The following is a 57,671-nucleotide window of genomic DNA, read 5'->3' as shown; positions in this document are numbered from 1 at the left end:
ACTGTCATTTCTTGAACCGTACTTGTTATGCATCTCAATATGCTTAAAAACAATAACGCCACACAACAAAGCAATAGGGACAAGTATAAAGAGTAAAACCAAAAACGCCGCCGCATCACCTCTTAGTTCAGTGACCTTAAACCTGAAATCTTTTTTCCTCGAAGGTCCATAACTATGAGGTCCATTGCTTACATGTAAGACGACGTTATAAATGCCCGCTTCTGCTAAACGAATCGTAAAATCCAGATCACCCTGCGACTCCCTCCAAAAGCCTTCCGAGTCTCTGCCTGTTTCAGTCCAAAGCTCTCTGCTCAGTGTAAATAAATACTGTTCATTGGGATCAAAAACTTCAAACTCTACACTTTTCCAGGTGTTGTCTGGCATATTGCCATAGACTTCAAAGCGCACCAGTGCACCGTCTTCAGAAACGCGGAATTCATAAGGCTTTGACTGATAAGACTTGCCAAGAACAGTCCTTACCTGCCGTACACTTTCATCGAAGTAAGAGTTGAAATAGGCTGCAACAACTATCGCCAATATTGTTGTAACTAAAACGCGACTTGCCATCATTTTAGAGCACTACCACAATCACGCTTGCAACTGATAAAGCGACAGCGCCTTCGACCAAGGCCACAGACATATTATGCTCTTCACCAACAGCCTTATCGATACACACAGACGAGAATAACACTTTGTCAATGAACAAACGAGCCAACGGCAGTACAACAAAACCGATAACCGCGTCTTGAACAAACAAAGTAATACTAGCGTGCCAGCTTTCGAATTCACCAACTAGAGCGTGCAATAACACCATACCTAGAGCAATTAATGTTGCCGAAAATGTTGCTGCTACAGCGTTGTTGCCGGACTCCAATTGCGTCATTAAGTTATAATCAGTCAGCAAATCGTAGATGCGCGCGAACACTACCAAGGTTATTTGACCTAACACATAAAATACAATTGCAGACATCCATCCGCCTTCTCCATGTAAGGAAGCACCGATTAAAAGCGCACTGGCGATATAACTTGCAGCTTGTACTGCACCTGTCGAAACATTTTGCTTTTCTATTAACTGCTTTTTATTACAAAATGCGTGCAATATTAGCTTATCATTAATGATTCTTGAGATAAGCAGCATTACCATGCCGACAAAGCAGTAACCAGATACAGCCAATAAATCATTGATCAATCCGGCACTTGGGCCTATTAACACAGCGCAAAATATAATGGCAACGGCGACAATATAGCCAGCTACCGATGTCGCAAGTGCACTATTTTTCTTAATTAATATTTCATGAAAGGTATCGTATGGTGTTGTGAAGTTATATAACCATTTGGCCAAAAACATCATAACCAGCAACAAGCCAACAAAGCTTAAACTTTGCAATGTCAATAGAAGTGAATCGTACATAATGAATAACTACTTTTTTATTAGAATGGTCGTACTTAGCGTATAGCCCAGTACAGCTGCAAACTTTTAGAGTTCTTTTCGAAAGCTATAACTTGCCCATAATAACATCAGTATCATTATTCAGTCTTTATAATTATCGAGTTTCATCCGATTTTTATAAACAAAATCGATGAGCGCACAATATGTGCGCTACTTTATTCCGTAGAGAACTAAACTCTTTGAAAGTCATAAACAGAGCCCAAATTCAAAATTTGGCTGAGTTCGTCTAACGCGGTGTAGCTTTGGGTAAGTAATTGAGGATCTGCCAAATCATGCTCAGACAATTTGTCTCTGTAATGTTTCTCCACCCATAAACAAAGTGTGCGATACAAGGTTTCATTTAGCAAACAAGACTGATTGCTTGCTTTAATTTCCTGTTCAGACAAAACGACCCTTAACCGCAGACAAGCAGGGCCTCCGCCATTTTGCATGCTTTGTTTGACATCCAAATAAATAACTTCATTGATTGGGGTACTCGCTTGCTTTAATGCGCTCAAGTAGGACTCTACACTATCTACCTTTTGACATTCGCTTGGTGCAATTATTGCCATACCACCATTTGGTAAGCTAACTAACTGGCTATTAAATATGTAACTTTGCACAGCCTCTTCCACACTAACATCTGACTCCGACACTTCAATTAAGTGCAGTGGACGGCTCCCCTTGTAAGCATCTCGGATCTTTTTAACCGAAGCTTGTTGATTATAAAAAGCCTGTTCGTGAAACAAGAAAACATTTTCATTGCCTATTGCTATCACATCGTTGTGAAATACCCCTTGATCTATCACGTTTGGGTTTTGCTGAATAAAAAGGCAGTTATCGGGATTTAACATATGACTGCGCGCAACAGCTTCACTAGCTTGACGAGTTTGCCTAGCAGGAAACTTGGTGGGCCGGATTTCGCTGAGATTATCCTGACCGTAAACAAATAGTGCTAAGCCAGCGTGATTATAAGAGTCTGCTAGTCTAGTATGGTTTGCCGCACCTTCGTCTCCAAAAAGAGGGTGTTGAGGCAATGGACTGTGGTGAACAAAAAAAGCCTCATCGTGGAACACTGACTTTAGAATTCGCGCTGTGGTATCAGCTTCGATGGCTCGATGCAATTTATTGCTTAGGTTTGCTGGTGTAAAATGCACTTTATTATCTTGTGTATCGCAGCTTGGGGATATCGTCGCCGCATTAGCAGTCCACATAGAAGACGCTGAATAACAGGCCTTCAGCAATTGAGGTTCTATTTGAGCGGCTTTTGCAATGACTTGTTTATCACTTCCTGCAAAACCTAGTGAGCGCAATGTCTTTAGATCTGGCCGTGCATTTGGTGCTAGCACCCCTTGATGCAGTCCAAGTTGTGATAGTGCAAACATCTTTCCCAAACCTTGCAAGGCCGCTTGTTTGGGATTTGAAAACTTTTTGGCATTCGCTTTTGAAGCAACATTTCCATACGACAGACCTGCATAGTTGTGTGTTGGCCCCACGAGTCCATCGAAATTAACTTCATAATAGTTCATTATTGCCCCCTTTTAGTGCGTGTTGCACCGTATTGGTAAGATTCACACAGGTTGTGGGTCAAACCCCTCATAATAACCTGTTTTAAAACAACATTGAGCTGGCAAGTAAAGCCAGCACAACGAGATATCAAGTTTAGTGCCAAATCTCAATATAGGCGGTAATTATGGACACAGGCGGAAGATGCAAAATAATTTAAGGGGAAATGAACCTCTTAGTGCATTGACAAATATAAACCTAGTGTTTTGCCTGTTGTTTTCGAAGGATCCACCCACCATATGCGTAGCTCCCTCCCATCAACACACAGAGAGTAGAACTGACAAGCCAAAACGTCAGTGAGTTATTTGGAAACATAGACATGATTAAAGGAAAAGCAATACCGCGACCGATAAGTACGATGGCTATTAAAAATATAACTGTCTTTAAAAAGGGTAAGCGACGGATAACACCCGCTCCCGACAATGCATAGGCCCCCCAAAAACAAAGCACACCAGCAATCGCTGACGTCATTACCGCTGGCTCAATCCTGCCCGCTTCAGCCATCAAAGCCATTTCCTCCGTGGCTCCTAAAAAACGATACCAAGGTGCGCCAAATATAATACAACCGATATGTAAAAGCGCAGCTAAAAAACTTGAAAACGCTGCGAAGAGTAAAGGTATATTATTCAAATAACCCCCTATTAAACATTAAGAAAACCATAATAAAACACCTTATTCAAAAGGATTATAATTAATAAAAACACTCAAAAAAATAGAATTTCTAGATTTACCACAAACCAAACTATATTAAAGTATATTTATTCTCTACTTTATATCAAAGTTAGGCTTCGAATTATTGCCAATACTGCGTATACTATCAATATAAACGTAGTATTAAAGGCATAAGCAATGAGACCAGATTGGGATGAATACTTCATTGATTTAGTTGACAGTGTTGGCCAAAGAGCCACCTGTGACCGAGGCAAATCAGGCTGTATTATAGTTAAAGATAAAAGAATAATATCAACAGGTTATGTGGGCTCCCCCTCTGGTTTACCACACTGTGATGATGTTGGTCATTTGATGAAGCAAGTGACTGATAGTGATGGAACAACAAGGCAACACTGCGTTCGGACTATCCATGCAGAGCAAAATGCCATCTGTCAGGCAGCGAGGTATGGGGTACCTTTAGATGGTGCAACATTGTACTGCACAATGGAACCATGTCGAGTTTGTGCAATGCTAATAATCAGTTGCGGCATTTCAAAAGTGGTTGCTAAAAAACGATATCACGCAGCCCAAGAAACGAGAGACATGTTTGCAATGGCGGGGGTTGAACTTGTTGTAATAGAACAAGAAGTTGCTACATACGACGACCAATAATCCCTAAAGGAGTGGTTGCTACCCTACCCACTCCTCTAACTCTCTCCTTCACGCCATCGATAACCTGCCAAAAATATCTTTGTTGAAATTTTCCCCAGTTATACCATGGCGCTTGATTCGGTCGTGATTGATGCGTTTATTTGCTTCCTTTAATTGATTAATAAACTCATTAATTTGAATGTTATAGTATTTAAATACTCCGACACTTCTAGATATATTTACATCACTTCGATTCACTTCATCGGCTAAACAAAACTGGTGTTGAAAAAGTACTTGCGTTGGCGAGTCTAATGCTTGGTTAAATCTGAAAATAGCCGCGTTATCTATTGCCTTGACTCGCGTTTGGTTACCACAACGCTCCCAAGCCACAGCACAGACGGATACAGTAAACTCCTCACCAAACTCTCTAACAAGCTTCTGGAGCGGATCTGTGCCACCGTGAATAAAAGCATTTATGTTAAACGATTCAACAAACACCGTACCGTAGCGAGACTCATACTTCAGCTGCAAGGTATTTAACAGATAGAAGACTTCACCTGTACTTTGCCATATAGGCTCCACTATGTTTCGTGTTATTGGCTTGGCAACTTGCGTACCCAAGAGTTTTAACATCAGCTTTTTCATTAGCACCTCCATAAATTCATAACCACACTGTAAATGATAACAATTCTTATTGCTATTATTATTTAAAGATCATAAGCTAAAAAACATGAGTTACCAGGTGTGCTTGTGAAAGCACCTAACAACAACAATCGATGACAAATTTGGAGGTTGAAAATGCGCCTTATCATCGGCATTCGTAACTTTGTGTTAAAGCTACTATACAGAGCGGTTCGTCCGCTGATATTCCTGATGGACCCGGAGGACGCACACTACATGTTCAAACGTGTGGGCGTTATATTGGGCTCAAACTTTCTAACTCGCTGGATCACCTCGTTTTTCTTCAATTACGGACACCGCAGTCTGAATATTGAAGTTGACGGTATCAAATATAGAAACCCATTAGGTTTATCCGCAGGCTTTGACAAAGACGGCGAATTAACCAAAATTTATCCATCGATTGGCTTTGGCTTGGCAGAACTAGGGTCATTCACTGGTGAAGTTTGCCCAGGAAACCCAGGTAAACGTTTATTCAGAATGGTTAAATCAAAATCGATTTTAGTGTGGTACGGATTAAATAACCAAGGTGCTGAAAAAATTTCATCTCGCTTGAAAGGTGTTAACTTTGGAAAATTAAAAGTGGGTATCAACGCCGCGAAGTCAAATATTACCCCAGAATTTGACCTTCAAGACTCAATCGATGATTACACCAAAACAATGAAGCTCTTCAAAGACATTGGTGATTACTACACAATTAATATCAGCTGTCCTAATACCCAAGATGGCGAACCATTCGTGGACAAAGACAACTTGGATGCTTTGCTCATCGCGGTGAATAAGCAGAGAGTCGCAGGCAGACCGATTTACGTGAAACTCGCTGCAGATATGACTCTTGAAGAAATCAATATCATTGTTGACGCGTGTGTTGAACACAAAATGGATGGTGTGGTGCTCACAAATCTTGCCAAGCCTAAATACAATGAGGAATACGTTAAGGATGAACTACCATTCCATAAAGGCGCGATGAGTGGTTTACCACTTCAGAGGATCTCCACAAATGTTATTAGACACGTTTATCGCAGAACTCGTGGAGAATTAACTATCATAGGTGTTGGAGGTGTATTCACAGCAAAGGATGCATACGAAAAGATCACCTCAGGGGCAAGTATATTGCACATGATTTCTACTTTGATATTTGACGGACCACAAAATATCAGCGAAATCAATCGCGGTCTTGTTAAGCTACTTAAGGCGGATGGCTTTAACTCAATTGAAGAAGCCGTCGGCTCTAGGAACCCATTACCGAAAATAAAAGAGACTAAGGAAGATCAGTCTGATACAAAAGTAAGCTCTGCAGCATAGCATTAGCTGACCTAACAATTTGATGCTACGAGTGGTGATAACTTTTCCATTCTCCAAAGTTTATCACCACTATTTTCACCCTACTTTTTAACGGGTTAATCTGGAATGGGTGACGACAAATTCGAACTATCAGCAATAAATTGGGCTTTAGGGTGCCCTTCTAACTGAGTTTCTACTATGTGTGTCTGTGACTTTTTGACATCGATAATGATAATAACATCGCCTGCATCGAGGTGCTCATTAACTAAGATTTGGAAATATTCATCGAACGATTTGCCTGCAAGCCTAACAATCAGCATGACGACAAAACCACCTATTATGCTAGCGGCCAGTGCTTGTAATAAAAATTTATTTGTCCAGTCGGTAAAAAAATACATAAATGTGATCAGGGCCAACGCAGTAATACCAGCAAGTAAGAACGCACGCTTTCTGGCTGACAAGATTTGGGTTTTTTCTATTTGAGTTGAGCCATGTAAATGATGGGTTTCAATACCATTTTCATCCCGCGATAGTACGTAAAAATGGTGATCATCGATACCCAGTTCATGTACCTCGTTCGAAATCATTTCTGCGTCGTCTAGGCTATCAGTGGAATAAAATAATCTCTTCATATCGCACGCTCCAGAATTATTTTTGACGGTGTCATTACGAAGTCTAGACATAAATTGCTCAAAAAACATCTAAATTTGCAATTCGTACGTATTGATCTAGCTCAAGACATCCTTGAATTTTGGCTGTATTCCCTATAACATTCCCCTCCGAGAGGGGTGTAAATGGAAACAGTTCTCAATTGCATTAATCTCGTTAATTTATTCAGGCAGGTAATGGGGTAATTACCCGCGATATCAAGTAGGTTGAATATGCTGAAAAAGTCCTTGTCACTCGTAATGGTTTTTACGATGGCGTTTCTTCTAACAGGTTGTGAGCTTGCTCTTTTTGACCCTGCGGGGCCAATTGGTGAACAGGCGAAAGACCTGATTATAATCTCTGTGGCTTTATTACTTATTGTAATAATCCCTGTATTATTTATGTCTATTTACTTCCCGTACAAGTATCGTACTAGCAATAAAAACGCTGAGTACAAGCCGTCTTGGGAACACTCAACAAAAATCGAACTTGTTGTTTGGATTGTGCCTTGTTTAATCATTGCTGCACTTGCATATTTCACATATGTCACGTCTCATGACCTAGACCCGCGAAAGCCGCTAGGTAAAGACGAAGACACATTGACTATTCAAGTTGTTGCGATGGACTGGAAATGGCTATTTATCTATCCAGAGCAGCAAATTGCAACCGTCAACGAAATCGCAATCCCAGTGAATACACCGGTTGAGTTCTTAATCACTTCAGACACAGTGATGAACTCATTCTTTATTCCACGTTTGGGTAGCCAGATTTACGCGATGGCAGGTATGGAAAATAGACTTAACCTGATGGCATCTGAAGAAGGTACATTCAGAGGCATGTCTGCAAACTACAGCGGTTTTGGTTTCTCAGGTATGAAGTTCAAAACACACTCTGTAGATCAAGCAGGCTTCGATGCTTGGGTTAACAAAGTTAAAGCATCAGAGCAAGTACTAGACGAACCTACTTACAAAGCGCTTAGCGAGAAATCAAAAGACAATCCGGTAGTTTACTACTCGGATGTTGACCCTCTGCACTTTAAGAAAACCATAGAGAAATACACTGGGGTTCAAAATGGCAAGTAAAGCTACCATAATCACAGATCCGGATCCGCTCACGGGTAAGCTGACCTGGGATTCTATTCCTGTTCATGACCCTGTAATTCTGCCAGTAATGATCTGTGCAATACTTGGCGGTTTATTCCTATTCGCACTTATCACTAAAATGGGTAAGTGGAGATACCTTTGGGAAGAATGGTTCACATCTGTAGACCATAAAAAAATTGGTATCATGTATGTCATCGCAGCGATTGTGATGTTAGTCCGTGGTTTCGCGGATGCAATTATGATGCGTACTCACCAGGCATTGGCAACCGCTGATAGCGTGGGTGCGGGTTATCTCCCTCCTGAACACTATGACCAGATTTTTACTGCTCACGGTGTAATTATGATTTTCTTCGTAGCCATGCCTTTAGTTGTTGGCTTGATGAACATTGTTGTACCACTGCAAATTGGTGCGCGTGACGTTGCGTTCCCATTCCTGAACTCTCTGAGCTTCTGGTTATTCGTAGTTGGTGCGTTACTAGTTAACATTTCACTATTCCTTGGTGAATTCGCAGCGACTGGTTGGTTAGCATATCCACCGCTTTCAGGTATTGAATACAGTCCCTGGGTCGGGGTCGATTATTGGCTCTGGGCACTCCAGATCTCAGGTATCGGTACCCTACTAACTGGTGTTAACTTCTTTGTTACTATCATCAGAATGCGTGCGCCTGGCATGAAGCTTATGCAAATGCCTGTATTCACATGGACTTCTCTATGTGCAAACGTACTAATCATTCTTTCGTTCCCGATTCTAACAGTAACTATCACGCTACTAACGCTTGATAGATACCTAGGTACAAACTTCTTCACTAATGATCTTGGTGGTAACCAAATGATGTATGTAAACCTCATTTGGGCATGGGGTCACCCAGAAGTTTACATTCTGATACTACCTGCATTCGGTATTTTCTCTGAAGTTGCAGCGACGTTCTCACGTAAGCGTTTGTTCGGTTATACATCTCTTGTATGGGCAACAGCAGTTATCATGGTTCTAGCAATGGTTGTATGGCTACACCACTTCTTCACCATGGGTGCAGGTTCAAGTGTAAATGCCTTCTTCGGTATCGCCACCATGATCATAGCCGTCCCGACCGGGGTTAAGATCTTCAACTGGCTATTTACTATGTATAAAGGCCGTGTTGAGTTCACAGCATCAATGTGGTGGACATGTAGCTTCCTATTCACTTTCACCATTGGTGGTATGACAGGTGTAATGCTAGCTGTTCCAGCAGCTGACTTTGTACTTCACAACAGCTTATTCCTAATTGCACACTTCCACAACGTAATCATCGGTGGTGCTGTATTTGGTTACTTCGCAGGTCTTACTTACTGGTGGCCTAAAGCGACTGGTTGGATGCTTGATGAGAAACTTAATAAGCTTTCTTGTGCGCTTTGGACAATCGGTTTCTTCGTTGCATTCATGCCGCTATACATCCTTGGTTTCAACGGTATGACTCGTCGTCTTAACTACTACGACAACCCAGAGTGGACTCCGTTGCTAATCGTTGCAATGGTTGGTGCATTTATCGTAGCAGCAGGTATCGCAGTTCAGTTCTACATGGGCTTCATCAGCTTCAAGAACCGTAAGCAAAATATGGACGTTACAGGTGATCCTTGGAATGGCCGTACGCTTGAGTGGGCAACTTCGTCACCTCCTCCATTCTACAACTTCGCTAAGTTACCTAAGATCCATGACCGTGATGAGCATCATTACAAGAAAGAGCATGGTATTGCTTACCAAAAGCCTGAGAAGTACTCGAAGATCCACATGCCATCTAACACATGGGCTGGCTTTGTGATCAGTGCATTCTCACTAACTTTAGGTTTCGGTTTCGTATGGCACATCTGGTGGATGGTTATCGCTAGCTTCGTCGGTATCGTAGCTTCTTGGATTGCGTACTCATTTGATCGCAACAAAGACTACTACGTACAAGTAGACCAAGTTGAAGAAATCGAGTCAAAGCACTTGGCAGCTGTTGCAGAACACGCAGCTAACAATGGCAAGTAGAGGAAAGTTTTAAACTATGTCAAACGATCACGTAATCGCAAACGACGTTCATGATCACCACGATGATCATGATCATCATGATACCGGTGGTGATACTATATTCGGATTCTGGATATATATCATGAGTGACTGTATTTTGTTCGCAACATTGTTTGCAACATATGCAGTACTAAGTGGCGGCTTCGCTGGCGGCCCAACACCAAAAGAGTTATTTGACCTTAATCTAGTTGCAGTTGGTACTGCATTCCTACTTTTCAGTAGTTTCACGTTTGGTATGGCAATGCTTCAAGCCAACCAGCGCAAGATGAAAGGCATGATCACTTGGTTGGTCATCACATTACTACTTGGCCTTGGTTTCCTTGGCTTAGAATTGTATGAGTTCTGGCACTTCAGTACGCTTGGTGCAACACCTCAGACAAGTGGTTATTGGTCTGCATTTTATGCGCTAGTAGCTACGCACGGTCTGCACGTATTTGGTGGTATCATTTGGATGCTTGTTCTATTCGTTCACTTCAAACGTGACGGATTTACAGAAGATAACCTAGTAAGACTTTCTTGCCTAAGTTTATTCTGGCACTTCCTAGACATCATCTGGATCTGTGTATTTAGCGTTGTGTACTTAGTAGGAGTGATGTAATGGGCCACACTAATAACGAACATGGCACTGGCGGTGCAGCTCACGGTAGCGTTAAAGAGTACACGATAGGTTTACTTCTATCTCTAGTACTAACTGCTATTCCGTTTTTAGTTGTAATGTATGATTTGGCATCTCCGGCGTTAACGCTTGGTGTCATCTTAGTTACAGCGATTGCACAGCTATTTGTACAACTTGTATTTTTCTTACACATGAACTCATCTTCTGAGCAAATATGGAATACTACTTCAGCCGCGTTTATTGTGTTGACAGTGGCCATAGTTGTGATTGGCTCCATTTGGATTATGGAGCACCTAAATCACAACATGCTCATGGGACATTAAAATGTTAAGAAGTTACCTGTTAATTACAAAACCAGGCATTATCTTTGGTAACTTAATCACTGCGGTTGCGGGCTACGTGCTCGCAGCCAAAGGTAATATTGATTTCGTTACGTTTACAGCAATGATAGTGGGTACGGTGTGTATCATCGCCTCTGGTTGCGTTTTTAATAATGTGATTGACCGTGACATCGACCAATTGATGTCACGCACAAAGTACCGAAAGCCACTCTTAGAGTCTATTTCGGTAACCAAAGCTTTGGCCTATGCAACCCTTTTGGGTTGCGTAGGTTTTGCTTCATTAGCACTGTATGCATCTATGATGAGCTTTTATTTTGGCGTGCTTGGCTTCGTTGTATACGTAGGCCTATATACGCTCTACTATAAGAGAAAATCAATATACGGTACTTTTGTAGGCAGTATTTCAGGCGCTTGTCCTCCTGTAATGGGGTACTGTGCCGTTAATGGTCAATTTGATATTGGCGCCGTTGTAATCTTGGCAATCTTCTGTATTTGGCAAATCCCGCATTCTTATGCGATTGCTATTTACCGATTCAAAGACTACAAAGACGCTAATATTCCAGTACTACCAATCGTCAGTGGTGTTGAAGTTGCTAGAAAACACATGATTGGCTTCATTGTTGCCTTTACTGTACTTGCACTTTCACTATTCACGTTAAACTACGTTGGTGCCATTTTCGCATCACTTACGTTTATTATTGGATTGGTCTGGTTATTGAGCACTATTTTCGACTTCCATCGCATGGACAATCATACTTGGGCTAAACGCGTGTTTATTTTATCACTCGTAGCCATTACCTCTATGAGTGTCTTGATGTCTGTCGATTTTGCTCACATTGACCCAACCTCATATGTGACAGCAAGGTAGAGTTATGAAGCAGTTTAAGCCCGCTCACTTACATTGGATTTTATCTTTTCTTGGTATTATCGGATTAATTTGGTTTTATTTAGCTACAACCACTAAAGACTTTAATGAAACAAGAAAATCTTTCGATGAATTAGGTGGGGATTTTACGCTGCAAAGCTATGCCGGTCCTGTTTCACTCTCTGATTATCAAGGTCAAGTTGTCGTTATGTACTTTGGCTACTTATCTTGTGCAGAGGTATGCCCTAACTCACTCGCAGTAATGACAAATGCATTTATGCGTCTTGAGAAACAAGGGCTTGATCAGGTGCAGGGGTTACTCGTCACAGTAGACCCTGCGCGTGATACAGTAGAGGATTTAAAGGAATATACCGACTACTTTCACGAGCGTATTACCGGTTTAACTGGCAGCGCTGAACAAACCAAAGAAGTTGGTGGATTATATGGCGTTTATTATGATGACCAAAATCTTGAAGAGTCGTTTATGGAATACTCAGTAGCGCATGCATCAAGATTTTACATCATCAATAAAGAAGGCGATTTAATCACCGCAATGAGTCATACAACAACGCCTAATGAGCTTGCAGCACAAATTAAGGAGCTACTATGAAGCATAAGCTATTCATCGCAGCCCTATTGCTAACGAGCACACAGATTGTTGCTAAAAACTCGATTGAAACGATCATCGAAAAATATAATGTCAAAAACTGCCACAGTGAATTAAAAGCCATGGCAGAGGACGTTATTGGTTCAAAGAAACATCGCCTACTCGTTTCAAATCAAACCAGCAAAAATGAGTTTGAGACCTTGTTGGTTACGGGTGTACTTGAATATAAAGATAGGCAAAGCCATATCACTTTTTCTATGTCTCACAGTGCGCAGCACTGTGAAGTTACTTATAAAGAGAGCTTTGCAGTCAAAAACCCATGTATTGTTGTACGTGAGGAAGTATTCAAAAAATGGCTATTTAAAGGCAAATTAAACGACCATACACATGTTTTTTCTCATAAAAGAGATGAAAACTTTGTTGGCTATATGACCAGTACAAAAGATGGGTCGTATTGTTTAGTCAGCCGTCAAAAAAAGACTTCTTAGTCTGTTTAGTATCAGTGCAGTAATCGTATCTCTTTGCTGCACTACTTTAATTTCTTGCAACGTATTCTCTTTTAACCCCCTACTCTCCATACTCTTAGTTAATTTAATATTGACATCAACCTGGCTTTTCGCACCATTAGCAGACGTTAAAGAGCAACTCGGCGTATACCTAAAAATTGCAGCTGATTGCGAATAGCAGTATCACCTAAGCTGAATTCTTTGCTATCACAAAGTGTGCTTTGCAAAGCCAGCTGTGAAGGAGCCTAAATAGAGCAATCCCCTCACTAGCTTTTAATAGCCCCTACAATGAAACATTTGAGAAGCTCTCAAAAATACACTGGATCACAGAGAAATTTGCTCCTATGCATTGGCCATCGTATTACCTTTTTTGGATTTAAGGAAAAGCACGATAGCAAAAAGAAGCACAAAACCAGCAACAATAGTAATAGGTAGAAGAATTGAGTGATCTGCAGGTGCTTGTGGTGCGTCTGCAAAGGTATTATCAAAGTTAAATTGCAGAGATTCGCCAATTTCAAAAGTATACTTTTCCCCCTGCTTTGTTCCAAAGTCTGCCTGTTTTAACTCTATATTCGTTGTCGAAGTCGCTTCATTCGCTTTAAAAAATACTCTAGCAACTCGCCCATCACCCGCGACACTCTTTGCGGGCGCTACTTGGCTTACAATGTAGTCTATGGTGCCAGTCTTTAAGTCCACAGCATTTTTTAATGTATATAGCCTTGCACTATCAAAAAAATCTCCGTGCTCGATCTGAACCGCCGCTTCTTTTTCGTTCTTGTCCAATACCGTGACTTGCTTTGTATCAAACTGTAACGCGATTTGTGACCCATACACCTCAGGAGCGTCTTTCAACATGATATCAACATAAAACTCGCTTCCCGCTCTTATATCTAACTCAGGGCTATACAGATACGCTTTCCCTTGTGAGGCGGCCACCATCAAGCTATTCAGGAGTAAAAAAATCATTGTTAGCTGCTTCATTTTTAGATCTCTTTCGTATTCGTTCTTCGTAATTTTGTAAAGGCCACATCTCGTGGCCTTCGCTTATATAAAAATTAGTTCACAAACCTTAGCTTACAAAGCTTGCGGGCCTTGTTTGCCAAAGTTTTTACCTAGTAACGTTAAATCTTGTAAGTTAATTTTATTATCACGATTAAAATCCGCTGCCGGTGTAAATGACGGATCGGTACTGACTGTTCGATACGCTCCCAATAATTGGGTTAAGTCGCCGATATCAATACTGTTATCGCCATTGCTATCACCAGCAACCAAAGCAATATCTCCAAAATTCATATCAGCTTGATTAGGCGCTAGCGTGATTTGTTTTTCGGCTGACAGGAATCCTGGTGCATTCACTGCAATAGTCACATTGCCAAGGCCAACTTTGAGTGAAAAGCTGCCATCAGGATTTACCTGTACGGCTTCACCGTTTATGAAAATAGTAACTTGAGAGTAGTCTCCTGTGATCCCCAAGTCTGCGACATTACCCGATAAAACAACTGACTCTAGTACAGTAATCGAGTAATTTACCTGACCCTGATAAACATAGTTACCATCATCTCCAGTAAATTGTGACTGTAGATCAATGTTCACAGTGCCCGGTTTATGAGCAAGCAGCGTTGCAGTACCATACAAGCCTTCGCCAGTTTTAGCTTGGTACGGAGCTTTCAGTGATAATGCACCATCCCACTGATTGTCAGCAATACCTAGCGGAATAGACAAACGCTCCGCAGTTGGTAAAAACTCTCCGTAACTACCACCGTTAAAGCTAGCAACCAAAGGATCGTTGACTGTCATCACTGTATCTATACCGTAAATACCTGCGCCCTTAGCCGTTAAAGGCAACTCAATAGTGTCTCCTTCAAACACTGCGATAGATGGAAGCGTAGCACTCAGTGCATATGTCGGCGCTTCATTAAAGGTAAATTTCTGAACGTGAACGCTTTCTCGGTCAAGATCAGACCAAGTTACTACAAACTCGCCGTTACCTATTAAGGCTGTATTAGGGTACATCTGGCTGCCTTGTGTGTAGGTATTTACACGAAAAGGACTGCCATCTGCAGTGCCATCTGGCTGATATTCCCTTGCATACACGCCCCACAAGCCCCCATCTTGATCTCTACTCGCCCAAGACACCAGATAGCCCCCAGTCTTATTTCCTTTAATAACTGGGTGCATGTGCGTGCCTGAATAGGTGTTGGCTTTGGTTTCTACTCCATTTTTAGAGCCGTTGGCATTAAATCTTTGTGTGTAGATATATCTGTCTGAACCAAGAATATGTTCATTAGATTGGGTTTCCCATACAACAACATACCCACCGTCTTTCAACCCAGTAACATCTGCAAACCCTTGAGCACCACCAGTTGTCGTGTTGACTTTAACTGCGCTCCCACTGTATTGATAGTTTGAATTAAAAACACGGCTGTAGACATCGTCTCCTTGTCCCTGCCAAGTTAGTACAAAACCGCCATTCTCAAGTGCTGAAATCGCACCATATTTTTGCTCTCCGGCTTCGCTTGAAGTCGCACTAAATGTATTTTTAACAACATTCAAATCTTGGTCGAAGACTTTAACGAAAATTTCTGAGTCATTTCCTACATTTTCGTTTTGCCAAATCACCGCCGTATTACCGTTTTTTAGTAAAGCATGTGAAGATTTATTGTATCGAGAAACGGATGCTGCAATAGTAAATGTACTTACCTTTGATCCGTCTGCTGCAAACCGCGCGGCTTGAATGGCGCTTTTAGACGAGTCTGTTGCATCAATATCTTCCCATGAAACCAAAAAACCACCGTCATTCAATGGGGACACATTATTACGCATAGTACGTACGTTTGTGGCTGTTGAATTTATGCTTGCAATTGAAAAAGCATTGCCGATAGGTTCATCCCCTTGCGAAAAAATTTGGCCTCGAATTGATGTTCTGCCATCCCCACTGTTTTTAACATGCCAAGTAGCAACATACTTGCCATCGTTTAGCTCTACAACAGAGGTCGTTTCCGCAACATCACCTACCATTGGCGCAGCACTCACAAGGCGTTCAGTGCCAATTTTTGTAGGCGTTGACGCATGACTTACTAACGGCGTGGCTAAAATACTCATCAATGCAAGGCTACAGGCAGACTTAACTGGCGAGAATACTTTTTTCTTACTCTGGTTATTGAGTTTAGATTGCATACACTTTTTCCTTGAATTTTATTGGTCATGTATTTTCTTTTTTAATGCGCAAGGAAAGATATATAAGTTGATAACGCAATCATATAGGGCTTTCCCCCTATTCTAATCACAAAAAGCCTCAAGCAATTAAAAAACAAAGGCTTTTAAGCTATTATTTAATTAATAAAATGACACACACCTTTAAAATAATAAACTTAATGAATATTTTAATTTAATATAATTATTTTCATAACAAAAACTGAGTAACAAAACCTTAAAATCCCAAAGCAAACCTAACCAAACCAGAAGCACCAAGGTTTCTTACCCAATCATTTTGTAGTTTTGCCACCTTTACTTAAGTCGCCTTTATAAATATAAAAATATCACATCATTTATGTATCCTAAATATACATAACAAAAAGCTCTTTGCTGTGGCAATCTAAATTTTCGTTGCGATTGTTATTTGAAGGGCTAAAAATAGTGGGAAGAAAAGAACTCACATTGTGGGGCTATAAGCTGCCCATAGAAAAATGTTAAACTACTCTCTGTTACAGGTATAGCCACATTTCAGCAAACAATAGTAAACCTAAAACAGGTATAAAAACTCAACCTTTATTTAACTTACCTGTTGCTTATAATTTTAATATTCATAAGTAGGATTAATTAAATTTTTATAGACTGGCGTCTTATTCAGTGACTAAAGTGGAATTCAATCTGAATTTGTTGAAGTACTAAAAAAGGTGAGGCAAAGCATAACAAAACAGCGATGGAATTACAGTGCTTTCTCACCTATGACTTTCAGTAATTAAGCGGATTATCTCGGCACAAAACGTTCACTAAACAGCTTGATTAAAAAATTAGGCAGTGGATATTTTTTGTAAATTACCTTTAGATAGGCTTGCCAAGCATTGTCTTTTAGCTCGTTGATTTCGTTGCTTGGTATAATATCTTTATAAATCTTTGCGAAGTCCTTTAAAAACTGCACATCGCGACGTCGACTGGTTTTAGCGTACCCTTTACCAGCATAATGAATAAAATCGGCTTCTAGATAGTTTTCTTTGCCAAACATATCCATTCGATTAAATGCTTTGTCAATGCTTTGGTGCTTTAGTCCATGCTTATGTATGCAATAGTTGAAATAACTTTGTTCGTAAAAAGATATCTTATTGCACAATTTTTGTAGGTCTTCCAAACTAGTTTTGGAAAATAAGCCGGACTCTTTTGAAGCGAGAATAACGCCGGCGTTGTAATATACCGCCCCCTCTTCAGTGCGTGGCCAAGATACACTTCCGAGTACATCAGTCACTAGTTTAATATCTGATCCTCGATTTTTTAATGCCCCCTCATTAAGCCAATAAGTTGTATCGCGATCTGGGTATAGTTCAAATAAGTCTTTTGCATTCGGCTTAATTAACACGTCTGAGTCAAGGTAAAGCACCCTATCGTACTCTTTCAGCAACTCTCCAATACGCAGCTTTTCTGTCCAAGCAGGCGATGCGTGATATGCTGGTTCAGCAATGTCAATTTTGTAATGTAAGCTTTTTGATACGATCAAATCTGCCCCAACTCTATCGGCGTAGAGTTCAAAGCTCTTCAAGGCAGCCTGATACATTGGGTTGTCGCCGATGGCGAGCGTAAAAATTGCTTTTTTCATTAATCTTGTATCCGAGTACTTACATAGTGATATATCCTGAAGAGCTCATTAGCTCTGCAAGACACAGTTCAAATCAGTGCTTATTTTATTCTTTAAAACACTTGGTTACAACGCAGCATAGATTTTTCATAAAAGCCAAAAACGCAGGTCAGTGACCTAAACCTAGTCAAGAAAAGGAAGATAACAAATACTCACATTACATATCGTATAAGAATGCAAAGGAGCTCTATAATATTGTTATGAATAGTAAACATTGTAACACGTATAAAAGGCATGAAAGGAGAGCTAGCATGGCAGGCTTCAATGATACTAACGTCTAGTCGCCGTGGTGCAAATTACCAATAGTTGTGTCGAAAATTACACTTCTTCTATATCAACGACACCTGATAGTGAGATTCGTGTCATATCATCATTATACACTTCTAAGGAGCCTCGTTTTTTATCTCGATAGGTCATTTCAGGAGCACGCAACTCTGTCCATTTCCCGTTGGCATATTTTTGGATTGAATGTTTAACGGTTCCAACTGCTGCCAACTTTTCAGACCTTTCAATATTGCCTATGAGCACGATTTTATAAGTTAGTTGACTTTAAGCATCGTAATAGATTACTTCGCCCGGTTCACCTTCAACCAATGTAGTTTTTACGCCATAGGATACCCAATCACCTATTTCCAATTTAAATTCATAGCTGAATAATTGCTTACTGCTCGCTCTTTGCTGCGGCGCCTTATTTTCAGTTGATACATTGAGAGTTTGGGCATTGCCCGAAAAAATTAGTGACGCGCCTGTAAAAAGTATGGCTTTATGCCAAGCTCTGGTCATGTGTTACACCCTGTATATTGTATTTGATTTTTACATAATAAAAGCGTTTAAAGTCGACTAACGATATATTAGGGAGGTGAAGCTGATATGAACAAACACCAACTGCTTTTTTTGGTGACAGTCTCAATTGGCTCATCTGGGCTTGATAGCGCCCTAAATTAAAAAGGTGACTGTACTTAGGTCACCTTTTTGTTGAGCTATATATGGAGCAATTAACTACCAATATTGTTAGATACTTTAAAACTCATTTGTGGATCTTCAACAAACTGTGTCATGCCAGGGCGCTTATAAAACAGCGTGCGTGTATAGTTTGAAATTGCCCAAATTACCCCTTCTCTATCGACGTCGATATTGTAGAAAGAGCCGAATTTTGCAAGCTCACCATTGTTCAAGGTATACACACTTTGAGGGCCATCATTGCTTCCATAAACACTGGCAACAACGTAAACTTGGCTACCACCAACAGCAATGTCTACCAAAGAGCACAAGTTGCCACAAGCCACTTTTTGCTGTGTCCATTTAACTCCATCGTATTTAAACAGCTTGTCACTTTCTGTGATTGCCCAAATCACACCACCTAGTGCAACGTCAATTTTAGTGATCACTTCATTATCAATACGGAAGTAGCCTTCAAAGCTGCCGCTCTTGTCGTTAAACTTTTTAAGGCTTCCATCACCATTTACACAATATACATGGTCAACGGTGAACGAACTGACGTCCGTTGCTCCCCAGCAACCAGTCACTGACTGCCAATCATAGTTTTGGTATCTAAACGCGTTGCCGTTTTCTGAAATAGCAAATGTTGCCCCTTCATAAAATGCATAACCTTTGTCATCGGGTGATGTACCAAAATGATAGTGAAAGTACCCACCTGAAGCCGCGATCGCTTTTTGTCCATGAGGAAGCTTTTTCTCTCTCCACAATCCGAACGAGTCATCTTTTTGTACCCATGGTACACCTAATCGGTCAATCGCTACACGTACCGGTGAATTAATAAAGCCTTCTGCATTCGCGCTATTTGACAAAGTCACGCCTAACGTCGCAAAAACAGCCAAAGTTAAACTTGTTAATCTCATTTCCTTATTCCTATACTAGTGGTTGTCACGCGGCGTAGTTTACATTAAAATCACATTCAATCTTGTACCTAAATGATGTATATCGATACTATTCATGCAATTTAAACTAAATTTCTTCTTGCTAATTAGACCTAGATAAATCAATGAACAACGGAAATACTTAATCCTTAATTGAATCGATAACCAATCGAGCTTTTTAGCTCAAAAATTACTAAAGATCAGACGCTCATGTTAATCACACTGTGTATTCAACAGAGTTGAAGTTAGAGACATCCAGCGAATTCAATTATAAAAACACCTTCTCCAACACTCGTCTAGACCTCAAATGAACCTACATAATCTAAATATTCCATTAATGGTTATAACCTTTATCAAGTATAAAAACTAAGGAATAAAACACCAAACCGAATGGACAATAAAGAAAGTTGAATGTTATGGTTATTGACTTTACTGTCCACGTAAAACTGCTAGTCACTACGATGTTTAAACGAAAAACTCGCTTCTGGCTGCAACGAGCCTGATTTATCTTTCGGTGTGGTATAAAAGCTGACATTCAGGCTATCACTGCGATTATCAAGTTCAATATGCGCAAAGCCCCAAATAAAGCTTTTCGCCCAAATAAGGTCATACTCTGGGTAACGATTTTCTTGTTGCTGTGCAAACGGTGAGTGAGTTCCACGCATTTTTGACGCAGCTCCGCTAATAATCAAAGGCAGTTTGGGCTTATTATTCCCCGGTAAAACGCGAGAACAATCATCCGTAAGTAATTCAAGGTCATGCTCATGTCCTGCAATATAGGCGTCTGCATATTGACATAACTCAGGTAAAATCAGCCGTCTTAACACGTGTCCTTCATCATATTTAGTGCCGCCAATTGACCACAATATATGGTGCCCATAAACTATTTTCCACTTTGCTTTCGATGATTTTAAACCATCAGCTAACCATGCTAGTTGCTTGTGGTCTTCACCATTGACCGGAGACTCGTGCACCTCTATGTCTTCAACTTCTGCGACACCGCTTGCCAACGCTGAAGCAAGGCCTTGTTCACTACCGTCGTGTTTAAGTGGGATCTCGTAATAGTGCTGTCCAGATAACAACATGTTGGTATCGAGCACAAAAAACTCAACATCATTGCCAGGCTCACCGATTTTGTAACTATAGTAGCCACGCTCATCCATATGGAAATTAGGCTGTTTTGCCATCCACTCCGTTTGAAGCTTTACGCCTTTGCGAGATGTTTTCCAATCATGATTGCCCAGCGCAGAGTAAACAATAAGATCCTTATGATTTTTAAATAATGGCTTTAGAGGCCCTAAAATAAGATCATTCATGCGCTTTTGATCGTCTTTTCCATCATTGGCGTCAGCCCCATCTGGGTAGATGTTATCACCAAGTTGTATGCCAAACTCACAGGGCTTACGCTCGCACAATTTCGCCATTGCAGAGCCTACAGCCGCAGCACCGGTATCTTCTGTCGCGATTTCAGTACCTGGATAAACGTAAATTGGCGCGTGGTCAAACTCCTCAATGGGTCTATTATCTTCGAGCCAATCCGCCTTCTCTGCTGCAATGAACTGCTGTTTGTTTTTGGGCTTTTTAATATGTTTGGTTTTCGGGTAATCAGGGTGATAGCCACCATCACCAAATGCCAAAAATGAAATAGAATCTTGGGCTGATACCAAAAAAGTGCTGCTCAATAATAGGGCTGAAACAGCTATGCGAGAGGAAGTTAACTTCATAGAGTATTCGCTGCCCAGTTGCCTAAGCAGCGCCATCGTAGTTTATTAGAATAAAAAATTAAAATGAGCTTAAGGTAATACCTAGCTGATACGAGCGACCATAACTTTCGTATTGATAGTTGTAACGCGGCTGCCCGTGGTACACGTAAAGCGGTTCGTCGGTCAGGTTGACTGCATTGAAATACACTTGCGTTTGTTCGCTGATGTAATACTTCACACTGAAGTCAATTTGATTGTGCGCATCTTGGTAAACGCGGCCATCATTTTCGGTCATGATGTACGATTTACTCTTGTAGCTATTACTCAAACGTGCGCTTAGGAGGTTGCTTTCATAACCAATCATGAGATTTGCAACAGTGTCAGACTGGTTGGGCAAGGCATCATCAGCATCAATAAACGTACCATTGGCAGATATCATCAGACCATTGTCGAAATTTTTGGTATAAGCCAACTCTAATCCGCTGAGCTCTGCCTCTCCGCCGTTTACCGATTGGATCACTTCTTCAAATCCATTCCACAGACCGTTATCTTGCACCTGCTTTTTAGCAATATAGTTATCAATATTTTTGTGAAATACCCCTGCAGATAACACGCCTATCTTGCCTGGATAATACTCGATAGAGAAATCAAAGTTACTTGCTTCATACGGGTTAAGATCTGGATTTCCAACTTCACCTTTTCGTTCAACTTGTACAACGTCATCATCCAATGTCGTTTCGCTTTCTAATAATTGAAAAGCGGCTGCATCTCCAAAACTAGGTCTGGCAATGGTTTGAGTATATGCAAAACGGGTTATTAGTGAGTCAGAATGGGCATACCGCATTGTGAGGTTAGGCAGCAAGTGGTCGTAATCTTTACTCACTTCCCAAGGTGTAATAGCAACGCGCTCGCTATCTTCAATATCATTCTTAAGTAGCTCTACACGACTGCCGACTGTGTCATACTCTGTGTCTTCATACCTGAGACCGGTAATCACATTCAAATCGCCAATATCTAAGCTCAGCATCGCATACAGCGCGGACACCGTTTCTTGTGACGTATAACTTTTACCCTTACTTTCAATGTCTGATTCCAATGTGTTTAAATCTAAATTGGCTTGATTCGATGAAAAGTAAGACTTGATCCCTTGCCGTGATAAACCAGGGCCAAAATCGCCTAAGTCAAATTCAGGGCTGTTGGTTGCAAATTGTTGTGCGGTAATTTCATCAAAGCCGCCGTCATAGACCTTGGCATAGACGCGATTGAGTTTTTCTCTGTCAGAGTATTTCACCCCCGCCTTGAACTGTGCGTTGTAACCGTTAAGTACAAAGTCCTTGCTGACATCCAGCTTAAAGCTGATAGCTTCATCTTCACTCAGGTTGTCTTCCCATACAATTTCATCCAGTGAGAAATTGCTGAGATCATGAGCTGAAGGTGAATGAGACAAAATTGGCGTATCCCCCAAACTCGCATATCCCAAGGTAAGTGCTTCACCTGCAAAATCTACATCCAATCGATTTGGTTCAGCTTCATCTGACTTAGAATAGCCAAGGTTATACTCAATAAACCAACTATTTAGGATGTGCTCCGCACCTGCCACAACTGACAGAATACTTTGCTCTTCATATCTATCTTTGGTGTCCCTGTCCATTTCAGCATCAGTGAAATAGGCTGCGGTTTCACTGGACTCAGCACTTAGGTATTTTCCTTTGTCATATCGATACTCATTGCGCTGGCGAAATTCATCGTCTGAAAATTCACTATAAAGCGTGCGCAGATAGTATTTATTCATCGCCCCTTGATGCAAATCCAAATTCAGCGCTGCGCCTAATCGTTCGCGTTGAACTTGATAGTGACGCTGCTCTATTTCTTCGGCCCCAAAAAATTCAACGTCCTCTCCAGTTTCTGCACTCTCCTGCTCTAGCGACATCCAGCCACCGTCCGTTTCCATATTGTGAGAACCAAACTTGCGCTCAAACCAAGAAACAGCTGTAGCAACACCTAACTGTGTATTATTGGCTAAATCGTAAATATCGCTAAAGCTTGCTGAGAGTTTTGGACTTGTTTCATTCACTAACTCATTGTGAGAAGCTTGAGCGGTGAAACTATAACTTTGTCCTTGTCTATCGAATGCGCTTAAGCTTTTAACGTTGATACTGCCACCGATGGCACTCGCGTCCATATCTGGTGTTACCGTTTTGCTGACTTCTAAGCTTTGTATTATCTCGCTAGGTATTACATCCATCGCGACGCTGCGGATCCCAGCTTCTGGAGAAGGCACATTTGCCCCGTTGATGGACACGTTGTTCAATCCTGGATCGATACCTCGGATCCCCACAAAACGCCCTTCACCTTGGTCACGTTGAATAAACATGCCGGGTAAGCGCTGCAGGGCCTCAGCTGCATTTTGGTCGGGTAATTGGCCAATACTATCGGCACTGACAATCGTCATGATCCCATCTGCATTTTTTTGACGGTTAAGTGCTCCAGCTTGGCCCGCTCGCTGCCCTACAACAATGATGTTATCAACCTCGTTATCTAGCGGCTTGAGCACAACGGACACAGTGGTTACTTGTTTATCGTCGATTTTGACTGTTTGACGATAAGATTGCGCACCAATATAGTTCACTTCGAGTGTGTAGTTTCCTGCAGGTATTTGGGTAAAAATAAAGCGGCCATCTCGGCTCGAACTCACTTGTCTATTGAGTTCAACAATTTTGACCTGCGCTCCTTCAAACAGCGCCTTATTTTGTGTATCTCCGATTTGTCCCTGAAGCGTATTGGCTTGGGCACCCGTTGCTATTAAACCCAGCAGCATGGCCACAGCTTTGTGAGACTTTGAAAAAGGTAACGGTAGTGTATGTTTCATATTTATCTCGTACAGATTGAGTTGATTGTTCACCCTAAAAATCGCAAAAACCTTATCTGGACATTATGAATTATTTATTTCACCTACACTTAGAACACTCTGATTTAACTAGTTTTTCACTACAAACTAGGCTGTACTGAGCTAATTTCACCCCCTTTAAAGTGCCAAAAACAATCGTCTTGTGATTTTTTGCTCAATTATTGCTACTAAGATTAAAAAAACTGTCAAAGTAGTGAGCTAAATTGACCCTGTTAAAGAAAATTAACCGCAATAACATAACAGCATTACTCACTAGGCTCGGCATAGAATCATGATATTTCCCTTTCGCAAAGTTAGACATTTTTACTTATGGCTGTTGCTCTTATTTTCCGTCGCCATAACTCTGATCTGCACAGTGTATCTAGGTGAGCCTAAACCCTCATCCCACATAGAAACTCTGGATGCGCTAGGCGAAGGAGGTCTAGCGTTTATGTCTTTGGTATGGCTTATTGCGACCTTGTTAAGCCGGCCCACAGGGCGTGTTACAACAGCACTTGCCGGTGGGCTTACTTTAATGCTCATTTCGCTGTTATTAGACTGCCTTGATGAGTTTTTTACATTTGATCATATCCACCCGACTCTGAGCTCCTTAGAGGCCTTTCCCGCATTACTGGGCATGATTGTCATGAGCTTTGCGATGCACTGGTGGTATCAAGAACAGACATATTTAAATTTAACACTGCTCAAAAAAGAGCGGCATTTTCGCGAGCATACTTTTACCGACTATGTGACAGGGCTTTATAGTGCCAGGTATATGGAAAAACAAATTAGCATTGAAATTGAACAGCTAGTTAATACTGGTACAAAGTTTTGTGTTGCTATCTTGGACTTAAAATCATATGGACGATTCTGTTTCGAACACGGTATTACCAAAGGAGAGCTACTACTGCGTGATACCGGCCAGTTAATCACGTTAAACATTCGCGGTTGTGACTTAGCTTGCAGGTACGCGGGTGACAAATTTATTGTCTTATACCCTGCAACACTACTTCATACTGCTCAATCCATTTCACAGAGAGTATGTGCGGCTGCACAAATCCATTATCAATACGATGAAAACTTACTCACGCTCGACCCGAACACTCTTCATTGTGCATGTATTGAGGTCTCACAACCAATGCAAAGCAAGCAAATTTTTGAACAGCTGATCACACAGTTGCACCAAAATAAGCAGGCGGCATAGTGTCTTATTTTGAAACTAGTGAGCCTAAACTCTCGAGCCATCAGTTGCTAGTACCGCTAATAGAGCTTGCCAAACAACGCGGTATACACCCAGACAAAGCACTTAAGGGAACCAAATTATTTTACAGCGATTTTGCACAGCCAGATCACGCATCTAGCTTTTCACAGCTAGAACAAACAATAAAAAACATCATGACTTGCCACCTTGGGCAGGACATCAGCTTTGTACTTGGGCAACATTTACTCCACAGTATCTGTGCACGCTATGCGTCGTATTTATTTCATTGTAGCAACCTCAAAGCATTACTTGTCGCTTGCAAACAACTACAAGGTGAGTTATTTCCCTATTTTAGCGTGCGAATGTTTAAACAAAACAAGGCCATACATTTAATAGTCAACCCCGCGATTAGCGAACTCCAGCCAAGCGTTTACTGCTTCTTGCTCGAAGTGTGGTTAAGCTTAATCAACGGGTTTTTAAAGTGGCGCTTTGAAAATACACAAGTTCAATTTCAACTGCCCTATACAACGCCTGTATACATTGAAGAATATCAAGCCATAGGTGCAAACCTTTTGTCATTCGGGCATCACTTTACTACTGTGGTGATTTCCAAAGAAGCATTACAAACTCGGCAAAACAGCGCAATACCGGCACTTCAGTCTGATATAAAAACTTTAGCCAACAGCAACACCGTTGGTTTTTTAGCCTATGCAGAATCATTTTTAATTGCCAACCCCAGAGCCACATTAGAAGACCTCGCAAATTACTTCAATACCAGTGGTGCAACACTGAAACGAAAACTCGCACTACACAACAGTCAATTTAGTTGCTTAAAAGATAGGGTATTGAGCCAACAAGCAGGTTTCTGTATTGGGCAACAAGGCTACTCAAACTCGCAGGTAGCTAAAGTTCTGGATTTCAATGATTTGCCAAACTTTAGGCGTGCAATTAAACGTTGGTTTGGCGTGACGCCTTCAGAATTACGAAAGGTGAGGATATAAAAAGGAAAAAAGCCGCGGCATAGTGCACACGGCTTCAACAACCAGAATTGGTTACAGAGCTTGTTCTAGCTCAGGTAATACGTCAAATAAGTCGGCGACTAAGCCATAATCAGCGACTTGGAAAATAGGCGCTTCTGGATCTTTGTTGATAGCAACAATGATTTTAGAATCTTTCATACCTGCAAGGTGTTGGATTGCACCACTAATACCTACAGCAATATAGAGATCTGGAGCAACAATCTTACCAGTCTGTCCTACTTGCATATCATTTGGTACGAAGCCAGCATCTACTGCTGCGCGAGATGCCCCAATTGCTGCACCAAGCTTGTCTGCAATACCGTTAAGAAGTGCAAAATTATCACCGTTTTGCATACCACGACCACCAGAGATAATCACAGGAGCTGCTGTAAGCTCCGGACGCTCTGATTCAGTTTGCTCAACACCAACAAAGCTACTTAGGCTATTAGCAGCTCCATTTGATAATGTCTCAACAGACACTGGCGCTTGCTCGCCCGCTGCATCAAATGCACTAGCACGTACCGTGATCACTTTTTGTGACTCCAACGATTTCACAGTTGCGATTGCATTGCCCGCGTATATTGGACGCTTAAATGTGTCAGCATCAACCACGTCAACAATTTCAGAAATTTGCGATTTGTCTAAAAGCGCAGCAACACGCGGTAAAATGTTTTTACCTGTTGTCGATGCACTGGCAAGAATATGACTGTAGCTCTCGGCTAGCTCAACGACTAGATCAGCTGTATTTTCTGCCAATTGGTGTTCAAAATTTGCATTATCAACTAATTTAACTGATGTAACACCTGCAATGCCTGCAACGGAATCTGCTGCCGCCGCAACACTGCTACCTGCGACCAATACATCAACATTGCCACCAATCTTAACAGCCGCCGTGATCACTTTCGCAGTTTCAGGCTTTAAAACACCATTTTCATGTTCTGCAATGACTAATACGCTCATGAGATCACCTTCGCTTCTGTCTTAAGTTTAGTTACTAGCTCTTCAACACTCTCTACGATAACACCAGCTTCTCGCTTAGCCGGCTCATCAACTCTAACCAGCTCAACACGTGGTGCTAAGTCGACGCCGAGCGAATCTGCTGCGATGACGTCAAGTGGCTTGCGCTTCGCCTTCATGATGTTTGGTAGTGTCGCGTAACGCGGTTCGTTTAAACGTAGGTCAGTAGTAACAATTGCTGGTAACGCTAAAGAAACAGTTTGTAAGCCACCGTCTACCTCACGCGTCACGATGGCATTGCCACCTTCTATTACTAACTTAGATGCAAACGTTCCTTGACCTCGCTTCGTCAACGCACCAAGCATTTGGCCTGTTTGGTTGTTGTCTGCATCAATAGATTGTTTACCTAAAATGACTAGTTCAGGATTTTCTTGCTCTACCAATTTAGCCAGTAATTTTGCAACATGTAGCGACTCTAACGTTGCGTCTGTTTCGATGTGGATTGCCTTGTCAGCACCAAGTGCCAATGCCGTGCGAAGCTGCTCTTGACAAGCTTTATCACCGATAGATACGGCGATCACTTCAGTTGCACTGCCTGCTTCTTTTAATCTAATCGCTTCTTCTACTGCGATTTCACAAAACGGGTTCATGGCCATCTTAACATTGGTAAGATCAACATTGCTGTTATCTGCCTTGACTCTCGCTTTGACGTTGTAGTCAATCACGCGTTTGATTGGTACAAGTACTTTCATGGTTACTCCATCATCTGGTTATTTGTATAGCTGACGCGTACGTCAATGAAACAATTTAATGAAACCAGCCTACTTCCTGTTGACGTAAACGTCAACCTAAAATAACCTTAGCTTAACGTAAAAAGAACTTAACTCGAGTTTAAGTTAATCTACCGTCAATGTATACGAGGTAAAAATGGTCGAACGTGAAACCATGGAATTTGATGTCGTCATAGTGGGTGCGGGCCCTGCAGGCCTATCATGCGCTATTCGACTCGCTCAGCAAGCACAGCAAAAAGAACAAGAACTCATGATCTGTGTGGTAGAAAAAGGCTCAGAAGTGGGTGCACATATTTTGTCCGGTGCTGTTTTCGAGACCAAAGCATTAGATGAGCTCATTCCTGATTGGGCACAAAAAGGTGCACCTATTACAACAAAAGTAACAGAAGATGAAATCTACCTGTTTAAAGATGAGCAAAACGCAACAAACCTACCACATATGGTGGTACCAAAAACCTTTAAAAACGAAGGCAATTACATCGTTTCTATGGGCAATGTCTGCCGTTGGTTAGCAGAGCAAGCAGAAGCGCTTGGCGTAGAGATTTTCCCCGGCTTTAGTGCTCATTCACTGATCATTGAAGAAAATGAAGTTAAAGGCATTGTAACAGGTGACATGGGCTTAGACAGAGATGGTGAGCCAAAAGACACGTATATGCCAGGCATGGAACTTCGCGCTAAATACACAGTGTTTGCTGAAGGTTGTCGCGGCCACCTTGGTAAACAATTGATCAAGGAGTTTGAGCTAGATAAAGACGCTACGCCACAACACTATGGCATTGGTTTTAAAGAAATTTGGCAAATCGACCCAGCGAAGCACAAAGAAGGTACAGTGGTTCACGGCACTGGCTGGCCGCTTGACAATGAAACCCATGGCGGCTCATTTATGTACCACGCCGAAAATAACCAAGTTGTGGTTGGTTTGATCATCGATTTGAACTACAAGAACCCGTATTTAAGCCCATTTGATGAATTTCAGCGCATGAAACATCATCCGGTGTTTAAGCAAACCCTAGAAGGCGGTGAACGTATTTCGTACGGCGCACGTGCAATCGCAAAGGGTGGATTGCACGCATTACCTAAAATGCATTTTCCAGGCGGTTTGTTGATTGGTTGTGATGCTGGCACCTTGAACTTCGCCAAAATCAAAGGAAATCACACTGCAATGAAGTCTGGTATGATCGGTGCCGATACTATCATTGAAGCGCTTTCAAAAGAGGACGCGACTACTGACTTACAAAGTTTCGACGATAAGTTTAAGGCAAGCTGGCTGCATGAAGAGCTCTATCAATCTCGCAACTTTGGTCCAGCCATGCATAAGCTAGGTCGCTACCTAGGCGGCGCCTACAACATGATTGACCAAAACTTCTTCTCTGGTGCATTACCTTTCACCATCAAAGATATTAGCAAAGATTACGAGTCCCTAAGACTCGCCAAAGACGCGACTAAAATTGACTACCCAAAACCCGATGGCAAGCTCAGCTTTGACAAACTTTCTTCGGTCTTTTTATCAAATACAAACCATGAAGAAGTTCAACCCTGCCATTTACAACTTAAAGACGCCAGCATTCCGGTTTCGGTTAATTTAGAGCAATATGCAGAACCTGCGCAGCGTTACTGCCCTGCAGGTGTTTATGAGGTGAATGAAAATGACGCCGGTGAAAAGCAATTTGTGATTAATGCACAAAACTGTATTCACTGTAAAACCTGCGATATCAAAGACCCTAGCCAAAATATTACTTGGGTGACACCAGAAGGTGCTGGTGGACCCAACTACCCGAATATGTAATAACCCAACCAATTATTTACATATCTCAAATTGCAAGGGGCGAAACGCCCCTTTTTTTCTATACTTACCTCATACTCGAAAAACGATGAGGCGCGTATGGCCAATCAATCAGAAGTGATTTTCAGGTTTTTAGCTGAACCTACCGACGTAAATTTTGGCGGCAAAGTCCACGGCGGCGTCGTAATGAAATGGATCGATCAGGCTGGGTATGCCTGTGCTGCGGGCTGGAGTGGTGCCTATTGCGTTACGGTCTCAGTCGCTGGTGTGCGTTTTCACCGCCCTATTTTGGTTGGCCAAATTGTTGAGGTATCCGCAAAAATCGCCCATACCGGAAAAACCAGTATGCAGATATTTATTCAGGTGAGGTGTGGCGATCCACAAAAGCAGCACATGGTCGAAACCAACCACTGTATCATTAGTTTTATTGCTATGGATCAAGCGGGCTACCCTATTCCCGTATCTAAATTTGTAGCGCAAACTCCTGAGCAAAAAGCCCTAGAACAATACGCGATAAAAATGAAAGACATCGCGATACAAACAGAGTCTTTACTGCAAGCCACATTAGATCAAGACGAATAAATCCAATTGGGCTCTACAAAGACACTGCAAAACCCTAAGTTGCTCTTCCCGTTGCGATTGGGGAATTGTGTTTGTGGTCATTTTAATTAAGACTCAAAGTTGCTAATAGGTGTTCTTGCAACTCTGCTTACTTTAATACTCATTTGAAACTATCGGCCAAACATTCTCATATAGTGCCAACTTCAAATCTGTTTTTCCATTAAAATGAGTTGCTGACCTTGGTATTGCGACACACCAAATTGACGGTAACCAAGTTTACGATATACGTGTATACCCCGTGAGTTAGTCGCAAACACATCTAGCCATATTCTCTTAGCTCCTAAGTGCACTTTACAATAAAGGGCCATCTCCTTAATCGCGAGCTGGCCGATCCCTCGGTGTTTTTTTGCTATGACTACACGTCGAAACTCCACATCTCCACCATGCTGTTTGACCAAGATAAAAAAACCGGACAACCTACCTTTACAAAAAATAGACAAGTACAGTGTGTTCGCTTGGTCCATCTGTGCTAAATGCTGTGACCTTGTATATGGAATGATAAAGTGTTCCGTGTCACTTTCTTGCTCCATATCTATAAATTTTTCAATGTGTTCGGCTTCAGAAACCACCAGCTCAATCATAAGGGTTACCGTTTTTAGGTTATTGACGAATATATTTTAAACTGAATTGCAACGAACTGCGGTTACAGTCACCTCAATTAACACATCACCTTCAAGATCAACACCTAGGCAAGCTCGCTGGGGCCAATGGTCAGGGTTTGGGCCAAGCCACTCTTTCCAAACTTCATCCATTATTGGCTTGTCTGCCATGTTTGCAATATATACTTGTGCGGAAACTATGCGGGTCTTATCTGAACCAAGCTCATTGAGGTTTTTTTGGATTGTATTTAGCGTGTGCTTTGTTTGCTGTGCCAAGTCTGTTTGAGTATCAAATGACGTTGCGACAGTCCACACTAATTCTTTATAGGCTGATGATTTATTACGGCCTTCATATAGGCCTCGCTTTCTTTCAATCATCGTACTACTCCTTGATCATTGATAGGTAAAGGGGTTATGCGTAATTGAGTAATACTTTTGCGTTTGTAGAATTTGAAATATGCTCAATGAAAAGGAGCTTAAGCTCCTTTATTATCTCTTTACTGTCTCGTTATTTACGGACCGCAATCGCTTCAATTTCAATGTTGACATCTTTTGGCAAACGCGCAACTTCTACACAAGAACGCGCCGGGTAATGTGCTACTTTATGCTCGTCGAAAAATTGGCCATAAACTTCATTTACAGTACCAAAGTCATTCAGGTCTTTTACAAATACAGTCAATTTTACAATATCAGCAACGGTTAGACCTGAAGACTCAACAACTGCTTTCACGTTCTCAAGTGATTGTTTTGCTTGATCAGCAATGGCTTCTGGAACCTCTCCTGTGACAGGGTTAACAGGGATCTGACCAGAAGTCAGTACCATGTTTCCTAAGTCAACACCTTGGACATAAGGGCCAATTGCCGCTGGTGCAGATTCTGTGTGCAATACTTTTGTCATGATAATTTCCATTTCAGGTTAGTAGAAAAAGTGCGCTTATAGTCGCTACCTTTTAGCTTTTTTTCAAGTGTTTAAAGGTATATTAGGTAGTAAATTACCGCCTTTATTGATGCATAATATCGCCTAAGCTGTTTTTCCCCCACACACCGCTATCATGGAGCTCTGAGTGCCCTGGCGCTCGGTTTGATTGATTCTCTTCTGCTAGGTAGTTAACCCCTTTTTCACTGTCACTAATTGCACGGCCACCGCGTTTACTTCCTAACGCGCCAGCAATTTGGACTTTATCCCCTAATGAAAACACGTTAAACACCCCATTTGATACATTGCGTAATAACGGCATGTACTGATATCTAACCGGCGTGCCCATTAAAACAACTTTCGATACCTTTAACCCTAATCGCAATGCTGTTAGTGCGACGTTGCCACCATGACTATGGGCATAAATTTCAACATCGTAAAAGCCAGCAGCGTCTTTTGTAAATGCGTGGTTATTTCCGCTCTTTTCTATCAAATCACGCAAATGCACCGCCGCCATTACTCTGTCTGCATGCTGATTCGCCCCGCTCCAATGAAAAGGCATGACATCAAAATGGTTGTTGGTCAGGTAATTGTAAAAATCCCCACCTTTTTGATACCAAGCATTACCATTTGCCCAAGTACCATGAATTAAAATCGCCTTTTTACGCTGACGATTTGCCATACTAAACACGAGTGGAAGAGCTGACTTGCCAGTCGTTTCTGAAACAGCTAACTTATGGCCTAAGTTCAACTTTTCTGCCGCAACTAACTGACCAAGCGCCTCATTCGCACGCGTATACTCGTTAGCAGTTAACCAATATAAATTTTCCACCTTTATTTGCGCTCTAGCACGGTCACTAGCACGACTTAAATAATCATCAATTAGGTGTAGGCTAAGTAGTCGTAAGTCTTCAGACGGGCTGTTTAGGTTTTCTATTAGGGTATCTTCTGCAATGCGTTCAAAATCTTGTTCAAAGACCCCTTTTTCGAGCATTGTTAGGATCTGCTGTTGTTTTAGTTCTATATCTTGCATCTCATCTCCTTTAAGTAACCGCATTTCTATTAAATAGAATAAGGCATGAGAGAACAAGTTAAAAAAAGTTTGTCAATTAAGATAAGTAAGCATCTGAAAAATCTAAGATAATTTTAAAACTAAATCTGTAAGCAACTCTGGAGTGAAAGGTTTAGAAATGTAGCCATTAACACCTAGCTCTTTCATTTCTAAGATTTTTTCAGGGGTTGTGTCACCTGTTAACATAATAATTTTAGTATGGCGAAGCGCCGGGTTGCGCTTCATCTTTTTAATCAGTTCAACGCCATTTATTTTCGGCATGTTCCAATCGGTAACGATGAGGTCGTAGTGTTTGTCTGATAAAGCATTCAGCGCCTCTTCGCCATTGCTCGCCTGTGTCAGCTCGTTAAAACCTTGTTCTTGCAAACTTTCACAGATAAGCTCCCTCATAAAGTACGTATCATCTACAACTAAAATCTTCATTGCCTTCCTTTTCGCTGTTATTTATTTGCTTACCAAGCTTGATGCTAGTCACTGCTTGCAATAAACGCAAAGTTAAGCAACTTATTTTGCTGTGTTTTAACGCTTATTGGCCGAGCGTGCATACTCGTTTAATGCTAAGTGCGACTCAGTTAACGCGAGCAAGCTTTCAAGTTTTATATCGGCCTTATCAAATTTGACATTATTGAACTGTGACTTTTGTGGAACCACAAGCGTGCGCATATTTGCCGCTTGCGCTGCTTTCATGCCTGTTACGGAGTCTTCAACAGCTAAACACCGTTCAGGTAAAACGCCCATTTGCTTCGCTGCTGTCAAATAAACATCTGGAGAAGGTTTGCCTGCCACTTCATTATCCGATGAACAATAAGTCGTAAAATAATGACCTATATCCAGCTTGTCGAACACCACGGGGATCAGCGCAACGGGTGCGTTAGTAGCTAAACCTATCTTAAGTTGTTTCTCTTGCAGCAACGACAAAGCATGATGGACACCAGCCAAAGCTTCTCCTTGAAGAACAATTAATTCAGCGACACGTAAAACGACTTGATCAGCGACTTGTGACGTACTCGGCCCTTCCCAAGGAGCATGTTGATACCAAAATTCAGCAGCTTGTATGGTTGTCATGGACGCAGTTCTAGCCGCTAGCTCATCGCGCACATCGACGCCAAGACTGCCAAAAACCTGTTTTTCCGCCTCCTGCCACATTGGCTCAGAATCAATTAAAGTCCCGTCCATATCAAATATCACAGCGTCAATCATTTATCCTCCCTAGTAAAAACGACTTCAAACACTTCGCATACGATAGGCATATCTTGACACGGCGCATACTTTGTATCGGCCAACTCTCTGTGATAATACGACCAGTGAACCTGCCGCCAATACGCCAAAGACTTATCTCCCTCCCCTTCTAAAGCGGCATAAGCATCATCAATCTGGTTAAAAGGGACTACGCTTACTTTGGTTGTTTTGACAATACAGTGAGCAAGGCCATGCCAGTCCGTGATAATATTTAAATCACCTACTTGCGGCAATGCGATATCTTTGGCTTTATGCCACCAAAGAGATGGAGACGTTGCTTTTTTCTCTCCTGAGAGCACTAGATTGAGGCAGTCGTTAGCATCAGTTTCGTTATCACAAAAGTGCCAGCTCGGTAGTGCTTCACAAGGCTGATTTTGCTGCTCGAAATAGGCTTTACTGAGTTCAATAACGGATGGGTGGTTAGCTGGTCGCACCAAATAACACTCCTTTTGGCTTAATTAATATTGAAACAACAATAAGATAATAAAGACACTGCTGACGATAATAAATAGCAAAGTAAAAATGGGTGGAAAAAGATAATGGTGGCGCGAACTAAAATGGAAAAAGCCATAATTGTGAGTGACACGTTTATGGCTGGGGAAAGTGCTATTAAATAAGACGCTTGGCAAGTTTTCGCGTTTCTACAAACGCAGCTTCTAGCGAACTTTGATGACGTAGATCTGCAAACTCTTGATACTCAGATGCGATTTCATATATCCGTTCGCAGCCAATATACTTAGACAGGGTCTTAATATGAGGCGCCAAGTGATTCATATGCTCTCTCACTCCCCCGATTTCAAAGCCAAACTCACCACATGATGTGATAAGCACTAATGTTTTCCCTGACAGTATGGGCTCAAGTGGGAAATCCCCCCGAGCGAGGTCAAAACTAAATGTTTCATTGATCCTCACAATTTGATCAAACCAAGCTTTAAGCTGCGCGGGCATGCCGTAGTTATACATAGGCGTTGAAATCACGATAATATCCGCTTCTTTCACTTCAGCAATCAAGGAGTCTGAAATGGCGAGCTTTTGGCATTGCTGTGCACTTCTTTTGTTTGTGGGAGTAAACACTGCGCCTAACCAGTCTTGATCGGTAAACGGTGGTGGAGTCATACCCACATCTCTGTATACATATTGAGACACAGATGAGTTATTCTTCATCTCTTCAACAAAGCTATAAGCGAGTCTTTTTGAAATTGAGTCATGCTGAGGGTTGCTGTTTTGACGTTTTCTAATACTTGAATCTATATGAAGTAGTTTAAACATGTAGGTCGCCTTTTTTGTGTGTTTCATTGGCGAACATTGTGTGATTTATGGGACTCCACGACAAATGAAAAGAACTTTCTTATAAGTAAGTTTCACTCATGTATAATTACACAAACTTTATTGAGGAAGTAGCCATGTTGAATGTATCCATGCAAGCATTGCGAGTCTTTGAAGCTGCAGCGCGCCACAGCAGCTTTAAACTTGCTGCTCAGGAACTAAATATCACGCCAACAGCGGTGTCTCACCATATAAAAAACTTAGAAATGCGTCTCGGTATTGATTTGTTTATTCGCAAAACCCGTGAAATAACGCCTACCAAAAATGGTTTTCTGTTGGCTCAGGCAACCCATACAGGGTTTGGTACCATTGAACGTGCAATCCACCAGCTGGTTGAACAAGGCAAAGTCATTCAAGTGCACACCACTTCATCCTTTGCCGCCCAAATGTTGATCCCCGCATTGCGAGGGTTTAATAAAGAATACCCAAACCTTGAAGTTTCTGTCGCAACTGGTGAGCACCTAGTGCATGACTCACAAGCGATTGCCATTCGCTTTGGAGATACAAGCCAAATTAAACCAAGCCAGTTACTTTGCCTAGAAAATTTTAATGCCTATGGCAATCATACGTGTCTTGCAGGATTGAGCGCCCAGACAAAAACCACCATGTTTATTCCAAAGTGGAAAAACACGCAACTGCCCGCCGCACCGTGGCAAGCTTGGTTAGCCCACAATGGCCTAGATGCAAGTTTATTTGAGGTTGTGTACTTTGATCAGGAATTATATTGCATTCAAGAAGCAATCGCAGGTAGTGGACTCGTTTTTGCTTCATCCAGCCTTGTTAAGAGCTTAACTGAAAAGAATGTTTTAACTAACGGCTCGCACCTCTCTGTCGACACACAACTTGGTTACTATGTGCCTTTGAATGAAGCTCAGTACACCAGGCAACAATTGATATTTATAAACTGGTTAAGAGCACAACTCTTTGATACGTAAAATGATCAGGCAAAGAAATAGCAAGTCTTGATCTCACCACTGGATTTAAAAGCATCTAGGGCGCACAATTAAGCCAGAAATTTCGGCCAGTTTTGTTAAGTCCACAACAACGTGCATTACCAACACACTAAAAACGGGAATTTTTATGTTTGAATCATTTAACCCAACCCCGCGGATCCTAATGGGACCAGGGCCTTCTAATGTCTCGCCTCGTGTTTTAGGGGCGCTGTCTAGACCAACCATAGGGCATTTGGACCCTCAATTCATCGGCCTGATGGATGAAATTAAGCAACTTTTACAATATTCGTTTAGCACAGAAAATGCATTTACCATTGCGTTATCTGCGCCGGGTTCGGCGGGTATGGAAGCTTGTGTTGTGAACCTTATTGAGCCCAATGACAAAGTCATCGTGTGTATTAATGGTGTGTTCGGTACACGACTCAAAGAAAACATAGAACGAGTTGGTGCTCAGGCTATTGTCATAGAGGATAAATGGGGCGATCCTGTGACGCTTGACAAAGTTGAAGACGCATTTAAAGCCAACCCCACAGTAAAAGCACTGGCATTTATTCACGCAGAAACTTCCACTGGTGCACGCAGTGATGCAAAAACCTTGTGCCAATTGGCAAAGAAATATGATGCCCTTAGCATTGTTGATGCAGTAACATCTCTCGGCGGCAGCGAACTAAAAGTAGATGAGTGGGGAATTGATGCGATATATTCCGGCTCGCAAAAATGTTTGTCATGTGTCCCAGGGATCTCACCCATCAGTTTTAGTGACAAAGCAGTAGAAGTCTTGCAGTCACGCAAAAGCAAAGTACAAAGCTGGTTTTTGGATCAATCTTTAGTGATGAACTACTGGTCAGGCGAAGGTAAGCGTAGCTACCACCACACGGCCCCTATCAATTCATTGTATGCACTGCACGAATCCTTACTCATGTTGAAACAAGAAGGGCTAGAAAATGCTTGGCAGCGGCACCACAATTTACACCTCGCACTAAAAGCTGGCCTTGAAAAGCTCAACATTGAGTTTTTAGTTGATGAGCCACACCGTTTACCACAACTGAATTCCGTCTTGATCCCTAACGGAATAGATGACAACTACGTGCGTACAGCTTTACTAAACAAATACAACCTTGAGATTGGCGCTGGACTGGGCCAGCTTGCAGGCAAAACATGGCGTATCGGCCTAATGGGCACGACTGCCAACGAGCAAAATGTTGCACTGTTAATCGCCGCGCTTCAAGACGTATTAAGCTAAATTACACGGGGTGGGTCTTCCACCCCATTCGAATCGCTACCGACGAGCGTACAAAACCCCTACAAAATGAGCGGCGATCACCCACCACAAAGTGTCTATCAACATTAAATGTATATCGAGCATACTGGCATAAAAATGACCGTCTCGACTGACCGCATCTGAGAATTGCAAGCCGAACAAATAAATAACTACTTCAGCATTTATTGCCATACCGACTCCGGTAACCACCAGCCCTGATAAAATTAAATAAAAACCCCCATGTACTATTTTTACCAGAATTGCATGCGCACGGCTCTGTATTGGCTGTCTTGTCAATTTTCCACTAAATAGCTTTTCCCAAATTAGCCGGGTCAAAACCAAAGTAAATACACCTAATGCCATCAATGCATGAGTTTGAATTGACTCCTGACGATGTAATTCTTGACCTTTAATTTGGTAGTCGATGGTATGAATTTGCGCACTCATATTCATCAAAATAAATAAAATCAAAAAAGCAGCAAACCAATGGAGGGTTCGATCGACGATATAATACTTGTTGTCCATAAAATATTCCTTTATTTCTGTACCAAGATACATTCTTATCTTAACGCCAAGATATAAAGTTTCAAATATTTCTGAACACTAAAAAGAGCAGCCTTAACCAGCCGCTCTGAGACGATTGCTAATAGTTAGGGGGTTTCGCTACAGTCAGTTAGCTTAACCCACGCATCAGGATCTTGGACTGGAGATGCTTGAGTCCACCAACTCGCTTTGTAAATCGCCTGTTCAAAAGACACCTGATCATCTCTTAGATAAGTGCTGCCAGATTGCCAATCCGGGGCCTTACAAAGTGGTATTAACGGCCCAAAAAAGCCCGTGATTGAGTCCAACTTTAAGTTTGATGCAGTACCATAGTCCACACCTTCAGCCACGGTCACCGCACCGTCAAACGCGGAAATATGCCAATTGAATCTTATATGCGTACTGTCTACGCTACCATGAACTTCAATATTCGACACCAAAGTTGCATCCACAGGCCAGAGTCCAAAGTCGCGCATTTGCCCTTGAAATCCGCCGATCCAATTACTGACATTTTGTGCATCGGTAACCAAGAACCCGGCAGTTGTTGGATCTTGGTAACGAAAACCGGGATTAATGGCACGCTCCAGATTACTGACCCGCTCTTCCCCACTCTGTAAATTCCAACTACTCATATAAGTTAATACGTTTTGCTTTACTTGCTCGACCTGCACCTCAGTTAGCACTTGTGCATTGCCGTTAAAGCTCAGAACGCTCGATCCCATTAATATTAAACTTGCTTGAAGAGATTTCATGATGACTCCTAGTCGTTGTATTTATCACCTTTTTAGTCTTAAAGCTTTGCCCAGCGATTTATTCCATCTTGATAAAATAGGAGTTTTTTGAATTAATATCGATAAGTATCAGATGATTACAGTTATCAGTTTAGCTAAATTGACTTCTCGCTATGTTTGATGACACAACCTGACCAAGGATAATTTTAACTATGTGGCTTGAACTGCAACAGGAGTTTTATCTCGTATCGTGCTTAATCGCCCTATTTTGTGTTGGCATGATGCTAAGGTACGAACAGAGCTTTGATAAGGGTATGTACTTTTTAACATCAGCCAACTTGGTTTTGATGCTGATCCCATTCACCAGCTACATTCAACTCAAATTTAATATCCACTCGGTATTAATATCGCAAATAGCCAACAACTGTATGTTGCTATTTTGCGGTTTGTGCTTTTTATTTTACCGCTTCGACGCCAAACCAAAGCTTGCTACCGTGTTACTTCACTGTGTGCCATTTTCAATTTTCCTTATCGTTAAAGTGGTTGGTATTCACACCCAAGCACAGTTAATGCACACCATTTATTTTGGCCTAATGTTCAGTTACGTAACGGCAATGTGGCAAAGTCGTTCAGCAAAAAATGCCACATTACTCAAAAAAAATAAGTGGCTATTCACTTGGGTGGTATTTGTGGTGAGCCTAAACGGTGGGGTCGCCGTTGCGTATTTAAGTGGCTCTATATGGCTTTATCCTTTGTGGCTCAGTTTAAACATTACCGTATGTTTCTACCTACTGATATTCTCATTTGCTGCCGCATATCGCATTCAGCAATCACAATACATTCAAGTGCAGGAAGTTGAACCGACAAAAAAACAACTTCAGCTTAGTCCGTCACTTGTTCAAAGCTGTCGTCATGATCTAAAGCGTTTGCTTGAACAGGAGCACATTTTCCTAGATAACCAATTGACACTAAAACATCTGGCTGAGCTGCTGGGACTCAGCCAACATCAAACTTCTGAATTACTCAATGAGCACATGAATAAAAGCTTTTACGCTCTGCTCAATGAATATCGTATCAGCTTTGCCTGCCAACTTTTAAAGCAGACAACGTCCCGGGACAATATCACTCAAATTGCACTCGATAGCGGTTTTAACAACAAGAGTTCTTTTTATACTGAGTTCAAAAAACAAATAGGCACCACACCAACCAAGTGGCGAGCCCAGTATGCTTAGTAAACTGTGGCATGATAATGGCATATTAGCCTGATAATTACTTATTCCACACACTGAATAATTCTAGGTACTGTACCACTCGATCCATGGGGAGTGCCCTATCAGTATAAATTTTTAGTCGGGCAATCATACGCTTTCATCATTTGGAGCCCTGGCTCATCAGATACAAAGTCAGGTCTCATCATCTATGCATTTACAAAACAAAATGAGCGCTACAATGGCGCACAATTGCTGTGACCCAACAATAAATAGATAAAACAGCAACCAAATAACACAAACGCCACAAACTAAAGCCCTTTAACCAACCACGCCACCACATTCAATAAAAAGCGCTCGTTCTGTTCAGCACCTTGTGAGGTTAGTCCAAGCTTTTGACCAGTTCTTGTATCTATTTGTGATGAAAACATCATGCCCTCTGCAAACACTGCGACTCGACCTCGCCCAAGCTCCATCACAGCACCTTGGCTCCAGCCATCAATGGTAATTCGTTTGGTATTCGCATTAACCTCAAATGGCACGCTTGGTACGATAGCGGTGCTCCCCGCTTTCATTGAAAGCAACGAAAACGCTCCGCTGGGCGGTTTAAAAGCCGAACCACCAAAGGAGCGTATTTGGTCAATATATCTTTCTGTCGCCTTAGCACGTATTGCATTATGCATTGCTACACCGTAAATATTGGTCGCCTCCTTCAACGGCGCTGCGGTAATAGGATGCTCAGCCAGTGTCCCTTGCTGCCTATTAAAAACAGCGTCACCGACATGACCATTTGAGAATTCAAATCCAAATGCCTCTGCAAGGTTTTCAATGACTTTTGGAAACGGCGCATGATCTGCGACCAAAAACAAAGCCCCTCCTTTACTCACCCAAGTTTTTATATCAGTGATTTCTTCATTCGTAAAAGCTTGGCCATATGGCGGTTGAAAGTCACTTCTCTTTCTATCGAGCGCATTGGCAATCACTAAAACATCAATATTACTCAAGCTTGCTAAGGACAATGTGTGGCGATTAGGCTTAACTGTATACCCGTCACTTTCGAGTACTTGCGCAAAAGGCTTATAACGCCCATGAAGTGTTAAAAAGTTATGATGTGCTTGATCAATAAACACAACTGGACTGTTATGCTCTGCAAAGCGCGGGGTGCTGTTCTGCGGCTTAAAATTTGGGTCAGCGTGTTGTGGACTATCAGAACAACCTACCAACCACAATAGGCAACTTGCAAATCCAACCTTTAATATAAACGCCAAGATATAACCCCTTTTAACGCTATTCTAAGTTATGTTCTTGCAGACTCTGTTGCCCCGCACACATAAGCCCACGCTTGCTGACCTGATTGAAACTGGCCCGCTACACGCACATACTCGTCAACTTCGTACTCATCAGCCTGAGCTAGCTCTGATGGTGTTATGTCAAAAACAGTACCATCTACAATATCGGAGTCATTCCCGGTATATTTCAAAATGGGGTGTATATCTTTGCCACTAGTTTTTATTACTTCAGCATCGTTAATTTTAACTTCGCTGAGGACATAACCTATCAGTTTGTCTTTTTGGCCTGTGAGTATGCGACCAAATGTTTCAATTTGAACTTGTTCTAATTGTAATGTGCCATATGAAAATAGTTTTTCCATTTTTTTCCTTATAGCTTAACGGAAACATGTGCTGCTGTAGCGAATTTATATGGGATTAAACTAAACATCAAGCATGCATAAACAGATATAAAAGTACTCATAACCGCCACGGTGCTCATCTGCGCAAATAAACTCTGAGCTCATTATATCCAGCATCAATGAACACTATGATTCTTATAGCGCTATATTTGAAAGGAGCATTTTAGAGTAAAAAATCGCCAGTAGAAAAATTCATTAACTCTGTGATATATCGCTAACATTTCCATTGAAAAGTTTTTGCCCAACAATTTTTAATAACCCCAACCGTTAAATAAGGCTAGGGTTATTGCAACTTGCTTGGCTCATTGGAGCGAATTAAATAATTGTTTTACGGCTTCTAAATAGGCACTTTGCATCTTTGCTATAACGGCACTTAGTATCGATTAACTCATTATAACTGTCACCAAAGTAATCCTTTGTTTCAACAGCCGCATCTTTAAAACTAATAAAAGACCCTTTGGTTTGTGGAATGTCATAACTTCGGCATGACTCTATCCAATCTTGTGCTCTATTCTCATAAAAGCGCGTCGCGATATCTTTTTCAACAGGATGACCTTTCGCTGGCTGGTCCCACCAAGCTTGGTATTGAATTGTAAATGGACGGTCTTGATACGGGAATGAACACCTTATTTTTTGCAGTGCAACATCAGCAGGTTTACTATCATAGTATTCCCCACTTATAGCACCAAGTGTGATGTAAGCCGAGATATTGGTATCTTCTTTATCACGGTATAGTAATGTCGACTGAAGTGACTTAACCAAAGCAATTCGGCTTTGGTGCCCCCAATCCCGAGTCGGCATCCGAGAGGTAATTTTATGTGGTGCGGGCTCGTCAGTTTCTAATTCTATGCCTTTTAATTCTCTATCCCACGCTTCAAAGCTCAGTGTATACCCAGGTGTATTTGCGCTTCTGCTATACAGAACACTGTTAGAACACACCTTTTTATAAAACTGGGTCAACTCCTTAGTTAAGTCATCGATTTGTTGTTTCTTGGCATCATGGGATAGCGAGGGGTCTTGCTGAATTAAGCCGATAACGTCACCTCCCCACTGCTTCAACATGCGCTCTAGTTCTTCTGAAGTACCGCCAAAATGTCCATTCAATTGCCAATCCAATACCGCATCAGGACTAATCTCAGACTCACAGATAACCCCTTTTGCATTGACCTTCAAATTGGTGCCAATTAAGTTCGGGTTTTTCCCAGCACTGGTCAACGACTCCCAAGCTGCGATCACATCTGTCGCTTTGAGGTTATCAAATGCGGGAATATCGCTCTTTTTAATCACAAAACTTTGGGCAATATCAGGTAATTCGAATGGTTCAAAAATGAACTCAGTGACAACTCCATAACTAAGGCCTCCTCCGCCTCTCAGAGCACGCAGAAGTGGGCTATTTAAATCGTCGTTAAATATTACTTTTAATCCATTTTTAGTTATTTTTTCGCGATGGACGGTTGCACTTTGACCAAGGAAGGCAATCGTCCCATCTCCAAGTACCATAGTCGCGCCAACAAGGCGCTCACATCCCATTCCATATTTACGAGTCCAAGGTCCCCAACCTCCCCCCATGGTATAACCCGCAATAGCAACTGTCTGACAGGTTCCGTGCGGTATCCCTAAGTGGCTATTATCTAACTCTGTTTTAATTTTTTCGAACTTTGCCCCAGGTTGAATGCTAACAAGCTTTTTATTGTCAAATACGATAACCTCATTCATACGACAAAAATCAATTAATACTTTAGCGGTTGAAACACACTCTCCTTCATGGTCATGACCACCTGATTTAACCGTAAATTCAATACCTTCTTGCTCTGAATAGGCAACCAAATGAGCGACTTGTAATGAATTAGTAACTTGCACAACGGCACTTGGCACAAAATCAAACTTTCGATTGAATACTTTACGAGATTGATTGTATTGGTCTTCTTGATTATTTAGATCGTTCGAAGGGAAAAATACCCTATCGCAACCAACTATCGTTTGGATGCGATCTTTTTGGCTAGCTGTTAAAAACATTGTCATACATTCCTTTTTGTACACATACAATGTTTTTATTGTGGGTGGAGGTGTAATATAAAACCATTACACCCTGTTACAGGAACTCAGGTAAATAGGTCGCTTTGGTGGTGTAATTACTTCATCGGAAATGAGATCAGCATTGCAAGTCCAGGATGCCGAGCTTGCACTTGAACCTCGCCTTGCTGCGCTAATACCAGCTCACGCACTAAAGCTAAACCAATACCGGTTCCCTTCGAGTTTCGCGTTAACTCACTGCTTCCTCGATAAAATAACTCAAAGATTTTTTCCTCTTGCGCTTTGCTGATGCCGTTTCCGTAATCTCGGATCTCCAATTGCACCATTCCTTTGTGCGTAGGGTGTCTACGAAAAGTAAATTCAATCTTTCTTCGAGATGGATCGTCAATGCCTGCTGATTCAAAAAACTTAACTGCATTGTCAGTAATATTGATAACTATTTGGGTAAATGCATCCACCTCAATATAAGCTTGGGCACGCTCATAGTGTGCCAGTTCCATTATATGCACTTGCTCAAAGTGATGATTTTCAGTGAGCGAAGCCGTTTTCGAACGAATAATATCTTGCAAGACCGTCAAAGGCGTATATTCAGGTGTCACCTTTTGTTGTTGACGCTCAAATGCAGACAACTGCAAAATGTTGTCAATTAGACGGGCAAGGCGTTCACTTTCATCACAAATAAAATCATAGTACTCCCCCTTGTGTTGCTCAGAGGCAACCATCCCAGATTTGAGCATTTCAGAGTACATTTTTATCGAGGTCAATGGTGTTTTAAGTTCGTGACTGACTGCGGAAATAAAGTTGACCTTTTCCTCTCCTAGCGCCAGCTGCTTAACACTAAAGCGATAGAAACCATAACATGCAGACACAATCGCCAAACACATAACTGCATTGAAAATTAAGCTATATATCATAGATTGTGCAATAGGTAGCGACGCACTCGACAGGACAACCTCGTAATTACGATATGGCCAATGTAAATTCGTTTCAAATATAAATTGTTGTTTATAGCGCACATCCACATCAAGTGGTTGACTAATATCCGGCTCCTCGGTTGAAGGCGAATACAGGAAGTAAGTATCGGCTACTGATTTTTCGATTTCTTTTAATGTAACCAACATAGGAATATCAAAACTTCGTAGCTCTAGTACATCTGCGACCTGCTGGTGTAAATAAGGCGCTCGCTTGACTAGGTAGCCTTGCAAAACTGGCTGATCAATCACCTCCACTACACGATAGAAAATAAGGTACTCTGGCAAATCAAAACTAATATTAAATTGACTATTTTTGGCACTAACCCCATGGGTCAACATCTGTTTGACCGTATTCGACTCAAAAATCGTTTGGTAAACGGAAGTAGCAATTTCACGCCGTGTGATCATTTCAAGTGTTTGATTCTTCTGACCAGAATCCTCGATATTAGACGTTATAGCATAGGGCCAAATAGGTGAGTTAAAGTTACCTTCCCTGTCTATCTGAAAGTAGCCGACTAAACCTCGTATGGTCTGCTCACCATTCAGCTCTGCCAGTGGCGACAGCATTTGCTGAGTTTGCTTGGTCAATGGGTTGTAGATGTAGCGGTAATAGTTGAATGCGTCAGCTGGGATCTGATTACTGACACTCAATTTTCTAAAAAGCTTTCTATTTATGACCCTTGCAAGATTGCTTGCCTCTTTTTCATACTCAACTAACCGATTTTGTTGAGATTGTTGATAACTGAAATACAACAAAACAGACAAAGGTATGAGCAAAAGCAATAACAACAGTATTGCCGATATACGTAAACGCTTGATACGCTGTGCGTAGTTGAGTAAGCGTTTATTTTTAAAAAGCATCATTTTTTATTCTTATAATATGTACAATTGGTAGCCTTCACCGCGATGGGTGAGCAAATGCTTAGGGGATTTTGGGTCAGCCTCTATTTTTTTTCTAATTTTGGCAATATGGATATCAACCGTTCGCGTATCTATATCTCGTGTTTCCTTGTATCCCCAAACATCCTTGAGCAAATCATCACGTGATACTAGTCCGCCCTTACGCTGCAAATACGCCAATATTTGGGCCTCTCGGCGTGTGTATTTAACATCTTGTCGATATGATTTTCCGGTTAGAGATTGCAAACAAATTGATACTTCAGCGCTCAGCTCAAGCATATCTCCTTGCTCAGTCCAGCCAGAGCGCCTGACCAAAGCATTTACTCTCAACACCAACTCAGAAGTTGAAAACGGTTTTGCGACATAGTCGTCAGCACCAAGCGTCAGTGCGTTAATAATGTCAGCTTCTGTATTTTTGGCCGTTAACATCATAATAGGCTGGGTGCGCGAGTGTGCTCGTAGGGCATTGCAAATATCAAAGCCATTCATCGAAGGTAGCATGACATCTAAAAGGATACAGGTATAGTCACCTGTTAATCCCATCTCTAAGCCTTCTTTTCCATCTATTGCGCTTGCCACTTCATATCCATGAAATACAAATAAGTCTGTTAAGCCTCTTAATATACTTGGCTCATCTTCTACGATAAGTAGCTTAGGTTTCGTACTCAAACCATGTCCTTTTGTTGATTTAAAATTCTATGTTGCATATGGGGATGTCTCTCATTTTTCGTTTTAAACAACCCGTTTAAACTCAACGCTGCACCGGCAGTGTACCAATTTTATCAAAAATATAAATGCAAACTTTTGTAAACTTTCTTGCCAGCAATGTTTACTTTTTATGCCTATTTCAGCGCTATTTCCCCCGCTATATTTATCGCCATCAGCAAGCCTCTTAACAATATCAGGCATCAAAGGTAAGACACTGAGTTAATTATGGATATAGTGAGAAAAAAGACAAAAAAACGGAATTCGAAAGTATTGATAGCGGGCACTTTGTGTGCTGCTGCTATCGTGAGTATGGCACTGTTCTTGTCCTCTGGCAGTGCATCCTATTTAGTCGACAGAAATAGCCTGCTAATTGGCACGGTGGAGCGTGGCGATTTAAACATCACAGTGCGCGGAACAGGCGTACTGGCCCCCAAAGATATTCGCTGGATAGCAACCAATGTACCCGGACGAGTGGACCGTATCCTAAAAAAAGCTGGCGCAGTGGTAAAAAAAGGAGAGCTACTTTTTGAATTGAGTAATCCCGAACTTGAACAACAGCTTGTAGAAGCAAGGTGGGAGCTACAGGCTCTTGAATCTGAAATGAGCGCACGCCGAGTGTCTTTAGAATCTGAATTACTTGATCAAGAAATCGCCGTGATCAATGAACACCTCAATTATGAGCGTAGTCAGCTGACATTAAATGCGCAAAAAGAGCTATTAGATAAAGGGTTTGACGCAATTTCTAAAATTGACTTTGAAGCAGTCAAAATGAATGTAACCCAATATCAACAGCGTTGGAAACTGGAGCAACAACGCCTTGATAAGCGCAAGCAAAACCTTATTGCACAAATTGATGCCAGTAATGCGCGCCTCAACATGATGCGCAAAAGCGTCGCTCGTATCGAACAACAAGTTGCCAGCTTAAAAGTCACAGCCAGTATGGACAGCATAGTACAAGCAGTACCTATGGAGCTAGGCCAAGAGGTTGGAGCCGGCACCAATTTAGCATTGCTGGCCCGTTCAGATTTATACATCGCAGAACTCATGGTCCCCGAAAAACAAATTAAAGATGTGGTAGTCGGCCAAGCTGTATTGCTCGATACCCGGGTCAGCAAGATCCAAGGAAAAGTGCAACGAATCGACCCTACTGTTATGAATGGCTCTGTACGGATCGATGTAGAATTACAAGGGCAACTGCCAAAAGAAGTGCGCCCCGAACTTACGGTGGACGGCATTATCTCCATTCACACAATCCCAAATACCCTATTTGTTAAACGCCCAATGTTTGCCAATAGCTTCACTCAAGCAAACGTATATCGCATCGACAGTGAAGGCAAGAGCGCCAATGTTCAGTCGGTAAAATTTGGCCATATGTCCACACACTATATTCAGGTTGAGCAAGGCCTAGACGAAGGGCAAAACATCATTGTGTCAGATGCATCAGCATGGCAACAACATCAACAAATTCGCATCAATTAGGAGCCAGACATGCAAAGCAATAAAAATAACCTCAACGCCTTGGTTGAATTAACAAATTTAAGCAAAATATTTTGCACCGATGACATACAAACTAATGCCTTAAACAATGTTAGCCTTACTGTAGAACAGGGGGATTTTGTTTCGATTACTGGCCCTTCTGGATGCGGTAAATCTACCCTACTCTCACTGCTTGGGCTACTCGACAAACCAACTTCAGGGCAGTATCAATTGGCGGGCCATGATGCATCTGACATTGATTCAAATGAAAGAGCACGCATTCGAAATAAAGAGATTGGTTTTATTTTCCAGTCATTTAATTTAATTAGTGATTTAACTGTTGCTGAAAATGTAGAGCTCCCTTTAACGTATCGAGCTGATTTATCCAAATCAGAGCGCCAAGAGCTAGTCCGCTTAGCTTTAGAAAGGGTAGATATGGCACATAGAGCGACCCACTTTCCCTCCCAATTATCAGGAGGTCAACAACAACGTGTTGCTGTGGCGCGCGCAATTGCAGGCCAGCCTGCCATAATTTTGGCCGACGAACCTACAGGAAACCTAGACTCGAAAAATGCCGAGTCTGTGATGACCCTACTTGAACAACTCAACTCAGAGGGAGCGACCATTTGTATGGTTACTCATGACCCTGCGTATGCAGCGCGTACCCAAAGAGTCATAGAAGTATTTGACGGTGAAGTAATATCAGACAAATACAATAAACCCACAACGCCGATTGCAGTATAAGGAGGCATCCTCATGTTATATTGGATTGATGTAAAATATGCCTTTAGATTATTACTCAAAAAACCTGCTTTTTCTGCCACCTCAATATTGATTGTGGCTATCGGATTAGGGGTAACTGTCTATACCTACTCGCTCCTGTCACAGCTCATATTTAAACCTTTAACCATGCAAGGCGCCACACCACTTGTTGCCATTGAAGGTGAATTCAGAGCCGCACATGGCCGAGGTCAACTTACGGACCCTTACCACCTCAACTTCATCAGTGCCCACTCTAATTTGCTACACAAAATGAGCTTATATCGCACCGGTACCACCATCATTAGTGATTTAGGCAACAACATCAGTGCAAAAAAAGTACATGCCAGCTATAGCCAATGGAACTTGTTTGAATTGGCTGGGGTTCAACCTATTCTTGGCCGTGGTTTCACCCCATCTGATCAAGCTGTTGGAACCGAGCCTGTCATTGTGATAAGTCATGAAATTTGGAAAAAGTATTTGTCAAAAGACCCAAATATCATCAATACCAGTATTCGCGTAAATGGCATTTCGAAACGTGTAGTTGGTGTTATGCCTGCTGGATTTGCATTTCCGGCAATTGCACAAATTTGGGAACCCCTGTCTGAAACTCAGTTGGCACCCGCCGCGCCGTCAGATGCACACACTGATGCAATGAATGCAGTGGCGAGGTTAAAACCCGACATCTCACTTGAGCAACTTCAGTTAGAAATCAAAAACCTGTTACAGCGTCATTTTCAAACTTTACCTCAGGCATTTACGTGGCGTGCAAACTCACCTGGCGGTTATATCCGAGCATTCAACTATAAAGATACCAACGACAGTATTGCTCAACACTATACTATTTTTGTCGCCATGCTTATTGTCGTTTTACTGATCCTGTTTTTAACCTGCATCAATGTTGGAAGTTTATTGCTCGCTCGCGTCAATGAAAGGATCAAAGAAGTTGGGGTCCGTATTGCATTAGGTATCCCCAAAAAGCGGCTGATGCTGCAAATGCTATGGGAAAGCTTGTTTATTTGCTCTATCGGCGGTTTGCTCGCCTGGGGCCTTGCAATGATTGGCGTTCGCCTTACCAATGTTTCGTTTGAGCAACTTTTTGCACTGAGCGGTGACAAACCATTTTGGTGGCATTTGAATTTACACAGTGACGCATTCTTCGTGCTATTAGTAGCCATTATTTTCATGGTCGCAGTTACCGGTATTCTCCCAGCTGTTCGCGCATTAAATAGCGATGTAAATGCCATTTTACGAGATGGTACACGTGGTGCGTTAGGAAAAAAGGCTGGTCGAGCAAATAAACTCCTTGTCGTTACTGAGATTGCATTATCTTATGTTGTACTTGTTGTGGCGACGATTTTACTCTCTACCAGCTACAATTCACAAAATGCAGACTATGGCGTTGACACTTCCAACCGGCTCTCCGCACAAATACTATTGCCAACCAGCAGTTATCCAAGAAACCCTAGGGACAAACGCAATGACTTTTACTACCAACTAAAAAGTAACCTAGAAAAGCACCCAAATATCCAAGGCGTTGCTTACTTTAGCAGTCTGCCTGGCACAGGTGGTGGGAGTTCTCACTTCGAAATACAAGGTCGAGAAGCGTTAGTCTACAACGAAAACCCAATGTGGAACTTTGAAGCTGTCAGTCGAGATGCTTGGGGGGTGGTGGGTATGAAGATTATTGAAGGGCGCGATTTTGACCTGCGCGATCTGGAAAATGGCGGCTCTCCAACCATCATCAACGAATCAATGGCACGAGACCTATTTCCTGAGGGCAATGCTATTGGACAACGAGTGCGCACAGTAGATGAAGGTAATTGGCATACAGAATGGCGTACGATTATTGGTATTGTATCCGATAGCATACATGGGCCAACAATGCAGGCGACCAGCGCATGGCATACAGGCTACGGCATGATGGATTTACGCGCTTGGAATATGGAAATAGTTGTGCACTATTTCGGGTCTCACACACAAGCACAAGCACTTCTAAAAGAAACTGTGGCAGCTATGGACCTTGATGTCACTCTCCACCAAATCCAGCGTTATGACGAGTTTATTGCTCAGCCTATGCAGCTTGTCAACGCAGTCAATAGCATATTTTTGTGGTGCGGGTTAGTCGCGCTGTTTTTGGCAGCCAGTGGTATCTTTGCAGTTTCTTCAAATAGCATTGCGCTCAGAAGTCAAGAAATAGCAACACGCAGAGCCTTGGGCGCAAACAATAGTCGGGTGATAGGTCTGTTTATGAAAGAGGCAGGAATACAACTCGTTATCGGGTTAATTGGCGGAGTTTGTATGTCACTGATGGTATTGAATCAATTATCACAATCGATGCTGTTCAGCAGCGATAGCTATGCCTTTGGCATTGTAGGTATTCCTTTATTTATCACGTTAATGGTATTAACCGCTACCTATATCCCTTGCCGCAAAATAACTTCACAAGAACCCAGTGAAGCACTTAGGCAAAGCTAAAGCAATACTGTAAAGTTTTTATGTCCGTCAAAGCAGCCTTAATAGCAAGGCTGCTTTTTTCGAGACGTACGTATACTAATTAACATACCGCCGTGCTCTTTATCGCTTGATATTGATACCAACAGTCCTATCGGCCATCAATACTCAATGTAAGGCAATAGAAGTCGATTAATTACTGTTTTCACGTACCAATTGGTCTAAAAAGCGTACACCCCAACCTTGTGACCCTCTAGGTGCGACTGCAATTGGCTTGTTTAACCAATCGACACCAGCAATATCCAAATGTACCCAAGGCACATTCTTATCTACAAAAGTCGCAACAACAGCGGCGCCAATACTCGCCCCGGGGTTACCTGCACCAGAATTTTTAATGTCTGCGATATCGGACTTTATTTGTTTAAAAAAGTTAGGGTGTAGCGGGAGCGGCCAAACAGCTTCACCACTGGTTTCTCCCACCTTCATCATATCTTGGGCCAGCGACCAGTCACGCGTGACAAGCGCAGCATATTCATCGCTTAACGCTCTCGCAGCCGAGCCTGTCAAAGTCGCAATATTTACTAGCATTCTTGGTTTAAATTCATCTTGTGTATATCGCACTGCGTCAGCTAAAAGTAAACGACCTTCTGCATCAGTGGAAATGATTTCGATGGTAGTGCCTTGCATTGTTTTTAAGACATCTCCAGGGCGAATTGCATCTTCGGCAGGCATATTTTCAGCAAGAGGCATTACACCGACCAAGTTAACCTTTTCGCCGCGGCTTGCAACAGCAAGCATTGTGCCTGCAACTGCCGCTGCGCCTGATAAATCTGACTTCATCTGCCACATGCCGCTGTTTTTCTTCAAACTGATCCCACCAGTATCAAATGTGATCCCCTTGCCTACTAACGCGATTGGCGCTTCATTTTTAGCACCACCGCGATACTGGATCACTAACATTCTAGGCTCGTGGATAGAACCCTGCCCTACACCTAAAATGGCTCCCATTTGGTGTTTTTTCATGTCTCTAACTTTTAAAACATCTATGTCGACGTTATCAATGTCATCGAACGCATCTTTCACTCTATTAACAAAGCTTTGCGGGTATAGAGATTTACCCGGCTCAGAAGCCATATCCCGAGTTAAATGAACCCCCTGTACCATGTATTTTAAGTCAGTATGGTATTTGTTAGAGGCAGCATTGTAGTTCGCCGTTTGAAATACAAAATCCCGAGGCTGAGATTGAGCTGCCGCAGCTTTATATTTGTCGAAGTGGTAGTCACGAAGGCCCGCTCCCATGGCTACCCAAGCTGCTGGCACTGATACTGATGTATTTAAAGAATCAGCCATCACAGTAAATTGGTGTTTACTATTTGCAGGAGTGCTTGCCGCGGCGTACCCTCCTAAGTCTTGCAACTGAGATTGAGTCAATGAACCAGACCCAGTACCGACTACCGTTACCTGCGCAAATGGCGCTAGCCCATAAAAGGTCTGTGTATTGCCAAACTTGCTCTTAAACGCCGCGTTATCAATAGCGGCCTTCAATTGCCCATTAGTTTGTGCGTTAACTTGTGCAGCCAAACCACTGAGCGAATTTGTGTCGTTAATAAAAACAATAAGACGCTTGTTTTGCGTTATATCGAGCTTGGAAAATTGAATTTTAGGCAAAGCTTGTGCTGTGCTTGCGACAAACATTGCTAACAAAGCAACCGTGATTCTGATCATGCTATTAATCCGCTTATTAAAATCTGCGACACTTAAAAGTGTCATCTCTAGAACATTTCACCTCAGCTAGACCAAGAGTATAGCCAAGGTTTAAAACTCGTGACTTTACCTTTTATGGCAACAAGTAACCATTTGTAAGCGATGAATAAGAGTAAAAATGCCGTGTATGGATTAGGGGTCTGATTGTTGTTTGCTATTTGCTTGTTATGCCCGAGTATCGTCATTGTTTTTCGCTTAGCCTAATAACAAAAATTGATCAGGCCGCACAATGGATAAAGATGATTCTTCAACCTGCGAACCAAAAACCCATTTACAGAGCAAGCTACGCAAAAATTTAAAAACTGTCATGTTAAGTATTCTCGGGGTCGCTGGCGCAGCTATTGTGCCAATATGGCAGATTTATTTTGTCGAAACATCCGAAGTTGTTATTGAGGTTGCATCGATAAATAGAAACGAATCCACCCAATTTAAGGTCTCTCTCGATACTGACGAATTAGCCTTGCTTGAGCCCTACATTCCTGAAAGCCAATTGTATGAATACAACAGGCTCGGTGAACGAGGTGACAAAATTGATTACCCAGAATTCTCCATTGATACTTTATTTTCAGCATATGACAAAGCAAAACAAGATTTAAAAAACATAGCTAATACAAAAGCTAACCTACAAAAGAGCATTGAACGAATAGATGCCTACCTAGATCCCAAAAATCTAAACTACCCGCTTATCGAGTTTCGCGTCAGCGAACTTAAAAGCTGGGATCTCAGTAATTTTATAGATGATGCAGAGGCGGAGTATTTTGAAAACCAAGTATTGGCGATCACACGAAACTACTCACAAATGGACTTTAATCAAGATTCAGAGCCCAATATCAACCTTGTTGCACTGAAATTTTTGCTTAATGACGTAAAAGAAGACATCACCGATGTTATTGGGGAATCAAGTATTCGTCATGAGCGGCTTAGAGATGATATTCGCAATATTGAAACCCAGTTGCAAAAACTCAAAGCCCAGCAAGTAAACCACCACACCTATTTTACTGTTGAAGTTGTCGCCTCTAATGCCGGCAGAGTTAGCACGTCTTTGAGGCCACTCGCACTTATGCGTGTGCAAATTAGCGACAATAACTATGTTGATATTCGTCTCAAAATGCAAAGGTATACTGAGCAGGCAGAATTACAACCATCTTCCACTAACATCCTACATTTTCGTTCCGGCGAATTAAATTCTTTTCCCAAAGAAGATCAATCTCTTATAAACACCTTTTGGGGCAGTACAGGCCGTGTGCGGCTGTATGCGATGGATACCAAACACAATGTATTTACTTCAAATCAGATTGCCTTTGTAGACAATCGAAATCAAAAATTCATTTTGGATAAGTTAAAGGAAGTGGCTGCAGAAACGGCGCGTTAAAATAAATTATAGGCAATAAAAATAAAATACGACGATTAATCCCACACTCTGAAAGAGTATAAAAGACAATCTATCATTAAAGTAAAAGTTACTTTGGGCTAACTTGGAAACATATTAATGAATAGAGAAGAACGTCAATTTTCCTACGAAAATATCACCATTGAAAAAGACAAAGTTGTAGTAATGAACGGGCAGAAATCCAAATATGGTTACTCAGCAATAATTAAGCAGGGATGCATTGAATCCTTGGCCTACACCGTATGCTCTGGAGTTATTACTTACACCCCAACAAAAGACAAAATATTTACCCTATTACATCATACCGACGGAAAGCCAAGCGAATCAGATTGCACCTTTTATGTTGAATGGTTAAAGAATATTGTAAAAATCGCAAAAGAAGAAAACCAACCAATTTATGCTTGGTTTGTAGGTGGAAAAACTAGGACCAACAACCCTCCAATGTGGTTGTACAACTCACTAGTAAAATCCGGGTTTAAAAAGTGCAATATACAAAAAGAATATTTAGGAGAAAGAAATGGGAGCACTGATATTAAGTTATCTTCGGATGGCGTAAACATCATCACGAGAAGAAGTGGAAAAACCATTGAAAACAGCAACTTAAAATGGAATGACCTTATTAATTTAATCGACCAAAAGTAGACACAGGAGAAAACGATGGATCCACGTACAAAAATTAAATGGTCTGAAGCGCTCATTGAAGGAGAAGAAGTTGTTGCACACTGGCTAAGCTCCAAATATGGAACTAACGAAATACCTTTCAATTATAAAAACTTCAAGAAAAATATATTTAAAATGGGCATTATGCAGTTGGCTGACTCACCGGACCCAAGTAGAGAGCTTGGCACCGAGCTAATAGAGTGGGTTGATATTAGAAGAGATAAAAGCCCCGAGGGTGACGAGGCCTCTAAGCTAATCATGGCGTCTCTACTTGGAAAAGACATATTTGCTCGTCCATTCTTCAACGCACTCATTGAAGAGAGTACGCTATTTGGTCCCTCATCTATATATGAAGTTTGTCACGATTTTAGCGCGGCCAAAACGGAACAATTTAAATCAATTTTTGACTACCTTCCGGAGTGGGTTTATACAATGGAGTACTACGACTCAAATGAAGAGTTAATGCACTCTGCTACTGTATATCCAGCTAATATAAAAATCCAAGAACAGCAAGGGGTTAAGACCAAAATAACACGAGATGAATTTGCCCTTCATACATTTTCAAACTTGTGTTGGTCAATGAAAACCCCACTTGATAAGCTCGAAGCGATAGCGCGCGAGCATAATTGGCAATCTAAAAAAATTTAGTAGGCTACTTTTCAAACCGCGAGACTGTTAATAAAACGATTCAACCTCATTTGGGGAAGGCCAACCCTTCACCTTTAGCTGTAAATCGATACAGTCTCATTTTTTACGTTCATCAATGTCTTCACTCACCAGCCTTTGCGACCGCTCAGAATTATCATAAGGAAATACTACATAGCTCCCAAACAACACTGAATTTGGAAGCGGCTGAACTTAATATGTTATTTTTGGAGTGGCCGAACAAGGGCCCTGCTCCCCCTTTTTACGATAGGATTGTAAATTTGCAGTTGTTGAGTCATGCCTACATAGTAAGTCAGTTCCAAGCGATCCAGGTTGCTCTTTGCAGGGTCTACGCAGGCAAAACAGCTTAGCGCAAAACATGAGCCACTATCAAAGTCATTTTGGGTGCAATAGACGACTTGCGCAGGATTGGTAAAACCCGCATTTACGAGCAAGTAAGAGGCCTCCTTTAACGCACCTCTTAGCTCAAGTATTGTTAGATTTAATTTCGAGTTTTTGACAAAAAAAAAGCAAGTTGATGGTCTTCACTATTAAATTTGGACTCCTCTAAAAAAACCGTTGCTTTATCAAGTAATGCCCTAAGTTCTCTTTTTATTTCAGATTGCTGGGGGTAGTTAACGCACACCCGTTAAGCCCTAATCATCAATGTAAGACAAACCATCACTTTCTTGAATATGCGCATAAAGTATCCTTTGCTTAACCTCTTCCAGTTGAAGAATTCCTCGAAACCTGACAGTCTTACTTTACAACTTTCCTTCCCATCTTTATGTGAACTGAAGTGGGTCAATTAGTTATTGAAGGGCACGGATTATGACACAAAGTGCTAAAGTAACCTTGATGAACCCTGTGTTGGCAGTTAATGACCTGCAATCAAGTCTCGATTATTTTCAAAATGCCCTCGGATTCAAAGTAACATGGACTTGGGGGGAGCCAGCTGTCAGGGCCGGTATTGCACTAGATGGCTTCGAACTGCAACTAGACGCATCAGGAGGGGGCCCTACGGGTATTTCAGTTATTTTCTTTCATGTAACAAACTTAGAAGAATATTATGAGTCGTGTGTTATGAACGGAGCTAATATTGAACTTGAAATAGCCGATCGTAGCTTCAATGTTCGAGATTTTAGAGTGCTTGACCCAAGTGGAAATAGATTGGGATTCGGAGCACCACTTGATACAGACCAGTGATCGTATTTTGACAGCATCGCGTGTCCAATTTAATGCGGCACTCTTAAACATATACAGTCTTTGCCCTATTCAGTCTTTGCCCCGCTACTTCAGTCATTGCGGGCTTGCCCCGTAATCCATGTTTAGTAATGAATGCTGTAGACCCTGAAACAAGTTCAGGGTGACGGGTTTAGGTTCAGGGCTACGGGTTTAGGCTCAAGGTCACGAGTTTAAATTCAGACTAACCTGCCTATCCGTCATTGTGGGCTTGCCCCGCAATCCATGTTTAGTAATGAATGTTGTGGGCCCTGAAACAAGTTCAGGGTGACGAGTTTAGGTTCAGGGCTACGGGTTTGGATTCAGGATCACGGGTTTAGGTTCAAGATCACGAGTTTAAGTTCAGACTAACCTGCCTATCCGTCATTGTGGGCTTGCCCCGCAATCCATGTTTAGTAATGAATGTTGTGGACCCTGAAACAAGTTCAGGGTGACGAGTTTAGGTTCAGG

The 57,671-nt window shown here is 41.8% G+C and carries 55 protein-coding genes (1 of these 55 running past the window's edge); 23 read left to right on the top strand and 32 right to left on the bottom strand.

All coding sequences use genetic code 11. The features are described 5' to 3' along the window. From MHN81_RS18570 to MHN81_RS18555, 4 genes are all read right to left on the bottom strand, one after another. On the bottom strand, positions 1-570 hold the 5' portion of the coding sequence (locus MHN81_RS18570; RefSeq protein ID WP_239426396.1) for a hypothetical protein. Its footprint begins 216 nt before the window's first position; the window shows 570 of its 786 coding nt (coding positions 1-570); the start codon lies at positions 568-570; its stop codon lies beyond the left edge, outside the window. Between the two features lies 1 nt (position 571). Beyond that, a complete protein-coding gene (locus tag MHN81_RS18565; protein ID WP_239426395.1) occupies positions 572-1,411 on the bottom strand; it encodes a DUF350 domain-containing protein in 840 nt (279 codons plus the stop codon). Positions 1,412-1,620: 209 nt separating this feature from the next. Beyond that, positions 1,621-2,958, bottom strand: a complete 1,338-nt coding sequence (gene astB / locus MHN81_RS18560) for an N-succinylarginine dihydrolase (protein ID WP_023399262.1) — start codon at positions 2,956-2,958, stop codon at positions 1,621-1,623. Positions 2,959-3,193: 235 nt separating this feature from the next. After that, complete coding sequence (locus MHN81_RS18555; protein WP_239426394.1) at positions 3,194-3,625, bottom strand: hypothetical protein; 432 nt, start codon at positions 3,623-3,625, stop codon at positions 3,194-3,196. Between the two features lie 219 nt (positions 3,626-3,844). On the opposite strand from MHN81_RS18555, the gene MHN81_RS18550 reads away from it, so the two are divergent. Then, positions 3,845-4,318 carry a cytidine/deoxycytidylate deaminase family protein gene (locus tag MHN81_RS18550; protein ID WP_023399260.1) on the top strand — a complete coding sequence of 158 codons (474 nt, stop codon included), beginning with the start codon at positions 3,845-3,847 and terminating at the stop codon, positions 4,316-4,318. Between the two features lie 48 nt (positions 4,319-4,366). Here the strand turns inward: MHN81_RS18550 and MHN81_RS18545 are convergent, their stop codons facing one another. Further along, on the bottom strand, positions 4,367-4,942 hold the full coding sequence (locus tag MHN81_RS18545; protein WP_239426393.1) for a hypothetical protein: 576 nt from the start codon (positions 4,940-4,942) through the stop codon (positions 4,367-4,369). Positions 4,943-5,095: 153 nt separating this feature from the next. Here MHN81_RS18545 and MHN81_RS18540 point away from each other — a divergent pair, with 153 nt between their 5' ends. Further along, on the top strand, positions 5,096-6,280 hold the full coding sequence (locus MHN81_RS18540; protein WP_239426392.1) for a quinone-dependent dihydroorotate dehydrogenase: 1,185 nt from the start codon (positions 5,096-5,098) through the stop codon (positions 6,278-6,280). A 95-nt stretch (positions 6,281-6,375) separates the two neighbouring features. On the opposite strand, the gene MHN81_RS18535 is transcribed toward MHN81_RS18540, so the two are convergent. Continuing rightward, on the bottom strand, positions 6,376-6,891 hold the full coding sequence (locus tag MHN81_RS18535; RefSeq protein WP_023399257.1) for a hypothetical protein: 516 nt from the start codon (positions 6,889-6,891) through the stop codon (positions 6,376-6,378). 288 nt (positions 6,892-7,179) lie between these two features. Here MHN81_RS18535 and cyoA point away from each other — a divergent pair, with 288 nt between their 5' ends. The 7 genes from cyoA to MHN81_RS18500 are packed head-to-tail and all read left to right on the top strand — an operon-like array spanning position 7,180 to position 12,971. After that, a complete protein-coding gene (gene cyoA / locus MHN81_RS18530; protein WP_231105459.1) occupies positions 7,180-7,989 on the top strand; it encodes a ubiquinol oxidase subunit II in 810 nt (269 codons plus the stop codon). Next, a complete protein-coding gene (cyoB, locus tag MHN81_RS18525; protein WP_023399255.1) occupies positions 7,979-10,015 on the top strand; it encodes a cytochrome o ubiquinol oxidase subunit I in 2,037 nt (678 codons plus the stop codon). Before cyoA ends, cyoB begins: the two co-directional genes overlap by 11 nt. A 16-nt stretch (positions 10,016-10,031) precedes the next feature. Continuing rightward, the gene (gene cyoC / locus MHN81_RS18520) at positions 10,032-10,652 is read left to right on the top strand and encodes a cytochrome o ubiquinol oxidase subunit III (RefSeq protein WP_023399254.1); all 621 of its coding nucleotides are present in this window, start codon (positions 10,032-10,034) and stop codon (positions 10,650-10,652) included. Further along, the gene (gene cyoD, locus MHN81_RS18515; RefSeq protein WP_023399253.1) at positions 10,652-10,993 is read left to right on the top strand and encodes a cytochrome o ubiquinol oxidase subunit IV; all 342 of its coding nucleotides are present in this window, start codon (positions 10,652-10,654) and stop codon (positions 10,991-10,993) included. Before cyoC ends, cyoD begins: the two co-directional genes overlap by 1 nt. Position 10,994: 1 nt before the next feature. Continuing rightward, a complete protein-coding gene (gene cyoE, locus MHN81_RS18510) occupies positions 10,995-11,879 on the top strand; it encodes a heme o synthase (protein WP_023399252.1) in 885 nt (294 codons plus the stop codon). Positions 11,880-11,883: 4 nt separating this feature from the next. Then, positions 11,884-12,486 carry an SCO family protein gene (locus MHN81_RS18505; RefSeq protein WP_023399251.1) on the top strand — a complete coding sequence of 201 codons (603 nt, stop codon included), beginning with the start codon at positions 11,884-11,886 and terminating at the stop codon, positions 12,484-12,486. Then, positions 12,483-12,971: a hypothetical protein gene (locus MHN81_RS18500; protein WP_023399250.1), complete on the top strand. Its 489-nt coding sequence runs from the start codon at positions 12,483-12,485 to the stop codon at positions 12,969-12,971. Before MHN81_RS18505 ends, MHN81_RS18500 begins: the two co-directional genes overlap by 4 nt. 360 nt (positions 12,972-13,331) lie before the next feature. Here MHN81_RS18500 and MHN81_RS18495 read toward each other — a convergent pair whose 3' ends face one another. The 8 genes from MHN81_RS18495 to MHN81_RS18460 form a co-directional block, all read right to left on the bottom strand. Continuing rightward, entirely contained in the window at positions 13,332-13,970 is a 639-nt protein-coding gene (locus MHN81_RS18495) for a cohesin domain-containing protein (protein WP_023399249.1), read from the bottom strand. A 93-nt stretch (positions 13,971-14,063) separates the two neighbouring features. Then, the gene (locus tag MHN81_RS18490; protein ID WP_239426391.1) at positions 14,064-16,166 is read right to left on the bottom strand and encodes a dockerin type I domain-containing protein; all 2,103 of its coding nucleotides are present in this window, start codon (positions 16,164-16,166) and stop codon (positions 14,064-14,066) included. Positions 16,167-16,959: 793 nt separating this feature from the next. After that, a complete protein-coding gene (locus tag MHN81_RS18485; protein WP_239426390.1) occupies positions 16,960-17,799 on the bottom strand; it encodes a glycosyltransferase in 840 nt (279 codons plus the stop codon). Positions 17,800-18,156: 357 nt separating this feature from the next. Further along, positions 18,157-18,333 carry a hypothetical protein gene (locus MHN81_RS18480; protein ID WP_239426389.1) on the bottom strand — a complete coding sequence of 59 codons (177 nt, stop codon included), beginning with the start codon at positions 18,331-18,333 and terminating at the stop codon, positions 18,157-18,159. Positions 18,334-18,387: 54 nt separating this feature from the next. Beyond that, complete coding sequence (locus tag MHN81_RS18475) at positions 18,388-18,621, bottom strand: hypothetical protein (RefSeq protein ID WP_239426388.1); 234 nt, start codon at positions 18,619-18,621, stop codon at positions 18,388-18,390. 212 nt (positions 18,622-18,833) lie between these two features. Beyond that, positions 18,834-19,697, bottom strand: coding sequence for a hypothetical protein (locus MHN81_RS18470; protein WP_239426387.1), 864 nt, complete (start codon positions 19,695-19,697; stop codon positions 18,834-18,836). 467 nt (positions 19,698-20,164) lie between these two features. Further along, positions 20,165-21,439, bottom strand: a complete 1,275-nt coding sequence (locus MHN81_RS18465) for a metallophosphoesterase (RefSeq protein WP_036976092.1) — start codon at positions 21,437-21,439, stop codon at positions 20,165-20,167. Positions 21,440-21,497: 58 nt separating this feature from the next. Next, entirely contained in the window at positions 21,498-24,287 is a 2,790-nt protein-coding gene (locus tag MHN81_RS18460) for a TonB-dependent receptor (RefSeq protein WP_239426386.1), read from the bottom strand. A 310-nt stretch (positions 24,288-24,597) separates the two neighbouring features. Between MHN81_RS18460 and MHN81_RS18455 the strand changes: the two genes are divergently transcribed. Next, positions 24,598-25,509: a diguanylate cyclase gene (locus tag MHN81_RS18455; RefSeq protein ID WP_239426385.1), complete on the top strand. Its 912-nt coding sequence runs from the start codon at positions 24,598-24,600 to the stop codon at positions 25,507-25,509. Beyond that, a complete protein-coding gene (locus MHN81_RS18450; protein WP_239426384.1) occupies positions 25,509-26,507 on the top strand; it encodes a helix-turn-helix domain-containing protein in 999 nt (332 codons plus the stop codon). The genes MHN81_RS18455 and MHN81_RS18450 overlap by 1 nt, the downstream gene beginning before the upstream one ends. Positions 26,508-26,558: 51 nt before the next feature. Here MHN81_RS18450 and MHN81_RS18445 read toward each other — a convergent pair whose 3' ends face one another. Both MHN81_RS18445 and MHN81_RS18440 read right to left on the bottom strand, forming a co-directional pair. Further along, complete coding sequence (locus MHN81_RS18445; protein WP_239426383.1) at positions 26,559-27,485, bottom strand: FAD-binding protein; 927 nt, start codon at positions 27,483-27,485, stop codon at positions 26,559-26,561. Further along, positions 27,482-28,234, bottom strand: a complete 753-nt coding sequence (locus MHN81_RS18440; RefSeq protein WP_023399239.1) for an electron transfer flavoprotein subunit beta/FixA family protein — start codon at positions 28,232-28,234, stop codon at positions 27,482-27,484. Before MHN81_RS18440 ends, MHN81_RS18445 begins: the two co-directional genes overlap by 4 nt. 175 nt (positions 28,235-28,409) lie before the next feature. Between MHN81_RS18440 and MHN81_RS18435 the strand changes: the two genes are divergently transcribed. Beyond that, positions 28,410-30,059 (top strand): electron transfer flavoprotein-ubiquinone oxidoreductase, encoded by a 1,650-nt coding sequence (locus MHN81_RS18435; RefSeq protein ID WP_239426382.1) that lies wholly within the window; start codon positions 28,410-28,412, stop codon positions 30,057-30,059. 96 nt (positions 30,060-30,155) lie between these two features. Next, on the top strand, positions 30,156-30,638 hold the full coding sequence (locus tag MHN81_RS18430) for an acyl-CoA thioesterase (RefSeq protein ID WP_023399237.1): 483 nt from the start codon (positions 30,156-30,158) through the stop codon (positions 30,636-30,638). A 182-nt stretch (positions 30,639-30,820) separates the two neighbouring features. On the opposite strand, the gene MHN81_RS18425 is transcribed toward MHN81_RS18430, so the two are convergent. The 8 genes from MHN81_RS18425 to MHN81_RS18390 all read right to left on the bottom strand — a co-directional run bounded on the left by MHN81_RS18425 (position 30,821) and on the right by MHN81_RS18390 (position 35,772). Further along, positions 30,821-31,258: a GNAT family N-acetyltransferase gene (locus MHN81_RS18425; protein WP_023399236.1), complete on the bottom strand. Its 438-nt coding sequence runs from the start codon at positions 31,256-31,258 to the stop codon at positions 30,821-30,823. A 36-nt stretch (positions 31,259-31,294) separates the two neighbouring features. Next, positions 31,295-31,654, bottom strand: a complete 360-nt coding sequence (locus MHN81_RS18420) for a RidA family protein (RefSeq protein WP_023399235.1) — start codon at positions 31,652-31,654, stop codon at positions 31,295-31,297. A 130-nt stretch (positions 31,655-31,784) separates the two neighbouring features. Then, the gene (locus MHN81_RS18415) at positions 31,785-32,174 is read right to left on the bottom strand and encodes a RidA family protein (protein WP_023399234.1); all 390 of its coding nucleotides are present in this window, start codon (positions 32,172-32,174) and stop codon (positions 31,785-31,787) included. Positions 32,175-32,277: 103 nt separating this feature from the next. Beyond that, positions 32,278-33,225: an alpha/beta hydrolase gene (locus tag MHN81_RS18410; protein ID WP_239426381.1), complete on the bottom strand. Its 948-nt coding sequence runs from the start codon at positions 33,223-33,225 to the stop codon at positions 32,278-32,280. A gap of 102 nt (positions 33,226-33,327) precedes the next feature. Further along, positions 33,328-33,687 (bottom strand): response regulator, encoded by a 360-nt coding sequence (locus tag MHN81_RS18405; protein ID WP_023399232.1) that lies wholly within the window; start codon positions 33,685-33,687, stop codon positions 33,328-33,330. Positions 33,688-33,783: 96 nt separating this feature from the next. Further along, entirely contained in the window at positions 33,784-34,464 is a 681-nt protein-coding gene (gene hxpB / locus MHN81_RS18400) for a hexitol phosphatase HxpB (protein ID WP_239426380.1), read from the bottom strand. After that, positions 34,461-34,937 (bottom strand): ASCH domain-containing protein, encoded by a 477-nt coding sequence (locus tag MHN81_RS18395; protein ID WP_239426379.1) that lies wholly within the window; start codon positions 34,935-34,937, stop codon positions 34,461-34,463. Before MHN81_RS18395 ends, hxpB begins: the two co-directional genes overlap by 4 nt. 175 nt (positions 34,938-35,112) lie before the next feature. Continuing rightward, on the bottom strand, positions 35,113-35,772 hold the full coding sequence (locus MHN81_RS18390) for an NAD(P)H-dependent oxidoreductase (RefSeq protein WP_239426378.1): 660 nt from the start codon (positions 35,770-35,772) through the stop codon (positions 35,113-35,115). 134 nt (positions 35,773-35,906) lie between these two features. Between MHN81_RS18390 and MHN81_RS18385 the strand changes: the two genes are divergently transcribed. Beyond that, complete coding sequence (locus MHN81_RS18385; protein WP_239426377.1) at positions 35,907-36,764, top strand: LysR family transcriptional regulator; 858 nt, start codon at positions 35,907-35,909, stop codon at positions 36,762-36,764. 145 nt (positions 36,765-36,909) lie between these two features. After that, a complete protein-coding gene (locus MHN81_RS18380) occupies positions 36,910-38,025 on the top strand; it encodes an alanine--glyoxylate aminotransferase family protein (protein ID WP_239426376.1) in 1,116 nt (371 codons plus the stop codon). 36 nt (positions 38,026-38,061) lie between these two features. Here the strand turns inward: MHN81_RS18380 and MHN81_RS18375 are convergent, their stop codons facing one another. Next, complete coding sequence (locus MHN81_RS18375) at positions 38,062-38,568, bottom strand: cytochrome b/b6 domain-containing protein (RefSeq protein ID WP_239426375.1); 507 nt, start codon at positions 38,566-38,568, stop codon at positions 38,062-38,064. A gap of 125 nt (positions 38,569-38,693) precedes the next feature. Then, positions 38,694-39,338, bottom strand: coding sequence for a carbohydrate-binding protein (locus MHN81_RS18370; protein WP_023399225.1), 645 nt, complete (start codon positions 39,336-39,338; stop codon positions 38,694-38,696). 191 nt (positions 39,339-39,529) lie between these two features. Between MHN81_RS18370 and MHN81_RS18365 the strand changes: the two genes are divergently transcribed. Further along, the gene (locus MHN81_RS18365) at positions 39,530-40,549 is read left to right on the top strand and encodes a helix-turn-helix domain-containing protein (protein WP_023399224.1); all 1,020 of its coding nucleotides are present in this window, start codon (positions 39,530-39,532) and stop codon (positions 40,547-40,549) included. A 287-nt stretch (positions 40,550-40,836) separates the two neighbouring features. Here the strand turns inward: MHN81_RS18365 and MHN81_RS18360 are convergent, their stop codons facing one another. From MHN81_RS18360 to MHN81_RS18340, 5 genes are all read right to left on the bottom strand, one after another. Then, entirely contained in the window at positions 40,837-41,793 is a 957-nt protein-coding gene (locus MHN81_RS18360) for a DUF4350 domain-containing protein (protein ID WP_023399223.1), read from the bottom strand. Between the two features lie 29 nt (positions 41,794-41,822). Beyond that, entirely contained in the window at positions 41,823-42,176 is a 354-nt protein-coding gene (locus MHN81_RS18355; RefSeq protein WP_023399222.1) for a gamma-glutamylcyclotransferase family protein, read from the bottom strand. Between the two features lie 354 nt (positions 42,177-42,530). Next, the gene (locus MHN81_RS18350; RefSeq protein WP_239426374.1) at positions 42,531-44,237 is read right to left on the bottom strand and encodes an FAD-dependent oxidoreductase; all 1,707 of its coding nucleotides are present in this window, start codon (positions 44,235-44,237) and stop codon (positions 42,531-42,533) included. Positions 44,238-44,347: 110 nt separating this feature from the next. After that, positions 44,348-46,087 carry a HAMP domain-containing sensor histidine kinase gene (locus MHN81_RS18345; RefSeq protein WP_239426373.1) on the bottom strand — a complete coding sequence of 580 codons (1,740 nt, stop codon included), beginning with the start codon at positions 46,085-46,087 and terminating at the stop codon, positions 44,348-44,350. 9 nt (positions 46,088-46,096) lie between these two features. Then, positions 46,097-46,792, bottom strand: coding sequence for a response regulator transcription factor (locus MHN81_RS18340; RefSeq protein ID WP_023399219.1), 696 nt, complete (start codon positions 46,790-46,792; stop codon positions 46,097-46,099). Between the two features lie 264 nt (positions 46,793-47,056). Here MHN81_RS18340 and MHN81_RS18335 point away from each other — a divergent pair, with 264 nt between their 5' ends. From MHN81_RS18335 to MHN81_RS18325, 3 genes are read left to right on the top strand one after another with little or no spacing between them, the layout of a single operon-like run. After that, complete coding sequence (locus MHN81_RS18335; protein WP_023399218.1) at positions 47,057-48,310, top strand: HlyD family efflux transporter periplasmic adaptor subunit; 1,254 nt, start codon at positions 47,057-47,059, stop codon at positions 48,308-48,310. Positions 48,311-48,319: 9 nt separating this feature from the next. Further along, entirely contained in the window at positions 48,320-49,051 is a 732-nt protein-coding gene (locus tag MHN81_RS18330; protein ID WP_023399217.1) for an ABC transporter ATP-binding protein, read from the top strand. A gap of 12 nt (positions 49,052-49,063) precedes the next feature. Beyond that, positions 49,064-51,544, top strand: a complete 2,481-nt coding sequence (locus tag MHN81_RS18325) for an ABC transporter permease (RefSeq protein ID WP_239426372.1) — start codon at positions 49,064-49,066, stop codon at positions 51,542-51,544. Between the two features lie 168 nt (positions 51,545-51,712). Here the strand turns inward: MHN81_RS18325 and MHN81_RS18320 are convergent, their stop codons facing one another. After that, entirely contained in the window at positions 51,713-53,245 is a 1,533-nt protein-coding gene (locus MHN81_RS18320; protein WP_239426371.1) for a leucyl aminopeptidase, read from the bottom strand. 268 nt (positions 53,246-53,513) lie between these two features. Between MHN81_RS18320 and MHN81_RS18315 the strand changes: the two genes are divergently transcribed. The 4 genes from MHN81_RS18315 (at position 53,514) to MHN81_RS18300 (ending at position 57,185) form a co-directional block, all read left to right on the top strand. Continuing rightward, on the top strand, positions 53,514-54,656 hold the full coding sequence (locus tag MHN81_RS18315) for a hypothetical protein (protein ID WP_023399214.1): 1,143 nt from the start codon (positions 53,514-53,516) through the stop codon (positions 54,654-54,656). Positions 54,657-54,773: 117 nt separating this feature from the next. Next, entirely contained in the window at positions 54,774-55,316 is a 543-nt protein-coding gene (locus MHN81_RS18310) for a hypothetical protein (protein WP_023399213.1), read from the top strand. A 15-nt stretch (positions 55,317-55,331) separates the two neighbouring features. Then, positions 55,332-55,982, top strand: coding sequence for a hypothetical protein (locus MHN81_RS18305; RefSeq protein ID WP_023399212.1), 651 nt, complete (start codon positions 55,332-55,334; stop codon positions 55,980-55,982). A gap of 828 nt (positions 55,983-56,810) precedes the next feature. After that, the gene (locus tag MHN81_RS18300; protein ID WP_023399211.1) at positions 56,811-57,185 is read left to right on the top strand and encodes a VOC family protein; all 375 of its coding nucleotides are present in this window, start codon (positions 56,811-56,813) and stop codon (positions 57,183-57,185) included. Positions 57,186-57,671: the final 486 nt, after the last annotated feature.

The sequence above is a fragment of the Pseudoalteromonas sp. Of7M-16 genome, assembly GCF_022347805.1.
Lineage (GTDB): Bacteria > Pseudomonadota > Gammaproteobacteria > Enterobacterales > Alteromonadaceae > Pseudoalteromonas > Pseudoalteromonas luteoviolacea_F.
This window is presented reverse-complemented; position numbering and strand designations above follow the sequence as displayed.

Coding starts and splice junctions, on each gene's coding strand:
- MHN81_RS18495 (WP_023399249.1), bottom strand. CDS start 13,970: ATGAAGCAGCTAACAATGATTTTTTTACTCCTGAATAGCTTGATGGTG.
- MHN81_RS18465 (WP_036976092.1), bottom strand. CDS start 21,439: ATGAAGTTAACTTCCTCTCGCATAGCTGTTTCAGCCCTATTATTGAGC.
- MHN81_RS18385 (WP_239426377.1), top strand. CDS start 35,907: ATGTTGAATGTATCCATGCAAGCATTGCGAGTCTTTGAAGCTGCAGCG.
- MHN81_RS18430 (WP_023399237.1), top strand. CDS start 30,156: ATGGCCAATCAATCAGAAGTGATTTTCAGGTTTTTAGCTGAACCTACC.
- MHN81_RS18300 (WP_023399211.1), top strand. CDS start 56,811: ATGACACAAAGTGCTAAAGTAACCTTGATGAACCCTGTGTTGGCAGTT.
- MHN81_RS18550 (WP_023399260.1), top strand. CDS start 3,845: ATGAGACCAGATTGGGATGAATACTTCATTGATTTAGTTGACAGTGTT.
- MHN81_RS18320 (WP_239426371.1), bottom strand. CDS start 53,245: ATGATCAGAATCACGGTTGCTTTGTTAGCAATGTTTGTCGCAAGCACA.
- MHN81_RS18350 (WP_239426374.1), bottom strand. CDS start 44,237: ATGACAATGTTTTTAACAGCTAGCCAAAAAGATCGCATCCAAACGATA.
- MHN81_RS18310 (WP_023399213.1), top strand. CDS start 54,774: ATGAATAGAGAAGAACGTCAATTTTCCTACGAAAATATCACCATTGAA.
- MHN81_RS18390 (WP_239426378.1), bottom strand. CDS start 35,772: ATGTTTAAACTACTTCATATAGATTCAAGTATTAGAAAACGTCAAAAC.
- MHN81_RS18405 (WP_023399232.1), bottom strand. CDS start 33,687: ATGAAGATTTTAGTTGTAGATGATACGTACTTTATGAGGGAGCTTATC.
- MHN81_RS18425 (WP_023399236.1), bottom strand. CDS start 31,258: ATGATTGAGCTGGTGGTTTCTGAAGCCGAACACATTGAAAAATTTATA.
- MHN81_RS18325 (WP_239426372.1), top strand. CDS start 49,064: ATGTTATATTGGATTGATGTAAAATATGCCTTTAGATTATTACTCAAA.
- MHN81_RS18545 (WP_239426393.1), bottom strand. CDS start 4,942: ATGAAAAAGCTGATGTTAAAACTCTTGGGTACGCAAGTTGCCAAGCCA.
- MHN81_RS18540 (WP_239426392.1), top strand. CDS start 5,096: ATGCGCCTTATCATCGGCATTCGTAACTTTGTGTTAAAGCTACTATAC.
- MHN81_RS18460 (WP_239426386.1), bottom strand. CDS start 24,287: ATGAAACATACACTACCGTTACCTTTTTCAAAGTCTCACAAAGCTGTG.
- MHN81_RS18415 (WP_023399234.1), bottom strand. CDS start 32,174: ATGACAAAAGTATTGCACACAGAATCTGCACCAGCGGCAATTGGCCCT.
- cyoA (WP_231105459.1), top strand. CDS start 7,180: ATGGCGTTTCTTCTAACAGGTTGTGAGCTTGCTCTTTTTGACCCTGCG.
- hxpB (WP_239426380.1), bottom strand. CDS start 34,464: ATGATTGACGCTGTGATATTTGATATGGACGGGACTTTAATTGATTCT.
- MHN81_RS18315 (WP_023399214.1), top strand. CDS start 53,514: ATGGATAAAGATGATTCTTCAACCTGCGAACCAAAAACCCATTTACAG.
- MHN81_RS18435 (WP_239426382.1), top strand. CDS start 28,410: ATGGTCGAACGTGAAACCATGGAATTTGATGTCGTCATAGTGGGTGCG.
- MHN81_RS18500 (WP_023399250.1), top strand. CDS start 12,483: ATGAAGCATAAGCTATTCATCGCAGCCCTATTGCTAACGAGCACACAG.
- MHN81_RS18375 (WP_239426375.1), bottom strand. CDS start 38,568: ATGGACAACAAGTATTATATCGTCGATCGAACCCTCCATTGGTTTGCT.
- cyoD (WP_023399253.1), top strand. CDS start 10,652: ATGGGCCACACTAATAACGAACATGGCACTGGCGGTGCAGCTCACGGT.
- MHN81_RS18335 (WP_023399218.1), top strand. CDS start 47,057: ATGGATATAGTGAGAAAAAAGACAAAAAAACGGAATTCGAAAGTATTG.
- MHN81_RS18490 (WP_239426391.1), bottom strand. CDS start 16,166: ATGCAATCTAAACTCAATAACCAGAGTAAGAAAAAAGTATTCTCGCCA.
- MHN81_RS18475 (WP_239426388.1), bottom strand. CDS start 18,621: ATGACCAGAGCTTGGCATAAAGCCATACTTTTTACAGGCGCGTCACTA.
- MHN81_RS18330 (WP_023399217.1), top strand. CDS start 48,320: ATGCAAAGCAATAAAAATAACCTCAACGCCTTGGTTGAATTAACAAAT.
- MHN81_RS18505 (WP_023399251.1), top strand. CDS start 11,884: ATGAAGCAGTTTAAGCCCGCTCACTTACATTGGATTTTATCTTTTCTT.
- MHN81_RS18535 (WP_023399257.1), bottom strand. CDS start 6,891: ATGAAGAGATTATTTTATTCCACTGATAGCCTAGACGACGCAGAAATG.
- MHN81_RS18420 (WP_023399235.1), bottom strand. CDS start 31,654: ATGATTGAAAGAAAGCGAGGCCTATATGAAGGCCGTAATAAATCATCA.
- astB (WP_023399262.1), bottom strand. CDS start 2,958: ATGAACTATTATGAAGTTAATTTCGATGGACTCGTGGGGCCAACACAC.
- MHN81_RS18365 (WP_023399224.1), top strand. CDS start 39,530: ATGTGGCTTGAACTGCAACAGGAGTTTTATCTCGTATCGTGCTTAATC.
- cyoC (WP_023399254.1), top strand. CDS start 10,032: ATGTCAAACGATCACGTAATCGCAAACGACGTTCATGATCACCACGAT.
- MHN81_RS18470 (WP_239426387.1), bottom strand. CDS start 19,697: ATGAGATTAACAAGTTTAACTTTGGCTGTTTTTGCGACGTTAGGCGTG.
- MHN81_RS18355 (WP_023399222.1), bottom strand. CDS start 42,176: ATGGAAAAACTATTTTCATATGGCACATTACAATTAGAACAAGTTCAA.
- cyoB (WP_023399255.1), top strand. CDS start 7,979: ATGGCAAGTAAAGCTACCATAATCACAGATCCGGATCCGCTCACGGGT.
- MHN81_RS18485 (WP_239426390.1), bottom strand. CDS start 17,799: ATGAAAAAAGCAATTTTTACGCTCGCCATCGGCGACAACCCAATGTAT.
- MHN81_RS18380 (WP_239426376.1), top strand. CDS start 36,910: ATGTTTGAATCATTTAACCCAACCCCGCGGATCCTAATGGGACCAGGG.
- MHN81_RS18370 (WP_023399225.1), bottom strand. CDS start 39,338: ATGAAATCTCTTCAAGCAAGTTTAATATTAATGGGATCGAGCGTTCTG.
- MHN81_RS18455 (WP_239426385.1), top strand. CDS start 24,598: ATGATATTTCCCTTTCGCAAAGTTAGACATTTTTACTTATGGCTGTTG.
- cyoE (WP_023399252.1), top strand. CDS start 10,995: ATGTTAAGAAGTTACCTGTTAATTACAAAACCAGGCATTATCTTTGGT.
- MHN81_RS18440 (WP_023399239.1), bottom strand. CDS start 28,234: ATGAAAGTACTTGTACCAATCAAACGCGTGATTGACTACAACGTCAAA.
- MHN81_RS18445 (WP_239426383.1), bottom strand. CDS start 27,485: ATGAGCGTATTAGTCATTGCAGAACATGAAAATGGTGTTTTAAAGCCT.
- MHN81_RS18345 (WP_239426373.1), bottom strand. CDS start 46,087: ATGATGCTTTTTAAAAATAAACGCTTACTCAACTACGCACAGCGTATC.
- MHN81_RS18565 (WP_239426395.1), bottom strand. CDS start 1,411: ATGTACGATTCACTTCTATTGACATTGCAAAGTTTAAGCTTTGTTGGC.
- MHN81_RS18305 (WP_023399212.1), top strand. CDS start 55,332: ATGGATCCACGTACAAAAATTAAATGGTCTGAAGCGCTCATTGAAGGA.
- MHN81_RS18410 (WP_239426381.1), bottom strand. CDS start 33,225: ATGCAAGATATAGAACTAAAACAACAGCAGATCCTAACAATGCTCGAA.